A 56,421-nucleotide genomic window follows, 5' to 3' on the forward strand; every position below is an offset into this window, starting at 1 on the left:
TAAGTCTAAAGTCAGCTTCCCGATTACCATCACATTAGACGATATTACCCAGCCTGCTGTTTTTGACGCTGTGCTTAGGCTGCCGTCTTGTACCAATATATGTGTGATTACCGATTATCAGGTCAATTTGCCTATAGACCCTTCGAGTTTACAGCTTGATGAAGACGCTATGTTCGTCTTCAACCAAGGGATGAGTCGTACACCAATTGAATCTATGCAAGTGTCTGTTGAGGCGCTTTCTTGGAATGTTCAAAAGCAGCAATTGGTGACTCAATTTACTAACCAAAAACCTTGGTCGAAACCACAAATTTTGATTGATGGTGAAGAAGTGATTGATGAGTTCTTCGCTCAACCTAAAACATACATTGAAGGCAATACACTAACTGCTGTTTTTGATGTGAGTAACTGGCTTGGAGAAACCGACTTAACGGACCGCAACATCACAATCACGATTTCAGATGATACCTTCGCCACTGAATTAACGGGGAAAGTAGGCTCAGAAGTCATCATCTACAATTCTAGCAACACTGGCTTTTTGGCCATGTTTGGATTTGCTCTATTAGGTGGCTTAATTCTCAATATCATGCCATGCGTCCTGCCGGTTTTAGGCATGAAACTCAACAGCATGGTGGCCAATCAAGACGCTTCGAAAAAGCAAGTTCGCGGTTCTTTCATCGCTTCAGCCCTTGGGATCATCACTTCGTTTGCGATTCTTGCAGCAGGGATTTCCATTCTGAAAATGGGCGGCAATGCCATCGGCTGGGGAATTCAATTCCAAAATGCTTGGTTCATCATCTTAATGGTGGTGGTAACTTTAGTGTTTGCCACCAACTTACTCGGATTATTTGAGTTTCGTTTACCTTCAGGTATGAATACTTGGATGGCAACGAAAGGAAATGACTCTCACTCCGGTCACTTTATCCAAGGCATGTTTGCGACTTTACTTGCCACGCCGTGTAGCGCGCCTTTTTTAGGAACTGCCGTTGCCTATGCATTTGGTGCAAGTTACCAAGAACTATGGGCGATTTTCATAGCACTAGGTATCGGTATGAGTGCTCCATGGTTAATGTTTGCACTGTTCCCTAGTCTGGTTCGCTTCTTACCGAAGCCAGGAAAGTGGATGTTCACCGTGAAGCTGATCTTTGGATTGATGATGCTTGCCACCAGCTTATGGTTGAGCAGCTTACTCACGCCTTTCCTTGGTACGCTTGCAACGATTGTTGTGACATCTGGGATCTTAATAGCGGTATTGATTTGGGTCGGCTTCAAGTTTGGTAAAAAAGTTCTTATTCCTGTATTTGCAGCCTCGACACTTGCATTCGGTGGTGGACTCATTGCTGGAAGCCTAACGGCCGAAAACTGGGCAACGCCGATTGTCGATGATCTTAACTGGCAGCCATTAGAAGCGACTCAAATTTCCGGCCTTGTAGAAGAAGGGAAAACCGTATTTGTGAACGTCACTGCCGATTGGTGTATTACTTGTAAAGCCAACAAAATCGGCGTGATACTTCAAGATCCAGTGTATAGCCGCTTGCAAGAAGAAGGCGTTGTCCTGATGGAAGGCAATTGGACCACACCCAATTCAAAGGTAACTGAATACCTACAAAGTAATGGTCGTTACGGCGTACCATTCAACATTGTTTACGGCCCAGCATACCCACAAGGCATTCCTTTACCTGTCATTTTAGACAGTGAAACCGTTATGGAGGCGATGAGAGTCGCTGGAGATTCGAATGGATAAACAAAACCCACAAAACATTGAACAATCAACGGTCAAACCACCTTCAAGGTTCAAAAAGTGGGGTAAAGAACTTGCGGGAATGATCCTGATCATAGCTGTGATCTCATACGCGATGGATTTCTACTATAGCTCAAGCATGCCTAGTGGAACGGCTCCTCCCATCGCAGGGATGACCGTGCAAGGCGAGATGGTCGATGCCATAGAGATGAGCAAATCAGGCAAGCCTGTGATTATCTATTTTTGGGCAACTTGGTGTACCGCTTGCAAATTTGTGAGCCCGACAATTAATCATTTTGCCAAGAACCATCAGGTAGTCAGTGTCGCGCTGTCATCAGGTAATGATGACCGCGTAAGGCGATTTCTATCAGCAAAAGAATACGACTTTCCCGTATTAAATGACGTCACAAGCCGAATAAGCCGAGACTGGGAAATCAGTGTCACGCCGACCATCGTCATCATTAAAGACGGCGAAATTCAGCACATCTCAACCGGAGTCACAACTCCTTGGGGATTGTGGTTCAGAACTCTATTCGTTTAGTAGCAAGGCTAACTATGAATAAATTAATACTATGGGCTGCGATTAGCGCAGCTCTATCATCATCGCTGGTTCACGCAACTGACCTCGATGCGCAACAGCAGCAGAAAATTGAACAAGTCACCGAATTACTAGAAAAAAATCCAGAGGTTATCGACCCGCTCTATGTCAGCCTAAGTAACTACATCGCTAAGGCAGACGAGTTCGATAAAGTACAGAAGCAAAGCCACGACTGGCTATACAATAATCCAGATTTACCGTTTATTGGTAATCCAGAAGGGTCTGCAATCGTCCTTAACTTTACCGATTACGACTGCCCATATTGTAAAAAGCTCGACCCGGTGCTGACCGAACTGGTCAAGGACTTCCCTCAGCTAAAAGTGGTTTCCGTATTGCTTCCTCTTAAGCAGAAGGTCAACTTACCGAACATGGAAACGAATGCCACGACCTATGCCATGACAGTGTGGAATGAAGCACCCGATAAGTTTAAGCAAGTGAACCATTATTTGTTTGCAAAAAATACCCGGCACTCACAGCAATCTCTTACTGCGATAGCCAAAAAAACGGGTACTGTCGAGCAATTAAAAGCCAGCCAACAGGCAAGAAATGTCGTGGATAAAAACTATCAAACGTTTCATAACCTAGGGCTCAGAGGGACACCAGCAATGATGATTAACAACACTGTCATCCCCGGTTACTTACCCTATGAACGTCTAAAAACAAGGCTTTCAAAAGAAATTGAAGCGGCGAGTTAATCTTGCCTTACCCAGAAATCAGGAAAGAAATGACATGAAGAAATTACTCATCAGCACCTTAATCGCCGCGACCTTCGTATCAACATGGGCATCAGCAGAAACGCTTACTGAATCTCAAGAAAAACAGCTAATCGAGATCAATGAACTGCTGCGAAGCAATCCATCGGTCATTGAAAGCTTACACGAAAGCCTTGAACAATATGTGGCAAGCCAAGCTCAATTTAAGAACGTAAAAGAACAAAGCCACGACTGGCTTTATAACACCCCTGAACATTCCATAACGGGTAATCCTAATGGGAAATCCGTTATTATTAACTTCACGGATTACAACTGCCCTTTCTGCAAGAAAATGGAAGTCGTTCTTGCTCAACTTGCCGAAGAAAACAATGACCTGAAGGTCGTCAATATCTATGTTCCATTACAGCAACAGCTAGTAGCGGGCATTGATACTAATTCCGCTCTCTACGCATTGAATGTTTGGAGGGAGCAGCCAGAAGCGTTCATTCAAGTCCATGACCTGTTAGTGGCTAAAAATGGTCGACACACTAAGCAATCATTAGAGGCTGTCGCGAAAAAAACGGACACGATTGATCTGTTAAAAACCTCAGACGAGCAACAAATGATCATTGCACGTAACTATCAAACGTTTACCGCACTTGGCTTAGGTGGCACGCCGGGCATGCTAATTGGTGACCAAGTCATTCCAGGTTACGTGCCATACGAAAAACTAAAGGAAGTGATCGAAGCCGAATTTTCAAAATAACCGCTATAAAGGGAAGCAACTCGCTTCCCTTTATTCTTCATTTCATAAATCTGCAATAAAAACAAAACGTAAGCGTAATCAATCAGAAATCTTACCTTCATTTACAAAGCCTATCTTACCTGCATCAAACATATCGAGCACGAAGCTCATTAGTTTCATATAAGGTAAGTAAAATGAAAAAAGCAGCAATCACGACGGCAGTTTTGGCAGCATTGGCATCCACTCCTTCTCTAGCAGCAACGGTTTACGATAACGATGGTACTTCTCTAAAAGTGGGAGGCCGTGCAGAAGCGCGCTTTAATATTTCAGATAACAATGAGTCTGATACAGAAAGCAGCTTTAAAGACAAATCGCGTGCTCGTGTCAACCTTAAAGGTAAAACTCAAGTCGCTGAAGGGCTATACGGTTTCGGTAAATACGAAGCAGAATTTAACGATAAAAATGACATTACTAACCGTTACTTCTTTGCAGGTATCGGCACAGGCATGGGGGAGTTTTCTTACGGTAAACAAGACTCTGCACAAGTCATGCTTACTGACGTGACAGATACGATGGCAACATTCGGTGCCGACGCAGCAGACATCGTAGACGGTAACAAAGACAAGCGCGAAAATAACTTTCTATACTCAGGTCAATTCGATGCTTTAACCGTTAAAGTCAACTACATTGCAGCAGATAAAGTCGATGCAAATAGCTTTGGTGTGGCTGCGATGTACTCGCTAGATATGGGCTTAGATCTGGGTGCGGGTTACGTATCTCAAGACAACGGCGACTTCGATGATGACCAAATCAACCTAGTCGCTCAATTCTCTAAAGACGCGTTCACTGTTGGTGGTTTATACACTATGGCTAGTGCTTCCGATGAAGATATCACTGGTTACGAGCTATCAGCGAAATTTAAAGCAAATAAACAGCTGACTCTAGTGGGTGTTTACAACTTCCAAGAAAACGACGACACGAACACGGAAATTGCCAACAACTTCGCGATTGAAGCTGTGTATAAGTTTAATGGCCACATCCGTACTTACGCAGGTTACAAATTTGAGCAGTTAGACGATAAAGACGACCAACTACAAGCTGGTATTCGCTACGATTTCTAACTCCTAACAGCGTTCATAACTCCAAGGAAATAATCCTTTTGGCCGAGTCTTCACTCGGCCCTTTTTATTTGTCCCCGTATCGAAAAACAGAGTTCAGACTAGCTGATCAGGCGAGTAACTAAGGCTCCCGGCTCTCTAAGTGCATCCACGTTGTAACTCAATACTCTTCCGTCACAAGGCGCAAAATAGCGTTTATTTTCGTCACCAAAGGCGTCATATTGAATGGCTAGAAGCTCACCTTCACTAACACTTTGTAGCAACTCTACCTGCGGCAATATAAAACCACCAATTTCGGCCCTGACTGAAACCACTTTATTCCCTTCTACCCAGTTTATTTCAGGTAAACGTTGTTCACCTTGCAACATGCCATAAAAGGTCAAGATTCTAAATACACCATCCACGGCCCGTTGAATCATATCAATTTGGGTAAACTTCCCCATACCGACTTCAACAGTCACACTCGGGATCCCACTACGGTTCCAGACCGTCTCTAATATCCCAGGATCACCAGGATCGTTAAGCACGCAGTCCGGCTCAAATAGACGTGCAAGTTCAATACACTGCGGAATGCGAAAATCAGAGAAAACATAAAGGGGATAGACCGCCCCACGAGTTTGAGTGTGCAAATCAATGGCGAATGTCGCATTAGGTTTCAGTAGGCGTTGCCACAACGAGGCAACAAACCGCTCCGCTGCGGTGCCTTCAGGGTTACCAGGGAAAAAACGATTTAAGTTGGCAGGGCAAGAGCCAGGGTCGGAAGAAACAAAATCACGACTATGGTTGAGTAGCCCCGGTAAGTTTACCGTCGGAACAATCGTCACGGTTCCGTAAAGCGATTGTCCAACTAAGTCGCGTACAATTTGCTGAGCAGCTAACACACCGTTGAGTTCATCGCCATGGATCCCAGCGGTGATCATCAACTTAGGGCCACCTTGGCTACCTTTAAACACCGTTACCGGCATATTCTTTGGCTGCCCTAGCCCATCGCTCGCAACCTGAAACCAAAACTGGTGCTCGCCTAAAGGTAAGTCTTCCACATCTAAAGAATGGATTACTCGACGACCTTGCAGCACGTCTTCTAAATATTCGGTCGCCATCTTACTTCTCCATGATTCAAAGGCTTTAGCATGATAGAGGATCTGTTCATTCAAACAAGTAGTGATTCATTTATCAGCATGTCATGACACAATTCTGCTTTGTTCTATGAATTTGAACAAGTTAACCGAGCCAACCCCATTGGATTGATTAATGATAAAACGTATTATTTACCCACTTTTATTATTTAGAATGATTACTTTATGACACAGCCCCATCACCCAATTCAAGGCGCTAGCTGGATGCTAACCGCCGGGTTGGCATTCGCTATTGTGAACAGCCTAGCTCAAGTAGCCAGTATCAATTTCGGTTTACCTTCGACAACTGTCGCGTTCATTCAATATGCTATCGCCTTGGTGGTCATCTTGCCCTACCTAAGAACCTTAGGTATTCGCCAATCACTTCGAACAAACAACTTAAAGCAACATGTGCTGCGTGTATTCCTTTCAGTCATTGGTATTCAGCTTTGGTTATGGGCGCTCGCTTACCCAGTTCCTATCTGGCAAGGCATCGCTTTACTAATGACCTCGCCACTATTTGCGACGATTGGCTCTGGTATTTTTCTAAAAGAAAAAGTAGGAGTTGCACGCTGGGGAGCAACGCTTGCTGGATTTATAGGGGCGATGATCATTCTTGAACCTTGGGCTGACGATTTCAGCTGGGCAACTCTTCTTCCCGTCGGTGCCGCGTTCTTTTGGGCCTGCTATTCATTAATGGTAAAACGCTTGTCTTCATCTGATGGGCCTTCAACCATGGTTGTTTATTTGCTTCTACTGATCACTCCTTTCAATATACTGCTTGCAGTCCCTGACTGGCAGACGCCAAGCGGTTCAACCATTTGGCTTGTATTAATTGGCGCTGGGTGTATGACGGCACTGGCTCAGTGGGCCATCGTTAAAGCGTACTCGGTCGCCGATGCTTCTTTTGTGCAACCTTTCGACCATGCGAAGTTACCTTTGAATGTACTTGCTGGTTGGGTCGTATTTAGCTGGGTGCCGCCGGGTAGGCTTTGGTTAGGGGCAGCAATCATCATCGCTTCTGTTGCGTTTATCACTCAATGGGAAACAAAAAAATCCACAAAGGTGAAATAATTTTCCCCACGACCCGTTCTTGTATTTTAAGAGAACAGAATTGAGGCACAACAAATGACAAAACCGATCAAACTTACTTTATATCGTTGGGGTGGAAGCTGGGGGCCATTCAAGGTCAATATTCCTTGCGGTGAATGCACATTAACCAAAGATATCCTTCAAGACACTTTCGATAATGAACTAGCAGGCGTTCCAATTGAACTTGAAGTAAAAGATTGGTTATCTCATTGGTGGGAACCGTTAAAATTGGGAGCGTGGCACGCACCTATACTTGTTGTCGAAGGCAAAGTCGTAAGCCAAGGGGAAGCGCTAAACCGAGGTGTACTTGTTCAGTCTGTTATCAAAGAGTGGGCTGAGCGAGATACTTTGAAAGGCAACATTGTATATGGAAAGGCCACCTGCCCATTCTGTGTTAAAGCGAAAAATATGCTAGATGAAGCCGGCATTCAATACGACTACTATGATGTGGTTAAAGACAGCGCGGCTCTTTATCGAATGATTCCAGAAGTAAAAGCAATCATAGGTCAAAAGACACCTGTCACCGTACCTCAGATTTGGCTTGATGGTAAGTATATCGGAGGATCAGATAACCTTTCATCATGGATGAAAGAGCATGGCCTTGATTCGATACCAGATAATGTCGTGGACTTGTCTAATCAAAACGCTGGTTAGCGCCCAACACTCACTCAATTCTTAAATTTTGGTTCCATCCAAAAGTAACAAAGCCCTAAAGAGCAATCTTAGGGCTTTGTTTTATATTCTTAATATGTTGCGTTTTACTTCGCCAACTTCTTCATCATTCTTTTCATGAACGAGACTTTTTTTGGCTTAGCTTTGCCATATAGTGCTTCGTGCATCATGTTTTTCGCAACAATTTGACCAACGTATGCATTGCCTAATTCGTAACTCATGACCTACTCCACTTGATGTAATAAATTTTCTTTATGAGAGTATGATACGCCTAATTAGGATAAAAACAAGATATAGATCACACATATCTGTAATTAAATTACAGATGGTAATAATAAAAAGTCAGCCTTAAAGGCTGACTTTTATTATTCAGTTAAAGCTAACTGCGTTTTGGTTGCTTATATGTTTTTCCAGCAGCCTGATACGTTTCTTTTTGCTTAACTTCAAACATGGACTCAAAAAACCACGCTGCAAACTTAATCAGATCATCGCCTTCATTCATTACGTGCTCAATGAACTCTTGCTCTTCACCTTGCTCATTCTCTTGAAGCGTTACGTGATAAATACGCTTTTCGCCTTCAACTTCTGCTAATGCAAACTGACCCGTTAGTGATTCAGCTGACTCAGATACTTCAGTGTCTTCGTACTTCTTCAATAACTCTAGAGCTTGGGGAAGGTTTTCTTGCTCACAAATCGTTTTAACGAGCGTTTCAAATTCACTATGCTGCATGATATCTACCTATAAAATTAACGTCCGCATTGTAGGTAACCCTTCTTCCAATTACAACGCTTGAGATGTAATGCGAGATTCCACTTTTCGAGTTGTTAAATACAGTACCACTCCCATCACAGTGCCTACCACAACATAGAAAACACCTAAGCTCACTTGGCCAGAGACCCAATATTGCACTAAATATCCACCTAACAAGCCAGCACCGCACATCTGCACAGAGCCAGACAACGCAGAAACCGCGCCAGCTTGTTTCTTATGTGGCTCTAACAACATACTTATTGACAGTGGGAAAGACATCCCTTGCCCAACCGTCAGCCAAGTAAAAGCCCAAAGTAAGTTAAATATACTGAGTGGGGTAACCATCAACCATATTCCCGACAGCAGCATTAATAGGATAGCCATCGTCATTACCTGAGGCGTACTGAACCGGCGGTTCAAAACATTCAAGGCAAGGCTTCCGATCATTAGACCGGCCGAAGGGATGATCATCAAAGATCCATATTCTGCAGCAGTTAAACCTAGCTTTTCTTGCATTAAAAAAGGGAAAACAGACAGCGACACCAATGCCGCTAAGTAACTCACCCAGTTATAGCTTGCACTACTGATCACTTGTTTATTGGTAATCAAAGTACCGTAATTACGAATCACACTTCCAAGCTGAAACTTGGACTTTTTATACGGTAGGGTTTCAGGAAGAATGAAGAACCCCAGAGCAAAAATAGCAAGTAAGTAAGCTAAAACGAAACCAAAGACAGCTTGCCACCCCAGGTGAAACGCAATCCACCCGCCAAAGACTGGAGCAATAATCGGCATTACCGACGCGGTGACAGCAATATAAGACAACGCTTTGGTTAAGTGAAAACCGTCATAACTGTCTCTTAGAACACTTCGTCCCAATACAGAAGCGCTTCCAGCGCCTAAGCCTTGTAGAAGACGACCAATCTCCAAAGCATTAGCCGAATCAGAGAAAGCAATACATACAATGGTACCGACCAGGTATATACCTTGCCCTATCAAGAAGACAGGCCTGCGACCAATAGCATCAGACATTGGCCCATACACAAGTTGAGAGAGTCCAAAACCAACGAGAAACAATGTGACCAAAAGTTGGACGTCGTTTTGAGTGATACCTAACTCCCCACTAATAAGCGGGAGTGATGGTAAGTAAATGCTCACACCAACTTGCCCCGTTGCGATGATCATCATTGCGAGCAATAGAGGGGCTTTTTTAAAAGCGTCAGCCTGAAAGGTTGTGTTTTTTGTTTGATTTTTATTCATGTGATCATCTTACATTCAAACCTCACAACTGATAATCGTGTAAAATGGAATTAGATTGCGTCCTAATAGGAAATAATAATGGATTGGATACTCAACGTTAGAACCTACGTGAAAGTCGTCGATGAAGGGAGCTTTAACGGCGCTGCTCGTAAACTCAATACCACCAGCTCGGCGATCAGTAAACGAATTCACTGGCTAGAAGATCGCATTGGCACTCAGCTACTCAAACGCACTACCCGCTCAATTAGTCAAACAGAAGCTGGGGCACTTTTTTACGAACGGGCAAAAGATCAACTTGATAGCTGGCAATCGGTGATTGATGAAACTCGCTCGGTGAACCAAACGCCTGCGGGGCTACTTAAGATTGGCGCAACCATCGCTGTTGGCTCTAAATTTCTTGTTCAGTACCTTGATGATTTCCTTGAACAATATCCAGATATCAAGATCCAATTGATCACGACGACACCAGGCCAATTACCCGCGTTAAGCTTAGACCTAGTACTGAGTCGAGAATTAGAGCAACTTAATTCACTCAGTTTTAAAAAGACCCCCTTGTTTGAGCATAAAGCCGGCTTCTACGCGTCCCCTGAGTACTTGGAAAAACACCAAGCGCCAGAGCGGGAAGAAGACCTTCAATCGCACAATGTACTGATATGGGGAGAGAGGCTAATTCGGGATGTTACGTTGACGAACGGCAAGCGCTTAACACTGACTGGAAACTTCTCAACGACAAATCCAGAAGCGCTATTTCACGCAGCAAAACGAGGAATGGGCGTACTACTGACAGTGCAAGCGATGATTAAAGACGAGCTTAAATTAGGAACATTAGTTCCATTATTACCTGAAATCACAGCGGATGAAGCCATGGTATACGCGTATTACCCCAAACTGGACTATCAACATACTAGAACCAAACTGTTTTTAGACTACCTAAAAACTCGCCTAAAAGAGAAGGCTCAACAAGAACAAATGTAATATCAGCCGAAAGGGTGACACAAGGCTTCAACCTTTGAATCTATTAGTATCCTAGAATTAGGAACTTAAAAAATTTATCGTTATTTAGATTGAAAATCACGCCATCATCAACAATAGTAAATAAGGTGCATATTACATAATAAACAGTGCATTCTCTTAGGCTTAAAATGGATCGAACCCTATGAAAAAATGTTCGGCTAATAATACTATTGATTTAGATACCATCAGTCACATCATACGACTAGATGGTCGAGATATGCTTGAGTCAGCGGTACTTACGTTACATAAAACTTTCAATACTTTCTGTACAAGTATTGTTGAAAAAAAGCGCTTTCAAAAACACATATCCCCTATCGCCTTTGCCCAGAACAACAAACTGAATCAAAACCTATCTGCACTACCTAAAAACATGCTCTGTAATGCAGATCGTGGCGAGAGTTGCCAATATTGCGCTTATACTGGCGACCTCTTTAGCCCTATTCCCAAAGAAGCTTTTACCAATAAAGTCACAGCATCCAATTATGTCGCAATTCCAATTCGCGCCCAGGATGGCGAAGTCATGGGGGTATTGTTCTCGACCTTTTCAGATCAGCTTAGCGAAGCTGAGCAACAAAGAATGGCATATTTCCACCAAATGTTCGCTGATCTCACTATTCATGCCTTAAAGGAACTTTGGTTTAGCGAACGTTCAGATCAACTGGTCAATCAACTCAGTTACGAAGTGTCTCATGACAGTTTAACTGGCTTGCTCAACCGCAGCTCGTTATCAGATACATTAGAATCAATTACTCAACAGTCAGATAAACCATTTACTTTAGCGTTTCTCGATATCGATAATTTCAAAAGTATCAATGACATAAACGGAAACTACATCGGTGATAAAATCATCAAATTCACCGCAGACAGCATACTCACAACAATTCCAGAACCGGAGTTAGCGTTTCGTATTGCAGGCGATGAATTTGCTTTTATCACCTATTCTGACGATCCCATCGCCATCTGCCATCAGATCTTACGTAAAGTCGAGCTGGGTTATAACGAGATCAATCGACACATCAATTTTAAAGTCAGCATTGGTATTGCCAGAGCCCAAGAAAATGCTAAAAATGTTGATAACCTGATCTTAAATACCAGCTTAGCGCTCAAAGATTGTAAGAAAAACCGTGATATTCAGATTCAATGTTACGACACCCACTTGAGCGCACAGTATCACCGTAAAAATCAACTTATCGACGCCATCCGCACCGAGTTGAGCAGCCCGATCACGGGCAACAATGAAGTCTATGTGGTAGTTCAACCTATTGTGTCTAATGGACAATCACAATGGGATTACTTTGAGGTTCTCACTCGTTGGAATAGCCCTGAACACGGGTTCGTATCACCTGTCGAGTTTATCCATGCGGCGGAACAATCTGGCTTGATTGTCGAACTCGGAGAGCGAATTATTGAGCTTGCGTGTATCGCAAAACAGCAGCTTGAAGAGGGCTTGGGTTACAAAGTAAAATTTGGCCTGAATTGCTCCGCCCACGAACTGAATGACTCGGCCCGTTACCTGAGGCATTTGACCAAGACCATAAAGAAGCATGGCTTCAAAGCTCACGAATTTGTTATTGAGCTAACCGAAACCGTGCTCCTAACTCAAGCTCAAGAAGTCCGTGAAGTCCTTTGCTCGCTTAGGAATATGGGATTTACCGTGGCACTCGACGATTTTGGCACCGGTTATTCTAGCCTGAATTACATTCATAGTTACCCCATTGACTGCATCAAAATCGACGCCACTTTTATACGTAACTTGCTAAGCAATGATACGTCTGAGAGTGTCGTTTGGCTGATCATAAAACTGGCACAACAATTAAAAGTAAAACTAGTAGCCGAAGGGGTCGAGCATCAAGAGGAGTTGGAAAAACTGCATGCCATGGGGTGCTCCCAAATCCAAGGTTACTATTATTCGAGACCGGAGAAACCAGAAATCATCATTAATAGCATCGTGCGTAATATTCAAGAACGGCGGGCATAAAAATCGCAAGCCATGGCTTGCGATTTTTAAAATTGGAAAGGAAGAATCAGCTCTGCTCTAGTTCTTTGGCTTTCAACAACTTATCGGCTTCATCTCGTAAAGCGAGGAATGAGGCCTTTTCCTTTTTAGGGACAGAGTTTGCCATCGGGATGTTCGCTTTCATTGCATCCACTGGGCGTCCTCGTTCGATCAATTCGTAATGCAAGTGAGGGCCAGTAACCCGACCTGTCTTGCCAGATAAACCGATCTTCTGGCCACGAGTCACTTTTTGCCCTTTGCGAACCAATATCTTACTCAGATGCAAGTACCGAGTTTTATAAGTACTACCATGTTGGATCACGACATAATTTCCCGCATACGGGTGTTTGCGAGTCATAACAACTTGCCCATCTCCCGTAGACATGACAGCAGTACCAATAGGCGTAGCGAAGTCGGTACCATTATGAGGCGCAACTCTACCAGTTACTGGGTGTAAACGCTTGGGGTTAAAGTGAGAACTCAAACGCCAATTACGGCTCACAGGGTAACGCTGAAATGCTCGCTGCAGGCTGTCACCATTGGCATCATAATATTGTCCATCGGTATGCAAATAGGCCGTTAGCTCACGATTTCGGTTAAATATCTTAATCGCTTCAATTTCGCGTTTACCCGTTGGAACACCATCGACAAATTGTTTCTTTTGTAACACTTCAAACTTATCTCCAGCACGTAAATCGCGGCTAAAGTTAAGTTTATCTTTAAGCAACGACACTACATGGTCTATCTCTACACTGCTTAAGCCCAGCTTATTGGCTGATGTAGAAAAACTTCCTTGAATCGTTCCAACTAGCGCTAACTGCTTCCAGTCACCCGGAATCGAGATATCTTCGTAAGCATAACTGCCATCATCTAGACGCTTATAAACCACTTTATCCGCAGCGTTAAACATCAGCTCCATCTTTAATAAATCACCCGTCACTTCATCACGCCAAAAACGCAGTTGGTTTCCAGGTTTTAAGGTGTCTAACGCGAGGTAGTTTAAGTCGGTTTCCATCACGTTCATCATCGATTGATACGAGAACCCGAGCTGCGTAAAAATACTGCTGAGGTTGTCGCCCGAACGGATTTCATATTCAAATGTCGGCGGATTAATAGGCGTGATAGTTGACGCCAGAATCGAATCAATGACTGTTGATTCAGGTAAATTAAGTTCTATCGTTTTTTGTAAACTCGAGTCTGAAGAGCTAATAGAAATACCAACGATAGCCACAAGAGGAAGACTAAAAGCCATCACCTTTTTTAATGGTGAAAGCTCAGCTATAGGAGAAGGTAAAAATTTTGAATACACAATAAACAGGTCTTTCTACTACAAAAAAACAAAGGATATGCTTTTCTAACGCATAAATCATCATCGCAGTGTCATAATATGACGTTTATCAGTATGTAAGAGTGACTTTCAATCACTTAGCTGATGTACAAAAAAGCCAGAAGCGAAAACGCCTCTGGCTCAATTTATCACTTTGCCTGCTTAGATTTACTGTACCGTGGACACTAAGCAGTTATCTTCACCAAATTCATTTGCGACATAGCTGTCCGCTTGCGCATCATTAACCCACTGTTGGTCATTAACCAGATAGCGGAATTGGAATTGGCTATCCTTTGGAAGGCGAGTTTTGAATTTGTACGTCTTGCCTTTGGCTAACCTTTTCATAGGTGTTGCTTTCCAATCTAAAAAGTCAGCGACGATAGCAACTGAAGTCGCTTCTTTAGCTTCTAACTCAAAGGTGACTTCTACTTCATCTTTCGTTTTAAAAAAACGTTTGTTGATCATGTTTTGCAAGCTCCATTTGTATAAATATGGCAGACACAAACCTTTTAGGCATGTCTAAATTTCAATCATCTAACAAAGATAATATGTAATTTAGTTCACATAAACAACAAAACATTGCATTCTATATAAATTTATTGCTCAACGATTTGTTGCTTATTAAAACCAACATTAAGCAAGACCTCTTCTGAAGGGGGTTCAGACATGGCTTGATTCGGTCCATGCTGTAAGTAAACCACTTCAACTCGCGAGTTATTTTCGAGCACTATATTCTGGATCTGAACCCTATCTCCCAAGAGTTCGCTGTCCGCCAAAATCATTCGACTACGCGACGAATCAAACTTAAACAGCGCCAAATAGTGGAACACGCCTGACCCTTGATTCGACACCGACATTGGACCTAAGAAAAGGGGTTGTCCTTCAATATCAACTCGCTTAAGCATCTTAGTATCTACGGTCACTACGCCTCTTTCAGCCCCCGAATCATAGCGGCCAGACGCTAAGTTTTGGCTTTTATCCAGGGTATCTATAAACGCAAAGGCATTATTTTCTGGTACTTGTATAGTCCAAGGGTTCGTCGCTTTAATACCAAAAACGGATACCACAACAGCATCGCTTTCGACTTGCGCGGAAGGAAACTTAGCCAGTATTTCTTCGTCAGTCAGGCTAAACCGATATATACCAGCGATCGTCACGATCACCAGCAGTACAATCGGGATTAATAAGATGAGTGGGATAGGCAAAATTCTTTTTTTCATAGTCACTTACGCAATTCGATTCGAGTCCTTTTGTGCAGACCATAATGGGCTTTGATATAATAAGCAATAAGCGCCACAAAAATTACGAGAAGCGTATGGATACCAAAACAAGAATTTGTGAATGTCGCTGCGGTGCAGCTAGCCTGATTTGTAAAGGTGAACCTCAAAGAACTGCGGTGTGCCACTGCTTTGAATGCCAGAAGAGAACAGGCAGTGTTTTTGGCGTACAAGTCCGCTTTCTCGCCGAACAAGTCAGTTTACTGGGGGAAGTAAGCTCTTTCAGTCGGATCAGTGATTCCGGCAACGAAGTCTCTTATCAATTTTGCCCAAACTGTGGCACGACAATGCTATTGCAAGTTTCGGCATCCCCAGAGTCACTTGTTGTACCTTTAGGCTTATTCCAAGAACGAGATTTCCCAACACCGAGCTTTTCAATCTATGAAGAAAGAAAGCACGGCTGGGTAAAGTTTGATTGTCAGATGGAGCATTACGAATAGCGTGAATAGACATGGCTAAACTAACGGAATAAAACCCGCTTTCTCTTGCGTAAGATCAAACGAAACAAGCGTTATTCATTCGTTCTCTCATTTCACTAGCGTTATAATCGCGCTCCATTATTCACGGAGCGCTTTTTGATGATTTCTAAACTCCCTCGTTGGGTTGAGTATGGAGCATTCTTACTTACCGCTCTTGCAGGGTCCGTCAATGTGATTGGGCTCTTGAGCTTCCAACATCAGGCCATTTCACACGTATCTGGCACCATGACACTGTTAGGTAGTGAGCTATTATCTCCGTCGGCATCAACATTTCATCTGCTCCTCATCGTATTCAGCTTTCTGCTTGGGGCCGCATTCAGCGGGTTCTTTATTGAAAGTCAGGCGCTAAAGCTAGGTCGCCGCTATGGTATCGCTTTATGTATTGAGGGGAGTTTGCTCCTGTTTGCGCTCTACGCACTGATAAACGGTCACACTTGGGGCCAATACTTGGCGTCCGCGGCCTGCGGCCTACAGAATGCAATGATCACCACTTTCAGCGGCGCTGTCATTCGGACAACTCATATGACGGGTATCATCACCGATCTCGGCATCATGTTAGGTGCAAGGCTCAAAGGCGCACCCTTTGATAAAAGAAAGGCTAAACTGTTCACCTTTATACTACTAGGATTTATTTTTGGCGGTGCTCTGGGTGGCTCTGCTTACCTGCACTTTGGAATCACCTCTCTCCTATTCCCAGCAGGATTCGCTTTCTTCATCGCATTCAGCTATTGGCTATACTGGTTTTCAAGCAAAGCTCAGTTGGAACAAAAAGGTTAATTTATAAAAGCATTAGCAACAAAATGTAAACAGGTGTAACATACACAAAACATTCATCTATCAAGTGGAACTTTGACAGGATGAACATGGTGAATAAGTACCTCTATTTAATGAATAGTATTGCAATAACCATTCATTATAGGTAATCTTGCAACCACTGAGTAAATACGAATATTTAGTGAATAGATATGCCAAGGAATATGGCAACTTTTACTAGTAGTAATACGAGAATAATAATGCTTAACAATGCTAATGCTGCTGAAGCGCCAAACAAAGGTAGCTTCTGGGTTTTCCTAATTCCATCACTTATCGGTTTGTTTCTTTTCATGGCGCCTATCAGCTATGAAGGTGATCTTACTATCCCTGTTGCTATCCTAGCGAAGTCGATTCAAGCTCTCTTTGGCGATCACTTAGTTAGTATCATTGCAGCAATCATTGCATTTATGTCGGTGGCTTCCGTTTTATGCAAACTTTTCAAGCCCGCTTTTATCGAAAACAGTGCATTCTTAAAAGGTCTGTTTAACCCTTCTCCGCTTTGGCTAGCGGTGCGCCTTATTGGTGGCGCTGCTGTTATCATGACCGTGTTTCAAATCGGACCAAAAGCGATTTGGGAAGAAAACACTGGCGGTCTGGTTTTAGAAGGCTTACTTCCAACACTATTCTCTGTTTTTATTTTTGCAGGCTTGCTACTACCGCTTCTGCTTAATTTTGGTCTGCTTGAATTATTCGGTACATTGCTAAGCAAGATCATGCGTCCTATCTTCAACCTACCAGGGCGTAGTGCCATTGATTGTATGGCTTCGTGGTTAGGCGATGGCAGTGTGGGTATTTTGCTGACTAGCAAACAATATGAAAACAAATTCTACACTCAGCGTGAAGCGGCTGTTGTCGGTACAACCTTCTCTGCTGTTTCAATTACATTTAGCTTAGTGGTAATTGCTCAAGTAGAACTTGAACACCTGTTCTTACCTTTCTATGGCGCAATTTGTTTAGCCGGTATTGTGGCAGCAGTTGTAATTCCGCGTTTGCCACCTCTTAGCATGAAGAAAGACACGTTTATTGATGGAACAGCGCCAAGCAAAGATGCTGATGCTATTCCAGCCGGTCACTCTACGTTCTCTTGGGGTCTTGAACTAGCCGTTAAAAAAGCATCTCAAGTCAAATCTCCAAAAGCGGTATTTGGTGAAGGCGTTCGTAACGCTGTAGATATGGTGTTTGGCGTACTACCTGTTGTAATGGGTCTTGGTACCGTTGCACTGGTTGTTGCTGAATACACTTCGGTATTTTCGTTCCTAGGCCAGCCTTTCATTCCTTTCTTGGAACTTCTAGGTGTACCAGAAGCAGTAGCGGCATCAGAAACGATCGTGGTTGGTTTTGCAGATATGTTTATTCCTGCAATCTTAGCTGCATCAATTGACAACGAAATGACTCGATTCGTTATTGCAGCAATTTCAGTGACTCAGCTTATCTACATGTCTGAAGTCGGCGCTCTGCTACTAGGCAGTAAGATTCCAGTCAACATCGTAGAACTGTTTATCATTTTTATCCTTCGTACACTGATCACGCTACCCATTATTGCTGGTGTAGCACACTTGATCTTCTAAGTTCTTGTAAAGGTTAAAAATCAAACAAAGCCTCACATAAGTGGGGCTTTTTTATTATTAATGGAATTCGTAAACCCTACCTTTTAGCCACTTACAGCATTACTAGAAACATAATCACCAAATTTAATACAAAGCAGTTACATAAGCCCATTAAACCTATAACTTCCAGCCCAAACCATTCAAATTAACTATCCCAAAGACACCTTACATTAGAAATATCATTAATCATTTCATACAATAAACAATCGATATCACAATTTAGTTACACTTTAGTGTGTTTTGGGTTGAGATTAGAGGTAATGTATTCACTACGTACGGCGTGTTACGGAAATCTCATAAAGTTTACGCCATACTTACCGATACAAATAAAATCATAACAATAAGATATTCAAATTTATTCGCTGTGCATGAGAAAGGGGTTCTTTCATGAAGTTTAGTCACAAGGTAGTAGCAGCATCTTCTATCCTGCTTTTAATTACGATTTCGTTGCTGTCTATCCAGCAACTCTACACAGTACGAACTGCGGTAGAGAATCATGTCAATGCGAGTCTGACCGAAATGGTTAATGGTGTGAAAAACACCGTTGTATCAGAAATGTCAGCTAAAAAAGCGTTAGCGCAATCGACAACAGAAGTTATCGAAATCGCGCCTAACGATCACGACTACGTAAAAACTATTTTAGAAAAGCCAAAATTAAAAAATAGCTTCTTAGCCGTTGGTTTTGGCTATGAAAGCAATGGCTTCGTTATCGAAAACGATGATGGTTGGGAAGCGGGCCCTGACTACGACCCGCGTAAGCGCCCATGGTTCATCGACGCTAAATCGAAAAACGCTCTGGTTGTGACTGCGCCCTATGTCGACGTTTCCAGTAAGAACGTGATTATTTCAGTGGGCACACCAGTTAAAGACAATGGCCAATTTGTGGCTGGCATGTTCTACGACATGGAGTTGACTAACCTTGCGACATTAGTTAACCAAATCAACCTGTTCGATGCCGGTTACCTATTCCTAGTAACTGCCGACGGCACGACGATCGCTCACCCTGATTCGAAGAACAATGGTGAGAAACTAGCCAGTTACCTACCTAATGTTTCTATTTCAGAATCTAGCCAGAAAGTAGAGATGAATGGCAAAACCTTCATGGTTCGCTTCACTCATATCCCAAGCGAAGACTGGTATGTAGGCTCAATCATCGATGAAGCCATCGCATTTGAAGCCGTCAGCGACCTACGTAATAGCTCTATCATTTATACAGTAATTGCGTTAATTCTGAGTATCATCGCGCTAACAGTACTGATTCGTGCGCTAATGCGCCCGCTTGAAACACTGAACGATGCGATTCACGACGTGGCTTCAGGTCAAGGGGATTTAACGAAACGCTTAGATACCAATACCGACTACGAGTTCTCTCAATTAGCGAAAGGTTTCAACAAGTTTACTGAAACACTTCAAGGCCAGATCACTCAATCTAAGGCTATTGGTAAAGAGATCATGCGTGGCACCGAGATGACGGTAGTTGGCGCCCAAGAGTCAGCAAACGCGATGAGCACTCAGCTTCAAGAGCTAGAGCAACTGGCTACCGCAATGAACGAAATGGCTGTAACCGCAACGGAAGTGGCTAATAATGCTCAAGGCGCTGCCGCTGCGGCGAAAGACGCAGATGAAGCAACAATGGACGGCACTTCTGTCGTTGGGGATACAACCCAAGCGATCGACAACCTTTCGGCTCGAATCGATCAAGCCGTAGAAGAAGTTAAGGTGTTGGAATCTGCAACAGCTAACATCGAAACCATTCTTAAAGTAATCAACGATATCGCAGACCAAACCAACTTACTTGCACTTAACGCCGCTATTGAAGCAGCGCGTGCAGGGGAATCAGGCCGTGGCTTCGCCGTGGTAGCAGATGAAGTTCGAACCTTGGCACAACGTACTCAGCAATCCACCACTGAAATTCGCAGTATGATTGAACAATTGCAAGCTGGTGCGAGCTCGGTATCTACCGCGATGAATCAAAGTAAAGATACTGCGACAGAAGCCGTAGAGCGCGCTCAGCAAGCTAACACTTCATTAGAACGTATTCGTGACTCAATCCAACAAATTTCAGACATGAATATCCAAATTGCATCAGCGGCAGAAGAGCAAAGCTTGGTGGCGGAAGAGATCAATAACAACACAGTGAAGATCAAAGACCTATCAACTCAAGTGGCTAACTCAGCTGAAGAAGCAAACTCTGCCATGCAAATTCAAACCGATAATGTTCGAGAGCAGGACGCGATTTTGAACAAGTTCATCGTTTAACCATCTTCCTAGAGCACAGTAAAAGCGAGGGTCTATCCTCGCTTTTTTATTTCCTAAAACATTCTAACCGTAAGATTTTTTTGCCTATTAATTTCGCTTTCAACTGGATGAACTGGTTATTACTAACTATAAATTTATAAATAAATAAGAGAATAAACGTTAGGGACGACCATGAAATTCAGTCATAAGATTGTTGCAGCTTCTTCTGTACTTCTCCTTGTCACCGTTTCTTTGCTTACTGCTAAGCAATATTTCACCATGCAAAGTGAACTTAAAGAACAAGTCGAAGCCAGTGTTACCGAGATTGTAGATGGGGTAAGAAATACCGTAGCTTCTGTAATCAACGGCAAAAAAGATGTCGCAGCTTACGCGACCAGTATGCTAGAACTCGATCTCGCCCCAGATAAAATTCGCGATGTGATTTCAAGGCCAGTCGTGAAAGACGCCTTCATATTAGCTGGCGTAGGCTTCGAAAAAGATGGCTCACATATCGGTAACGATCCGACATGGAAACCTGGCGATTCATGGGATCCGAGAGTCCGCCCTTGGTATATCGATGCGAAGAACGCCAATAAACTCATCATTACGGCTCCCTATGCCGACTCAGCAACCAAAGAAATTTTGGTCTCCATTGCGACTCCTGTAAAAGACAACGGCCGATTCATCGGTGCTATCTTCTACGATGTAAGCCTTGGGAGCTTGGCTGAACTGGTGAACCAAGTGAAGCTGTTTGATGCAGGCTATGTCTTCATTGTTGCTGGTGACGGCACAACCATTGCCCACCCAGATAAGGAGAAAAACGGAAAACCATTACAAGATTACATGCCAAACATCAGCATTTTGGATCAGCCTCAGCAAGTTGTTTTGAATAACATTCCCTACACATTGGATTTTGCTGCAATTCCTGGCGAAGACTGGTACGTCGGTGTCATTCTTGATGAAGAAGTCGCTTACGCATCAATCAATGACCTAAAAAATAGCTCCATCATCTACACCATTATTTCATTGGTGATCAGTATAGCGATTCTACTTGTCTTGATTCGTACTCTAATGAGACCACTAGATATCCTCAATGAAGCGATTCAGGATGTGGCGAGTGGCGATGGTGACCTGACTCAAAGGCTAGATACCAACACCGACAAAGAATTTTCAGAATTGGCAGCGGGTTTCAATACGTTTACCGGCTCACTTCAACAACAGATCATTCAGTCTAAAGCGATTGGTGCCGAAATATTAAGAGGATCGGAATCCACTTCCATTGGCTTGCAAGAATCGTCAGAAGCAATGCGAGACCAACTGCATGAGCTAGAGCAACTGGCAACAGCAATGCACGAGATGGCGACCACTTCCTCTGATGTCGCGAACAATGCTCAAGGTGCAGCTTCTGCAGCAAAAGTGGCTGACGACGCTACTCAAGAGGGGACACAAGTGGTCACGGATACCACTACCGCAATTGATACGTTATCAAGCCGTATCGATGAAGCGGTCGAAGAAGTAAGAGCACTTGAAGGAGCAACCAGTAACATTGAGACCATCTTAAAAGTTATCAATGACATCGCCGATCAAACTAACTTGCTCGCCCTCAATGCGGCAATAGAGGCGGCTCGTGCAGGCGAATCTGGGCGAGGCTTTGCGGTAGTAGCCGACGAAGTAAGAACTTTGGCTCAACGTACCCAAGAATCAACCACAGAAATTAGAAATATGATTGAGCAGCTTCAAGCCGGCGCAAGCTCGGTAGCCAATGCCATGAATCAAAGTAAGACGACGGCGACCGATGCTGTCGATATGGCGCAACAGGCCAACACAGCTCTAGAACGTATTCGAGACTCTATCCAAGAAATCTCTGATATGAATATCCAAATCGCTTCTGCAGCTGAAGAACAAAGTCTCGTCGCAGAAGAAATCAATAACAACACAGTAAAAATCAAAGACCTTTCAGTTCAAGTGTCGGATGCTGCTGAAAACGCAAACTCCGCAATGCTGGTGCAAACAGAAAATGTGCGTGAACAAGATGCAATATTAAACAAATTCATTGTATAAACAGGGGTTGCAACACAATAAAAAGGGAGCACTGTGCTCCCTTTTTCTTATACCAACATCATGCTCGACATTGGTGGAATAGTAATCTCAAGACTATTGCCTTCTAAGAGGAACGCTCTTCCTCCCAACAAGTCTTGCACATTGCTATGCCATGGCAGAGAAGTTGACTGACTACGCTTGGACTTATTAATAATCACTAGCCCTTTTTTCCCTCGTGCGAACACCAGTAAATCGTCATTCGCCTCAACCACTTTCATCCTTTCGCCGTGAACATGGTTATGGAAAGCAATTTTCTTCTGCATGGCCTCCGTTTTCCATTGATTCATCCATCGTGGCGTTTTGTCTTTCCCAACAATACCACTGGTATCTAAATCGCTGTAAATTAACGGTACACCACCATCGCGCCCTAAAATATAGCTATACGCCAGTTGCTCATGCTCTTCATCCATCACATGCTCCAAGAACACATCATTATTTGGAATATCATGCGTAACGGCAAAAGTAATCGCTCGACGGTTAGACAAAGCTTGCCCAAAACAATACGGGTCAATGAGTGACGTAAAACTGCCTTTTTTGTCGAAAGCTTTGGCTATCGTAGTAAACAGTGGAAAATCATACGCCCCTAAACGGGTATGCTTTAAATATGGCTCTAGGAAGAGTTCATACTCTTCTTCCGTTGCTCCACCATCGGTAATGATCTCACCAAATATATGCATTTGTTCAGCAATATCATTGGTCCAAACCTTTTTAAGATGCTCGATGGACATGTGCTTTGCGGCATCAATACGAAAGCCTTTCACGCCGATTTTCTTTAGCGCTTTTAGATATTGTCGTTGTTGAGCCACGACACGCTCGTTATCACGTAACGTTGGTAAACCCGGATCGGTCGGCCCACCCGTGATACGACCATTTTGAACCTGCCATCTATCACGCCAATCTTCAATTCCAAACGCTTCTACAAAGTCATCTTCGGTAAATAACGGTTCACTGAGATCGCCAAACAGTGTCTGCTTTTCAAAGTAGTCTGATCGCGTTTGATAATCCTTTAAAATACTTTCATTCGGATAGGTTAAGTCACCTCGAATGCTTGATTCGTTCGCCATGTGATTGAACACCACATCAACATACGTTCGCAGGCCGTGTGCTTTTAGCACCCCAACCATTTCAGTGAAACTTTGCGTATTACCTAACTGGTTATCAATCACCCGATAATCTTGAGGTTGATAGCGTTGCCACCACTTCGTCCCTTCCGCATGACTCAATGACTTCATTGGAGGTGAAACAAGCACAGATTTATAGCCAAGTTGACTAATTGTTTCTGCTTGATCCTTTATGTCGACATACTGCCAATCAAAAGCGTGCAAAATAACATCGCTTGCCGCAGCGTTGAGCGCAACCGAGTATTCCATCGTAATCTCCTACCAAGCTACATAACACGAGCTTGTTCCATTGTAAGTATTAGGTATTGAGACAATTATAAAGAGTGTAAAGCGCAAGCAATCCCCCCTAAGCCGAATTATGTCGGTGGATATTTAAGGGCGTAGAAAAATTACCAAGCGGCATTCGGGATGATTATAGCGAAAATACCATCCCCTAATCCGCTGCGCTGAGCCTAATTATTGTTTGATCGCCAACCACCTACTAACACCAATACTAAAAAACCTCCAAGAAGGAGGCTTTTAGTAATGGTTGATAGCGAGGTTTAAGTTCTATAAAGCACTTTCACTACGTGCCAACCAAATTTTGTTTTGACTAAGTGTGGAACCAAAGTTTCACCAGAGAAACACACTTTATCGAATTGTGGCACCATCTGACCTTTCTTAAACTCGCCAAGGTCACCACCCTTCTTTCCTGAAGGACATGAAGAGTATTTCTTCGCAAGAGTCTGAAATTTAGCCCCTTTCTTAAGTTGCTTAATAATGTCTTCCGCTTGTTCTTTGTGTTTCACCAGAATGTGAAGTGCCGCTGCTGTTCTTGCCATGAGGGTTCTCTCAGTATTGCTATATCTCAGATTTTACCTCAAGAAGCCCACATATTCACTTAAATCACCTACCATTAAATGGCTCTAACCGAAACAAGACGTTAATAGTCACTTGATGGATAAGGTTATTCCCTTAAAATAGCATTTATAAGATCGCAAGCAGGACTTCCCATGGCTAGGACTAAAAGTAAAGCAAACCAATCGCAAGGCATGTTGATGTTTAAACTTTCCATCACGCAAAGTTTTGCCATTGGAACGCTGAAAGTAAGAGAGATTGTTCCGTATCAACCAACAACTCAAATACCCTATTCTCATCACCATGTGATTGGAACCGTAACCATTCGCAACCTTACCGTGCCAGTGATCGACATGTCTGCCGCTATCGGATTCAGAGCAATTGCACCAGAAGATTATCCAAAATGTACGTTGATCGTCACTGACTGTTTAAGAACGGTCGTCGCATTTCTAGTTCGCTCGATCGATAAGATCATTGAATGTGACTGGAAATCCATCGAGCCACCTCCAACTTCTGTCGGGACCAATGTCTTCGTTACAGGGATCACTCGCTATCAAGAGCGCATTGTACAAATGCTGGACGTAGAGCTGCTTCTGTCAAAAATTTACCCAGAATACGAATCGGCTCAAGTTCCAATGCTCACCGATATAGAACGTGAGCAGCTTAAAGCACTTAAGATCCTTCTCGTCGACGACTCATCAATCGCCAGAAAACAGCTTGCCGATGCTCTCGACAGCATCAACATCCCTTATCTCATTTGTAATAACGGCTTAGACGCCATTGAAATTATGCGTGAAGAAGCCGCACATAACCGCCCAATTGAGTTACTGGTAAGTGACATTGAAATGCCTGGACTAGATGGTTATGAGCTGGCGTTTGAAGTTCAGAATGATCCCGCATTGAATCAATCATATCGAATTTTGCACACTTCGCTTTCAAGTGAGATTTGTGTCGACCGAGCCCACCAAGTCGGAGCGCATGAAGCTCTTGAGAAGTTTAATGCGGGTGAGCTGATTGAAGCTATGCTGCGAGGGGCAAAAACACTAGAAGAAAGTGCAGTGACCAGCTAACCGCCTTACTTCGGCATTGTGTAGCTTTTACTGACAAACTCAATTTCTTCCACTTGATTCAATTGGTTCGTCAATGAAGCAAGTGCATAAAAAGTATTCGCGAGTAAATTCGCGTATTTAAACAAAATCGGGGCTGGTGACTTTTTGCCATGGCGCTCAATTTTCACCAAAGCCCTGACGACTTTTTTCGCTTGGCAACGGCATAAATGAAGCTGCGCAGAAACTTCATGCCCCCCGGGAAGAACAAAACCTTGAAACCCACCTTCAAGAGACTGCCTTAGACCATGGTAATCTTGCTTCAACTCGTCCAAATTTTCTTGTGTAATCGCCAGTTTCCCTCTGACTGAGCCATTCAGGTGATAAATAAACGGTTGTAAACGAGTAAGAATCTCACGAATGTGTTCATCTAAATCCATCGTCAGCAGTAGCCCAACCCGACAGCACAATTCATCGGACAATATCTCAAAATCACAAATCGGGCTGTCTTCATATATAAAGGGATAACAAAATTCGTCCCAATCTCGGCTTACAGGTTTCACTTTTGCTCCCTAATAATTCCAAAACACTCAATATATCAAACAGTAGTGATAGCATTCATCATAATTAAAAAAAGCCTCCACATTGGGAGGCTTTTTATTATTAGAATAGAATGCTATTCATTTGATACTTTTTTGTGGCCTTCTTGTAGGTGAACAAAATCAACTAAGTCATCTCCCGACACTTGGTATGCTTGACCAAAACCTTTCACGAATAGGCCGCTATCTGCCTTAAGGTTAAACAAAACAAAATCCTGAAGCTGGCTTAAACCGTCAATGATCTCCCCAAAGCGTTCTTGCATTTGACCAATCACTTGAGTCCATAGCTCAGTGTCACGCTCAACGACGCTTGCAACCGCATCAAAAGTTAAACGCTTACGCGCAAATAGTTGTTTTGAGCTGTCTTCATCTTCAATCATCATCAAAGAGACTTGAGGATTCGCCTCAAGATTACGAGCATGGCGAGCGATTTGAGAAATCAGTACAAAGTACCCTTCTTGGTTCTGTACAAACGGGGCGTAACTTACATTTGGACGGCCATTTTCGTCGACTGTCGCCAATTGAATAGTACGTCGCTCTTGACGAAACTCTTTAATTTCTGGACCTAGACGACCTTGAAGGCGTTCTTGCTTTACTTGTTGTTCCATTATTCTTCCCTATAAGAATTTTATTGTTATATTGATAAGTTAAGACTGGTATTGAGCTTGTAGCGCTTTAAATTTTTCCACTTGTTCAGGGATCAACTCGCGCTTTTCATTACGTCCTAAATAGATTTTGAAGATGTTCGAACCGCATTCACTAAAGAATCCAAAATAGTGACTTTCTCTCCCCATAAAAGGTTTACTGACTAGCGCAATTTTTTTTACATTATCAAGTTTAAGGTGCCCGTGTAGTTCACCTTCTTTGCCCATCAGGTTGTAATAACCACGCGCAACTTTCCCTTTTGGAAAAGGGGCTTTCACCTCAAAAATCGAGCCAAACGAATGCATGATAGTAGTCACTGGCCCCCAACCAACGATAGTCTCTAGGATTTGCTGAGCATGATCGCCGTCCAGAACTGATACCATTTCTCTTGGAAAAGCACATACAACGTCGGCTTCACTGACATCTAGCTGCTCCGCGATTGCGGCAGGCAGTAGCTTGGGTTCTTGTTCTAAAATGTCAGCAACCTGAGATTTCAGTAGGTCATTATTATTCGTCATTATTTGATTACTCATGGATTAGTGTCCGTTTACTTCATGCTTTAGTCTTGATTGATTCTGCGTAGATAACTCTGAATTCAGTACTTTGATTGCGGCTTGTGCCAAGCTAACCGCCCAGAAACTTCCTGCTAACGTAAGGGATAAATAATCTTCCGAAGCATCGACCAAGCCATTCACTTGCCATTGTTTAAAGAGCGGTTTAAGGAAGCTAAAAATATCTACCCCTTCATATAAAGGTAGGTCATAACGGCGGATCACTCCTGAATCAAAGCCAGCTTTTAGCGCAGCAAAAATAGGCTCCATTTGACTTTGACGAGTCATCATCATGACCGGAGTATCGCCCGATTTCATAGACTGCATATAGCTTTCTAGCGAACGATGCTGCATAAGCCCAATACCACCTATATTTCCCCCAGCCCCGCAACCAACGGGTAATACCTCGGCATAGGTTTTCGCTAAACTGTTGTACACACTGCGCTCTCGATTATCACGAGCCCAATGGTTAACACTTAGCTGCTTAATATGATGTTTGTTCATAAACGCCACACCAGCTTGGTACATGCTGGCTTTGTTAGGCGTTGTGGCCGGTGGAGGAATTCGTCCTTTCTCGACCAAATTCAACATAGGTGCATTCCCACCAACAACAAGTTGGTACAAATCTACGCCATGAGCACCGGTGGATAAGTAGTCTTCCAAGTCTTGTTCGAAAATATCTAGCGTTTGATATGGCAAGCCATAAAGCAAATCGAGAACGATAGGAGCTTGTTGGGTTTGACTTAATTCCGAAATCCGCTCCAATACGACTTCTCGATCATCTAAACGTTTTGCACTGCGCCTAACTTGAGTATTGAAGCTTTGAATGCCAAAAGAAAAGCGGTTAAAGCCACCGTCGATAGCTCGCTCAAACATCTCATCTGTAAAACGGTTAATGCGTCCTTCGAGCGTAATCTCGGCATCAGGTGCTAGCGGAAATAACTGATGAATAGCCAGCCCCAAACGGTGTATTTGTTCCGCAGATAAATCGGTAGGCGTCCCTCCTCCGATATAAACCGCATGAAAAGTTCCAGATTGTGCCCACGGTGTTGCTGCTTTTTGTTTCAACTCAACCATCAAAGCATCGAAATAATCGTCGACTAGCTTTCTACTTGCTGCATTCTGGAAGAAATTACAAAACGTACAACGCACACGACAGAAAGGTACGTGAATATATAGGCAACGCTTATCGCTTTTTTTACCTTCGGAGCTCAACAGATTTTCAAGAATTCGTTTCTGATCGCCTTGGGGAACAGGAGTTGCCATTCCACCAGCATGAGCGGAACGCTTTTGAGCGAAAGCAAAACGTAGCGGATCAGGCGTGGATGCACCCAAAATGGATTCATCAAATTTATAAATTTCTAGGGACATATAATTCTCTTTAACGCTTATACAACAAAGCCTGGAAGACTATTCGCTAAAATCTTCATCGATCATAATTACACGCTAATGATAATGCAATTGATAATTGATCTTATTTGCATTCTAAGCAATAATCCTGTCCCATCTCGTTGGTTAAAATAGGATTAAATTGTGAATGTACCTAGGTATGTGATAGCAGGGGGAGCCTCTATTGCCTTGCACGCTGCGCTATTATTTGTCGCTCAAGAAAGCAAAGTTTTCGCGATGCCTGCTGGTTCACAATCAAACTCTGTTTCCATAAATTTTGTATCGTCAGCGCCTGCTATCGAATCTACTTCCCAAAGTGAACCTGAACCCGTTCAGCCAGAACCTATTGTGGAGAAGAAACCTACACCAGAGCCACCAGCTCAACAGGAAGTCGCGCCCCCGGTCAAAGCCAAATCAGTCAAACACGCACCGCTACCGCCTAAAAGTGCCGTGAAGCCAAAGCAAAAAGCTCGGCCAAAACCTGAACGACCTAAGACCCAAAAACCGGAACCGAAGAAAAAAGAGTTAGAGCCGAAGCCTGAAGCCAAAAAGAAAGAGCCGACGGAGACGGTGAAAAAGCCATCACAAGTGGCACAGCGACAAGCTCCACCAAAGGAAGTCAATCAAGGGGTAAGCAGTACTCCGGTCTTAGTGAACAAGCCTAGCTTTGCGGCAAGGCCTTCACCGCCCCGTTACCCAAGAATAGCTCGTAAACGAGGTATTCAAGGTGTTGCTACCTATGAAATTTGGCTCGATGAAAGTGGGAATCAAACAAAGCAAGCATTAGTCAGCTCGTCAGGCGCTCTCATGCTAGACAAAGCAGCACTCGATGCGATTAAAAAATGGAAATTTTCAGCCCATACCGTTAACGGCAAAGCTATAGCTCACCGAATTCAAATACCAGTTCGTTTTAAATTGGATTAATCATGGAACAACTAAACAACTTGCAAGAACAATTAGGCTTAATGACTTGGCCACTTCTTATCTGCTCGGCATTAACCGTCATGATCATCACGGAACGCATTTTCCAAGTTTTATTGTGTCTCGGGGGGAGCCGAGGAGGCATTCGCAAACAGCTAGACACCATTTCACCGAGTCGTAGCCAAGATATCGATACTATGGCGGAATCGATGAAGGGTAAGCGCCCGCTTATCTTTAAAGGGGTTGCGATGGTATTAGCCCATCACTCATTTTCAAAAGCATTGCGAGAAGACGCTGCAGCTATCTGGCTTCAAGAAAAACGCCATCAACTTCATTCCGGTTTAAAGTTGCTTGCTCTAATTGGCGTGATCAGCCCTCTTATTGGCCTACTTGGAACCGTACTTGGCCTAATTGAAATGTTTAAAGGCGTCGCGGCTTCAACCGGTAACATTACGCCGAATGATCTTGCGGAAGGTCTGGGACTTGCAATGCGCACAACTGCGGTCGGCTTGATGATCGCACTTCCTGCAATCGCAGGGTCTCAACTTCTGGGGCTGTGGGCAGATCGTCTAATTGCTAAGTTAGAACATGCGCTTAACTTCTCTAACCTGTGGTTAGAAGGTATGGAAATAACTCAGAAACCAACCGTTAAAGCACCTTCTGAAATCGCTGCCAATGAGCAATCCGCATGATTAAAGTTTCTCAGCAAACCAGCCACTCATCTGCCGTCGATTTAACTCCGTTACTCGACATTATATTCATTGTAATGGTGTTTCTAATGCTGACCGCTTCGATTCGCTTAGATTCATTGGAAGTCGATCTGCCAAGCACTGAAACTCCAGCCGTTTCGGAAATCGATCACCAGTCAATCACCGTGAATATTTTAGACAGAGAGCCCTACTGGGCCATCAACAGTAAAGAATACATCGACTGGGATAACTTCAAGCTCGCTCTACTAGAACAAGTTAAGTCGGGTGACGACAGTCCTATCGTCATCGGAGCCGACAAGAAAGCGAGTGTCGAACACCTAGTAAAATTGCTTTCTTTCTTACAAGACAATTCGATCCCTGCTACTCAATTACTAACTCAAGAGCAATAAGCCGCCTCTTGAATAACAATAAGATTAACTATTATGACTCAGCCAAACTCGCTCTTCTCTCGAATGCATTCTCATGCCAGTACACTAGTGGCAACTTCACTACTACTAACAAGCATGGCTTCATCCGCCGTCCAAGCAGAACAAGTACCCCGCATAATTAGTGCAGGCGCTGCTGTTACTGAATTGGTCGTCGCACTTGGCGCCGAAAAACAGTTAGTCGCGGTGGACGTAACCAGCCAGTTACCTCAAAACTTGGATTTGCCCAAAATCGGCTATCACCGTCGCCTTTCCTCTGAAGGTTTACTCGCCCTACAGCCCACCACTTTAATTGGCTCTGACGAAATCGGCCCTGATTCAACCATTCAACAGTTGAAATCAACAGGTGTAGACGTAGAAATAGTGAACACTGACTCAAATATCGAAGGGCTTCTAAATCGTATCGATCAGATCGCTGCAATTACTCACACTCAAGAAAACGCAGTTCAAGTCAAACAAGAAGTAAACAATCAAGTCACGGCGCTCAATGCGAATCAAGTGCCAAAAGGTGACGCTAAGAAAATGCTCTTCTTACTGATTCATGAGGGTCGCCCTGCTAATGTCGCAGGTTTAGATACCACACCTGACGCGATCATTAAACTAGCTGGAGGGGTTAACCCAGCGTCAGACAAGCTCACTTCTTACAAGCCTCTCTCCATGGAATCTCTGGTTGAAATGCAACCCGACGTGATATTGGTCAGCGGCCGTAGTTACAAAAAACTAGGCGGCGCAGATGAAATATTAGCAGCATTGCCTATGCTAGCAGCAACCCCAGCTGGCATTAACAAGCAGATCATTACGCTTAATGGCAGTGCACTTGTCGGTGGCCTTGGTCTAAACAGCCTAGCGGAAGCTAAGCGCCTTAACGCTTTGGTTTACCCTTAAAGGAGCTAAGATGTTTCTAAGAAACGTTCCTTTGCGAGTGATGATGTCGATATTTGGTGCCATTTTGGCGCTAATGGCAGTTTCATCGATCACTGTAGGGCCAATGAATATCACCTTCTCAGATAGCGTGATCAGCCTTTTCCGCTCATCCAATGACTTAGCACCTCATATCAACTTGGTGATCCAAGAAATCCGATTACCACGTACGATATTATGCATGCTGATCGGCGCGATTTTGGCTATTTGCGGAACCGTGATGCAAGGGCTATTTCGTAACCCACTCGCTGAGCCCGGAATTATTGGGGTTTCGGCAGGTTCAGCGTTAGGCGCAGCTCTAGCCATCGTTCTTTTCGCTGACATAGCGCAGCAATACCCTAACTTTATGAACTTTGCAGCTCTGCCTATCTTTGCTTTTATTGGTGGTGCGCTCACTACGTTATTGGTCTACAAGTTAGGCACCAATAAATTCGGTACTTCAGTAACCATTATGCTGTTGGCGGGCGTCGCGATCAGTGCCTTGTCCGGAGCTGGGATCAGTTATTTAAGCTTTGCCGCGGATGACCAAATGCTTCGCGACCTTTCACTATGGTCAATGGGCTCATTAGCAGGGGCTAACTGGCCAAGTATCTTACTCGCAGGAATAACGCTCGTTATATTATCAGTGCTATTTTATCGAAGAACCATGGCGCTTAACGCCCTTCTGCTTGGAGAATCCGAAGCTCAACACTTAGGGATTCCCGTTCAAAAACTCAAGCGTCAATTGATTTTGCTAACGGCGGTCGGAGTCGGAATTACGGTTAGTCTGTCAGGAACCATAGGCTTTATTGGGTTAGTGGTTCCCCACCTAGGCAGAATGTTGGCAGGTCCTGACCATAGAACTTTGCTTCCCCTTTCTGCAGTTCTCGGTGCTTTACTGTTAACAGGAGCTGACATGTTTTCTCGAGTCGCGGTTGCCCCTGCAGAGCTTCCTATTGGGATTGTTACCGCTATCATCGGCGCCCCTTTCTTCCTTTATTTACTTTTCCAACAAAAAGGCAGGATCTTATAATGAATATGGTTTCGTTAAAGGCTCAAAACCTGTCTGTGAGAATCGGAACGAAAACGATCGTCAACGATGTTTCGCTAGAAATTCGCGCCGGTGACGTGACGACACTACTTGGTCCAAACGGCGCAGGAAAAAGCACCTTGTTAAAGGCGCTATGCCGAGAAACAGAAAGCGCTGGTGTCATAGAATACTTCGGACACGGCCCTGATAAATGGCCTGCAGCTCGTCTCGCCAAGCATATGGGAATGCTGCCACAACACAGCACATTAACGTTCCCTTTTCTCGCTCAAGAAGTCGTAGAGCTTGGTGGTATCCCACTCGGGGCTTCCAATAAAGAAATGAAGAGTATTACCGAGGAATACATGAAGTTAGCTGATGTTAGCCATCTTGCGCAGCGTTTATATCCATCGCTATCCGGAGGGGAAAAACAGCGTGTTCACCTCTCCCGTGTGTTAACTCAACTTCATGATTCTGGAGACCAATGCATTCTGATGCTAGATGAACCTACGTCAGCCCTCGATTTAGCGCATCAGCACAATACGTTGAAAATCGCACGCAAGCTTGCTGACGAAAGAAATGCGGCTGTGATTGTTGTTCTACATGATCTCAATCTCGCCGCTCAGTATTCTGATCGGCTCATCATGCTAAAAGATGGCGCCATTGTACGCGATGGTAGCCCCTGGGAGACGCTGAAACCCGCTCTCATTGAACAAGTGTATGGCTACCATAGTATTGTCGAAAAACACCCAACAATGAGCTTCCCACAGGTTCACCCCGCTCACTAACATTAAAGTGAACTGTGGCGTTCATTCAGGGGAAACGCTGGCAACACTCATCAAATAGCAAGCATAAAAAAAAAGCTCCGAACATCGGAGCTTTTTTTATTTATGGAACCTACTTAGGAAACCTAAAGGCTCATGCGAATCAATGATTTACCAATCAACCATTCTAATTCTTTACCGCTAGTGTCACCAAACTGAGTTTCTGTCAGTTTGTATAAACGGTCGATGCCGTTTGCAGCAAATTCATGAGCGTTTTCTGCTGTTACAATGTGGTGGAACAACAGACGAAGAATTGCTAGGAACTCAGAGTTGTCTAATGCTTTTACCCAGCTAGCAGAAAATGCGTCTAGACCATTTTCAAAATCCAAATGTTCCATGAACATTTTGAAGATTCGACCGTCTAGTGCCGCTGTAAAATCAGTTTTCTTCGGAAAGTGGTGGCTAATACCAGTACGAGATACACCTGTTTGTTGACTCAATGTCGTGTAAGACATTTTGTCGTAACCCAGTCTTAAAAGCTGGTCAACGACGGCATCCATGATCTTCTGAATCGTGATTTCAGTATCTTCTTTACTACGCTTTGGCATATTCAGGCTCTTCTCTTTGTAAATCCATCTAACTCATCAAATGAAGTCAGAATGAAAATCGTTATCAGTATTATCTTAATAAGACGCTAATTCGCAAGTTTTCCGTGCTAAAACCTTAACAGCATACCGTAATGCCTTTTTTACAGGTCTGTGTCTAACCGCACATTCACACTAAATGGAAACTTGTCGCATCCTACAACTCTAAGTCACTTAATGAAAATAACTACTTAGAATATGAAATACCGACCAAATATTCATTATGTAAATAACTATCAAGCAATAGATAGTCTTATAAAATCATTCCTGACGCAACTAACTGAATGACATTCTGACAAACATATGACACTTAATTTCAATAAAACAAGAGCCAGATCACACTCATTTTATTGGGTACTTTAAGGCATATACACTTAATCCCTTAACAAACAACATAGCATACCAGCCAAAAAGTAATCAAACGGATTTAATTTTTGTAGATGAAGATCAAATTGCCCGATAGAATAACCATAATTTAAGTAAGAGGATTAGTTATGAGTCAAGAAGTAGTAGAAAACACAGTTTGTGAAGCTTGTGGCTGTGCAGGTGAAATCGGCTTTGTAATTAAAGAAGGCGATGACGTGGCTGAAGTAACTATCTACGCAGATTCTAAGAGCCAGTTAGAAACTGAATTTGCTAAGTACCTTGAATTAGCTAAAGCGGTTTCAAGTTCAGTTGAATACAACGTATCAGAGCTGAATGAAGATTCTAAAGAGCTTAATGCTCAATTCAAATTTGAAGTTAGTGCTGAGAAGTTAATCTTTGAATTGAAGACTCGCTCGATTAGCCGATAATTGTAGCTGCACCATTATCAATATATAAAGCGAATCTATTTAGGTTCGCTTTTTAGATCCAATGCCTTCCATTTCAAAGCGCCATTTAATTCAAAATCTTTTTCTTCAATACACTCAATCAAAACGCCCGAAACATTTAAAACCGCGCCTAAGCTATAGGCTTTATCTTCATAGTAACAAACTCGAGAGCCTAGATTGGCATCAGTCACGACGGCAATGCCTCGTGACGGTGTACTAATCACTTTATTGGCATAAGCTGGAAAACCAATCACTAGGAGCATACAAAGTGCAGAGCACCAACTTAAAGTGCGCAGTGCTCCAGATTTCTTAAAATCACCTTCCATTCTACGCCTCCAACGGCTGCTAGATCGTTCATTTCTGGTTATAGTGTAAAAGAGACTCACCACATTAGATAGATTATGCGCAGGCTTATCACGACAATCATTATTTCAACTTCACTCAGTTTTGCCGTATGCGCAGAGCCTCTTGATGAATATAAAATACTGAACCACCTAGATAATTACGGCAACTTATATTTACGTAATAAACCTTACACATCACTTCCAGAAGATTTAGTGGTTAAGGGCAATCTTAATATATCTAAGACAGCCATTAAGCGATTACCCAAAGGGCTAGATGTACAAGGCAGCCTAGAGGCGACCAACAGTGACCTTAGCCGAATCCCTAGAGGCACAAAGATTAAGGGCTACGCAAACCTTTTAGGCTCACAGATCACTTCCTGGCCAAGCGGGGTCAAAGTGGGTGGCTATATCAATCTCACTGATACTCCGCTCAATAAACTGCCGAATCGATTTAGAGTTAAAGGTGACCTGAGCCTTATCAGAACGCCAATTACGACACTACCAGAAGGAATCATTGTTGAAGGGGACTTATATTTAGGAGGCTCAGGGATTAAAGAGTTCCCTGATACTATGACGGTGAATGGCAACATCTACCTCGGAGGAAATGTTATTGGGAAATGGCCATCTAACCTGACACTTGGCGGCGCAGTTGCGCGGTAAGTTAAGCAAGAATAAATAGAAAAGGAGCACATTGTGCTCCTTTTTCAATCAAACCATCTACAAACATTAGCCAATGTTTTTCACTGGGTTTGCATAGCTATCTATCAAATACTGATGTGCCCCTTCCGGTAAAGCAGCTAGCTTTTCGGAAAGAGTTTGCTTCACCGCTGACGTAACTTCATCGGCATCTTGCTCTGCTGCTAATAGATTGATTGGAAAGAGTTTGTAATTATCATGTATTTGGCGGTCAATTTCTGTCGCTAGCTCTTCTGGCGTTTCAATCGCTTGCGCTACAGGTGTACCGAAGCCAATGTGAACACGGCCTTTTTTACCAATAATGCCTTGAATGATACTTTCGATATCTTCAAATTCACCTTTTTCGTAAGTGCCTTTGGTTTCTTTCTCGTATAGCTCTAAAGCTTTTGCTGTATCACAAGGGTCATTTTCATAAGAAATCGAAACAGGAACAATTTTCAAAGACTTGGTGTATTCACCAAAAGACACTTTCTGCTTACGACCTTCAACGTGAAACATCTTAAGAATCGCTGGATCCGTAAAATCATTGCCGTCTTTTGCTCGACCTTCTTTTTGAGCAATCCAAATCGAGTTACCAGTATCCAGAGAGTGCTTAATGTAAGAAGACAGCTGACCTAACGCTTTCATCATCTCACGTGGGCCTTTCAATGAACGTTTAACGATAAACGACTTGTTTAAACGCATTAACTCCGTCGCACAAGGCTTCTTCAGCAGGTTATCACCAATGGCGATACGCATTGTGCGGTGGTTTTCTTGGTGAAGTGCGTAGTTTACCAGTGCAGGATCCATCGCGATGTCTCGGTGGTTCGAAACAAACAAGTAAGACTGTTCTTTATCTAATGCTTCTAATCCAGAGTAAGTGACACCATCTGTTGTATTCTTAAGCGTGTCACGTAAGTATTTTTTTACTTCGACTTGAATGGCTTCCACACTGGTGAGTTTGCTCCATTTCATCTTCAAATAAACACGAAGAAGCGGGCTCATTAGCGATTTGAACCAAGCTGCGTGGTTAGAGAAACGGTAATGCAATATTGCATCGATAAACTCTTCGTCATTGATTAAACGATCAAGTGCTGCTGGGATTTCATCATCGTTATACGGACGAATATCGATATATGGATCTGTATTAGAAGTCATTTTTCACTACATAAAATAAAAAGCTGGCTCATTCTACGCATTGTTTCGGAACATCGCAGCTACATAGCCCATAGTTTTTACAAGGTCAGACCAGAAAAGTGTAAAAACCTATGCATAGTATTGGCATTTTTTTCGAATAACGTTAACCTTAGCGCCCCAAAAATGAAGGTATTGTCTATGAATTTCGCTGTTGAGTTTACGTCCCCCACTTTTTCACACTTAGTGATCACGCCGCGTAAAAAAGTACTCAAACATAGCTTAATTCAAGTATCGCAAGGGCTAGCGTTAGTAAAGCTTGGTAAAAACGAATATGCGGTAGAACCTGGAGAGACGATTTGGATTCCTTTCGATTGCCTTGTCTCTATTAGCTACTTTCCGAACACCACAATCAATAAAGTCGATTTCTCGGTGCGTTTGACTGATAACTTCCCTTCTCAAGCCGGTTACGTGCAACAAACTGCCTTAACGAAAGCCCTGATCGATAAGTTGGCTACGAACTCAAATAACGAGCAAGCCACTCAAGAGTTACTCGCTGTCTTAAAACAAGAAGTGTTAGCGCTTAACCCGCTACTTTCAGAAACCCTGTTAAGTGAGCGTTTTAATCAGTGGAATTTAGACGACTCGCCACTTTCGCAAGAACATACGCTAGTGATGGTTATGCGAGAGGCCAAAAAGCGTTTGCAGTCGGGGCAGAAAAAAGAAAAAGTTATTGAAGAGCTATTTGCGAGTAAAGAAGAAGAGTTTGAACAGCTTTGCTTACTTGTTTTTGGAGAAACGCTATAAAGTAAACTTCTCACTGTAGAAGCTTTCAGGAATGAAATAAAAAAGCCGCATAAACCAAACCATTTCGGTGTTTTATGCGGCTTTTTTGTAATTGATATCTTAGCTTAGAATGGCAATTCTATTTGCATCATCACATCTGGCTGCTGGTTTTCATGCCAACGATAGTCGAGGCGCATTCGCGGCTCACCATCTTTCTTATCACCAAAACCGATGCTCAGTTGTAAACCATGATTCAATAACCACTCTTCGGTCGTCATTTTGCTTTGGTTCTCTTCTAAATCCTCAGGAAACCATGCGCCTAAGCCAATATAGTTGTTTTTGATGCTCTGAGTAATCAAAGGGGCATCTTTGGTTTGCAGTGCCCATTCACTCCAATACTCAGATGAGTCTGGCTTTTCTTCTTCGAGTAGACCGCCAATGGTAATTACATTGTGACCGAAAGATTCAAGGCCATTGGACAAGTCTAAACAATCTTTCTTGCTAAGCATGATCGACTCTTCGCTAAAAAGATCACAGCTCGCGCTCGCAGGCATTGAAAATGCTGCGATCAGAATCGATGCTGGTAATACTCTTTTTAGCATAGTCGTCAGACCTCTTATATTAGGAGTTACGAATTATCGTATACAGTTCACTGTCTTGCAAGATTTTTGTTACTGATGGAGTTGTTAATTGATCAATTTTGTTACCTTCGCCCAATGCTTTGCGGATATCGGTACTTCGTATCACCAATTTTTCGGGACATGCCATAACAGACCACTTTTGCATTATCTCCTCAGCTTTATAAAACGAAGAGAATTTAAAAAAGTTATCTGGGCCAATAACAAACGTTATATCGGCATCAGGGTGGAGTTCTTGAATTTTAGAAAGTACTGCATAGGTCGTCACACTGCTTCCTGGTTGATGAAGCCCTTTTTCGACTAACGAGATCTCTACGTTAGGCAATGCAAGATCTTGAATAAACGCGTTCAATAGTTGGCACCGAACGTCGAAATCCAACATTTCTTTACCCCAAGCGTGGGCAATGCTAGGAACCAATAAAACCAAATCAAAATGGCTAAGTGAATCCAATACGCTCTTGTGCCCTAAACTCGGTGGGTTAAATGCGCTTCCAAAAACAGCGATTTTTTTCATGTTCTCTGTATGCCTTAGCAAATAGGTTTTTTAATCTAATGATTTCGGTATGATACCACTAGAATTTCAATTTGCTTGTACGAAAAGGAAACAGAATGGAACAACTGATTCGTGATGAAATGCGTGTGCTTCCGTCAATCGACCCACACTTCGAAATCGAACGCCGTGTCGAATTCATCAAAACTAAACTTCAGCAATCGGGTTGTAAATCATTAGTGTTAGGGATCAGTGGCGGCGTAGATTCTACGACTTGTGGTCGATTAGCACAGCTGGCCGTTAATAGCCTAAATGAATCTTCCTCTTCAAACGAATACCAATTCATTGCTGTTCGCCTGCCTTACGGGGAACAAAAAGATGAAGACGAAGCTCAACTGGCGTTATCATTCATCCAGCCGACGCACTCTGTTTCCGTTAATATCAAAGCGGGCGTTGATGGGCTGCATGCTGCATCTCATGTGGCACTAGAAGGTACTGGTTTACTTCCTGAAGAGTCAGCTAAAATCGATTTCGTTAAAGGCAACGTTAAAGCTCGTGCTCGCATGGTTGCTCAATATGAGATTGCTGGTTACGTCGGTGGGTTAGTGATTGGTACCGACCATTCTGCAGAAAACATTACTGGTTTCTACACAAAATTTGGTGACGGCGCTTGTGATTTAGCACCGCTATTTGGTTTGAACAAACGCCAAGTTCGAGAGCTTGCTGATACATTAGGCGCTCCAGAGCTTCTTGTGAAAAAAGTACCGACAGCGGATCTTGAAGAGTTAGCACCACAAAAAGCCGACGAAGATGCGCTCAACCTATCTTACGATCAGATTGATGATTTCCTTGAAGGCAAAGACGTCCCACAAGAAGTGTCTGACCGTTTAGTCGGTATTTACAAAGCCACTCAACATAAGCGTCAACCAATTCCAACGATTTACGATTAATTTACCAACGTATTAATCGTTAAAAAGGCGAGCATAGTTAACCATGCTCGCCTTTTTTAGTTATGACACCGTATGTTTTTAGTCAACCACTTCAATATCGGTTTCTGGTATACAACAACACGCCAGTACCTGCCCCATATTACGCTCATCATCCTGCAGCGCAGGAACATCTGGTTGGTGAACTTTTCCAGACTCTAAAGTCACTTTACACGCCCCACAGAATCCCGCGCGACAGCTGTTGGCAATCGAAAGTCCAGCAGCCTCTGCTTGTTCAAGCAAAGTAGACTGATTATCACCTTCAAACATATAACCATTCAAACTTAACTGTAACGTCTTCAATTCTTTCGTTTGCTCTTGAGCAACGCCAAATGCTTCCTGATGATAGTTCTTTGGATTAAGACCTAACTGAATCATCATCGATTTTGCATTTTTCATAAAGCCATCAGGGCCACAAACAAACGCTTGGCGTTGATGCAAATTCTCGATTTGTGCTAGGTGCGCGACACTTAAGCGGCCAGACAAGCTTTCCCACCCTTTTGAAGGTTGGCTCAATGAAAGCATCACTTTCAATGTTGGGTGCTGCTGTTTTAGGGCTTCAAGCTCTTCTTGAAATGGAATGTCTTCTTCGCTACTGCACTGGTGGTAAAAGACCACGTCTTTGAGCTGGTTGTGATCAGACAAATAGCGCAACATCGACAACATTGGCGTCACGCCACTGCCAGCCGAAAGTAAAAGCAAAGGCTGCTCTGGGCTATCTTCCAAATAAAATGCGCCTTCCGGAGTTTGAGCTTTGAGCGTATCGCCAATCTGCAAGTGATCTTGAAGCCAATTAGAGACTCTTCCGCCATCCACTCGCTTAACTGAAATCGCCAACTTCCCTGGACGAGATGGACTGGAAGAAAGTGTATAACGGCGCGCGACTAATTCACCATCAATTTGGATTTCAATGGGTAAGTGCTGCCCAGGTTGATAGGTAGGCGTAGTGCCTTTGTTAGGCTCTAACCAAAATGTGATGAAGTCACGTGCGACTTCTTCACGCTCGACACAAGTGAGCATTAGCGCTTCTTGCCACGTATCTTCGTAAAATTCTTTTTCTTTGGTTTCCAACACTTCAATTTGATCGCCGACTTGGATCATACCTTCATTCTTCGCAACCAAGTTTTGGCCGAAGAATACACCGCCACGCTCGTTTGCTCGAAAAGTAGAGAAAGTGTTAAGCGGCTCTTTTGTTGGCCTAAACTCTGCTGACTCCACGTCCACGGTCGTAAGAATACAACGCTCACAGGGTTTCACCGCTTCAAACTCCACCTCACCGATACGAATTCTTTTCCAGCTATCCTCAATAAATGGCTCATCACCCGAGACGACCAAGTTAGGTCTAAACTGGTCCATCGAATGTTCTTCTGGGCTGCGACGATTCAATTCATCCAAAGAAGCCTGACTAATAACTAGTACAGGGTAACCATCGGCGAAACTCACGTTATGGCCTAGTTTTTCACGAACACGGTTCGACTGTTCACCGGTAAACAATAGCTCAACGCGCTGGCCTAACACCTTGCTAAACCAATCATCCGCTTCATCTGTGGTGGTGTATGCTGTGAAGTTATCTTTCCAAACTGTTGCAGGTGTTTCCTGCATTTTAAATTGAGCATACTGAATTTTCAGCGGCTCTAAATCAGGAAAAGTAAATACGATGCCGTCTTGAAGTAAACTTGATTTTACTTTCACCATAATCGGATATTTGCGCGCGGTAACCATGCTGCCATCTGCCAGCGCTAGCATAAAACGGCGGTCAAAACTTAAACCTTGCTTCTCAACCCAAGAGGTCGACAAAGAAATCCCTCCCACGGACTTAACCGGAAAGATGTTAATTTTTGATAACGACGACAAAGACATAGCAATCCCAATGTTTTATTTAATTATTTGTTGGCATGCTAACAAAAGGTTAACGAGAGTCAAACTCACCCTTCGCACCCTGTACAAAAAAGAACGTGGATTTATGAGACTAATGTGAAGTTTACCAACCAAGCACTTTACATAGGTGGGCTAAACTAAGATGTTATAAGCTTAATAATCGTTAAGAAAGTGCTTCGCATTAAAAGGAATTAACATGAATAGACTTGTACTGATCATTCTATGTGTATTACTGCCGCCACTAGGTGTGTTTTTCGCTCGTGGCGTTGGTAAAGATTTACTGATCAACATCGTATTAACGATTTTTTTCTGGGTTCCAGGGATGATTCATGGTTTGTGGGTAGCGACTCGTTAGGCTTAGCGCCACCAATAAAGCTCGTGTATTCATACTCGTTAACACCAAAGTGACAAAAATAGGGTGAAATAATAAGGCTTTTCCACTATCATCCTGTCGCCTAAGCGTAAGCGATTGCTTTCACAGATTTCGTTACGTTTAGGCTCCAATCACAATACTTTTCAATTGGTGGGAGCTTTCAATGACACAACTTACGATTACTCGTCCTGACGACTGGCACGTTCATCTGCGCGATGGCGAAGTTCTAAAAGATACTGTTCGCGATATCAGCCGTTACAATGGTCGAGCGTTAATCATGCCAAACACTATCCCACCGGTAACAGATACCGAAATGGCGATTTCTTACCGCGACCGCATCATGGCAGAAAAGCCAAGCGAGCAATTTGAGCCGCTAATGGCACTTTACCTCACCGACAACACAACACCTGACGAAATCCGCAAAGCAAAAGCATCTGGTGCTGTTGTCGCGGCTAAGCTTTACCCTGCTGGTGCAACGACCAATTCAGATTCAGGTGTAACCTCCGCTAAAAACATTTACCACGTACTTGAAGCAATGCAAGAAGTGGGCATGTTATTGCTGGTTCATGGTGAAGTAACGCATCACGATGTTGACATTTTCGACCGTGAAAAAGAATTCCTAGATACTGTGCTTGCACCTATCGTTAACGATTTCCCGAATCTAAAAATTGTGCTTGAGCACATTACAACTGCTGACGCGGCTACATTCGTGAAGAATGCCAATGAAAATGTTGCAGCGACCATTACCGCTCACCACTTATTGTTTAACCGTAACCACATGTTAGTTGGTGGCATCAAGCCTCACTTCTACTGCCTACCAATTCTAAAGCGTGGTACTCACCAGCAAGCTCTTATTGAAGCGGCAACAAGCGGTAGCAAAAAATTCTTCCTAGGGACTGACTCTGCACCCCACGCTAAAGGAATGAAAGAAGCGGCATGCGGTTGTGCTGGCTCTTACACTGCTCACGCTGCGTTAGAGTTGTATGCAGAAGTCTTCGAACTAGAAGGTAAATTAGAAAACCTTGAAGCATTCGCTAGCCACAACGGTCCTGACTTCTATGGCGTTCCTCGTAATGCCGACTCAGTGACACTAGTAAAAGAAGAGTGGAACGTAGCGGAAACCATGCCATTTGGTAACGATATTGTTGTTCCAATTCGTGCAGGTGAATCCATCGGCTGGACAGTCAAATAAACGAATAAGTCCATTTTTCATTCAAAATACCGAAAGCCCTAACATATTGTTAGGGCTTTTCTTTTCCCTTCCTTAACAAATTTTTGGTCTAAACTTTAAACCGAATCACAGCAAATATTATTATCCATTTCAGCATTTGGCTTATATATGGAATTTCATTTAGACATCAGAACCCTTGCAGTCGTGACCGTTGTGCTTTCTTTCACTTACTTCATCGGACTAATTTTGATCCAACGAATCCAGGAATACATTCCAGGGTTATTAACTCTTGCGTTCGCGATTCTCACCTTTGCCATTGGCTTCACTCTTCTCAGTTTTGGAAATGATGTCTCTTTTTGGATTTCGAAAGTTCTTGCGAATTCTTTCATCATTTTCGGGTTTTCACTGATCGTTCATAGCCTATGCCAATTTAGAATAGCCCCATTGGTGTTTTCGAAAGTGGCATTTTTGATCTTCCCAATTGCCTGCTTCTTGCTGATTTATTACAGCCATTTCTATGTTTCAACAACATCAAGAATCCTTGTTATCAGCACCTATGTCGGGCTGTGCTCTCTCATGAGTGCCATGATATTGATAAAAGGAAAAGCGAATGACCTTAAACTTGCTATTTGGTTACTCGCTGGGATTTTCATCATCAATTTCACATTCATGTTCGTGAGAACCACAATTACTTTGTCAGAACCCGATATCAACAATTTCTTGCATGCAGGGAATATCCACCAATTCGCTTTCATCATGATCATTATTTTGATCATTGTGCTTGGTTTCACTTTTACATGGATGATTAACGCTCGGCTCGTTGCTGCCATCTACAATAGCTCAATGAAAGACAGCTTGACTCAGATCTATAACCGCCGTGCAATGGAGGACATCATTCCTCGTGAGCTCGCACGTTCGCACCGACACAACACCGAGCTTTCAATCATCATCGCAGACATCGACCACTTCAAAGAAATCAACGACAACTTTGGTCACCATATCGGAGACAAGGTTTTGAAAGGCATGGGTTCTATCCTAAAACATAAGCTACGCCGGCAAGACCTTGCGTTTCGTTACGGTGGAGAAGAGTTTTTAATTCTACTTCCCGATACCAATGTGGATAACGCGGTAAAGGCGGCCAATAAACTACGAGAGACAATTGAGAAGCAACGATTTGCATCCGGCAAAAAAGGAAAATGGACGGCGAGTTTTGGCGTCTCTCAGCTGCATGACAAAGAAGAATGGGATTCCATTATCCAACGCGCCGATGAAGCCTTGTATCAAGCCAAACACAGTGGTCGAAATACCGTGGTGAGCTCTAAACCAGATTAGTGACTGCCTCTAATTCCATTCACTCCACTTTCATGTTCAGCCATTAAAATAATGAAACCTAATATTGATTGCGCAAGCGCCTGCAGCTGATTATGCTCAGTGCTCTAAACATGATTAAACAAGAACACAAGGCAAGGTAATGCAAAGTACATATTCCTACCCAATCGGTACCCGTGGTGAAAAGTGGCAAGAGCAAGAACGAATCGCTTGGCGTAATCAAACCACGGTAAAGCGTCTCTACCAAGAAGAAGTACTGCCTAAAATTTCAGCCTTGTCTGAACGCTTCGACGTCGAACAATACGGTGCATTAAGTTATGCCCCAGAGCGCTTTCCACTTTTTTCTATCAAAACGAAACACTGGGATGCCGCTAAACCAACGGTTCTCGTTACGGGTGGCGTTCATGGTTACGAAACCAGTGGCGTGCATGGCGCATTGAAGTTCTTAGATACTCAAGCCGGAAAATACGCAGAGCATTTCAACATCGTGGTGGCACCTTGTGTCAGCCCTTGGGGCTACGAAACGATCAACCGATGGAACCCAAACGCCGTTGATCCAAACCGTTCTTTCTATGAAGGCACACCAGCAGAAGAGTCGGCTAACCTAATGGCTCTAGTGGCCTCTTTGCCTCAAAGCGTCCTAGTTCATGTAGACCTTCACGAAACCACAGACACAGACGAGACCGAGTTTAGACCAGCACTAGCTGCCCGCGATGGAATTGAATACATTGAAGGCATGATCCCGGATGGTTTTTATACGGTGGGTGACACTGAGAAGCCAGTGGAAGATTTCCAAGCTGCAGTGATTGAATCTGTTAGTAAAGTCACGCACATTGCACCGGCCGACAGTGATGGAAAAATCATTGGTTCGAAAGTCACTCAACATGGCGTCATCAACTACCCAATGAAACAACTCGGGTTATGCGGTGGCGTAACAGATTGTGTTTACGGAACCACAACGGAAGTTTACCCAGACAGCCCTAAAGTGACTGATGAAGAGTGTAATGATGCCCAAGTCGCTGCGATAGTCGGCGCTCTTGATTACGTCATCAAACAATCTTAGATTTCAAAAACTCCCCTACTTCCGTGCATGCGGAAGTAGGTATGATTCATCTCTGTCGACAGCCTATCATTGTCGTTTTAGCTGACGGTAACTTAACCCGGCTAACAGAGTAAAAAACGCCGGATCGCTCCAACCAAAGCCAACAAAAATCCCGGTCAAACCCGCATAGATTGTAATTACAACCCCAATCAGATTGGTCACGACGAACGCTTTGAGCAATTGGCGAACCGTGTCTGCATGTTCAATACGTCGCAGAAACAAACTGACTGTCGCTAATCCCCCCAGAAAAATACTTGTGTGCTGAGACAAGAAGTAAGCGTACTGATCATTAATTTCCACCCCATACATTGGCCACATCAGGCTTGGTATAAAAAACAGAGCTAGCGCAAAAGCGGTATAGACACCACCATGCAAAGTAAAAAACAGTCGATTTGTCATAGCGCTCACCTTAAAAGCCGATTGGGCCTTGGTTGATCACACTCAAAGGCTTATTCACATCAAAAATAATGCCTCGTACTTCCGCAACGCCCATCTCTTTTAAACGGGCTGAATGCATGTCTAAATAGTTTTGAGCGCTACTTTCATCTTCAAAAAGATAGATACCGCCCCCTAGTTTGCTTTTTTCGTTCTCCGTCCAAATTTTCCAGATAATTCCAGGCTCTTGATTAATCGACTCAGCAAGGCCAACTAATGCACTCGACATGGCTTCTCCCATTGGGCCGTGATATTCAAAATCCACTTGCAATAACTTCGGTGTTTTTACATTCATTAGGTATTCCTCTTTGATAATGACAATTCAGTGTGTCGTCTGCGAAGAAGATTATTAGCCAGATTAAACTGACAGAAAAGTTCATAATATTGCGCCATAATGTGTAAAAAACTGACAGGATGATAGCGTGAGACTAAAAAGCACTCTGGAGCAATGGAACACCTTAAGGGAAATTGATAGGGCTGGGAGCATTCAAGCGGCGGCGAATGCACTCAACAAAAGCCACACCACACTTATTTATTCGATCAAAAAGCTAGAAGAGCAGCTCTCAGTAAAGCTAGTTGAAGTGAAAGGCAGAAGAGCGAGCCTAACCACACAAGGTAAGTCATTGCTTCGCCGAGCAAACAGCATGTTAGATCAAGCAAAAGAACTAGAGAGCCTCAGCCAGCAACTTTCTGCAGGCGTAGAGTCAGAGATCACCGTCGCTATCGATCACTTGTGCGACCCTGCTTTGTTGTATCAACCAATGGCCAAGTATTTGGAGCAGAACAACGCAACTTCGATTCAAGTGGTGGAAACGTCTTTATCAAAAACAACAGAAATGGTCACGCGAGGGCTCGCTGACATAGCGATAATCACCTTACCTGTTACCAATTATCCTGCTGAAGCTTTCTCAATCACTACCATGCTGCCTGTAGTCTCGAACAGCCACCCACTAGCAACCCAACAACCCTTATGCTTATCCGACTTTTCAACGCACTGCCAAGTCGTCGTGAGAGACTTAGGAGCCAGTGAAAACACACAAAATGTAGGTTGGCTCAAAGCTAACCAAAGAATTACCGTCGATAATTTTGATCACGCCTTTCGCGCAATAGAGCAAGGGGTTGGGTTCTGTCGATTACCTGAACACATCGTAAACACGAGAAACAGAGGACAACTGACCACCCTAAACGTTGAACAAAGCGACAGATACCAAGTCCCCCTCCATTTAACGCTTCCAAAAGGAGCAAATACAGGTCCTGCCGCCAAATGCTTTTATCAACAACTGCTCAACCGAGCTGACTAATTGCTGTGGTTATCCGTAATTCAAACAACGCTAAAGGAGAGAGGCGGGTTATCCAAAAATGAATAACCCAATATCAACGCTTTCTCCGTGACTTACCTAATCTCTCCCGTTAGTCGATTTATAGGCAATTGAAGCCTATAACTATAAGAGCGTTGGCAAGTACAAGGCCTATGATTAAAGGTTTGTGATCTTTGTGATGACTGCCGCGCGCCTACTGGCAAATATAATGGCTTATTTCGCCTTACCTCTTTCAATGAACGTTCCGTTTATAAGGTAAGATTATGTTTATTAACAACCTATCTATTCGATACAAAATCGCTCTTGGTACAGGAATACCTCTGGTACTCATGGTGTTTCTTTCCTTCATCGCAATCACCAGCTCCAACTCGCAAGTCAGTTCTAACGCAATGGTGGATCACACCCATAAAGTTATCCAACAAGCGATGAAAATAGAAGCAGCAGCCGTGGATATGGAAACAGGGATGAGAGGGTACTTGCTCGCAGGTAAAGACGAGTTCTTAGCGCCCTATGTCAATGGACAAGCGTCTTTTTCAACTCATACTTCCAAGCTGAAACAAACCGTAAGCGATAATCCAGCTCAAGTTCAGCGGCTCAACGAAATTGAAGCCAATATCAGCGAATGGATCACAAATGTTACTGAGCCCGCGATTCAACTTCGCCGTGAGATCGGTAATGCTAAAACCATGGACGATATTGCCGACCTCGTTGCGGAAGCTAGAGGTAAAGTCTACTTCGACACATTTCGTGATCAAATTGCACTTTTCATTGAGCGGGAGCGCTTACTTTTAGAACAAAGGCAAACGGAAAACAGTGTCAACTTTTCAAATAGCATCATATTGCTAGAAAAAATTCGCGCTAAAGGCAGCATCAGCCAAGGCGAACTGTCCACCATGTCTGGCTTTATGGATGAGCTTGAGCTAGCGAGTGATTGGGTCAATCATACTTATCAAGTAATCGGTACCGCGCAAAATATATTGGCCTCAGCTGTCGACATGGAAACTGGGATGCGAGGCTATTTACTTGCTGGTCGAAAAGAGTTTTTAGCTCCTTATGAGCAAGGTAAGCAACACTTCAGTGATCTTATTAATGACCAGAAAAATACCGTTTCCGATAACGCTGCCCAAGTCGAACTACTCAATGATATGAAAAGAACCATCGAAGAATGGCAATCCAATGTTGTTCAGCACAACATCGCGTTGCGGACCGATATCGGGGATGCGAAAACAATGAATGACATGGCAGCACTGATTGGTGAAGCCAGAGGTAAAGTGTATTTCGACAAATTCCGTGGGCAAATAAAAACATTCATCGAGATTGAAAACCAACTAATGAGTCAACGCCAACAAGCCGCTCAACACGCTGCACAAAACACCAACATCACTATTTTAGTTGGGCTAGCCATCGCAATTTTTCTAGGCGTAACAATATCTTGGATGGTCCTCAATTCCATCGTTAAACCAGTCAAACAAGTCGCCCACGGCTTATCCACGCTCGCGGATGGAAACCTAACTCACACCATATCAGTAGAAACCAGTGATGAACTAGGCAAAATGGCTAACAGCTACAACCAAGCAGTACTCAAGACGCAAACAGCACTAAAACAAGTTCTTATGACGACGGATGAAGTCGCAAGCGGTGCTAAGTCTATCACTGATGCCAATGAGCTCATGGCGCAAGATCTATTTCAACAATCTGAGCAAGTTGCTCAAATCTCCGATTCGATTGAACAGATTGCTATAAGCATTCAAGAGGTGGCACAAAAATCTTCAGACGCAACTTCAAGCGCCCAAAGTGCTGGCGAAAGTGCGAATGCAGGTGGTGCTGTGGTCAAGAACACGATTACAGGAATGACTTCAATTAACGATGCAGTGTCCGCCTCCTCCACCAGCGTTTCCGAGCTAGGTAAGCGAGGTGCAAAAATTGGTGAAATCATCGGGGTAATTAACGATATCGCTGAACAAACTAACCTCCTTGCCTTGAACGCCGCGATTGAGGCAGCCCGAGCCGGAGAAGCTGGCCGTGGCTTTGCTGTGGTAGCCGATGAAGTCAGAGCGTTAGCAGACAGAACCACTTCTGCCACACAAGAAATAACCTTATCGATTGAAGCTATCCAAAGCGATACGAAAATGGCAGTGGACAAAATGGATGCAGGAGTCTCTCATGTCCAAGAAGGGCTAGCACTTGCGCAAAAAGCGGGAACAAGTTTGGATGATATTGTACAAAGTGCGCACGATGTCGCGGTCATGATAGATAGCATCGCTGCCGCTTCAGAAGAGCAGTCTTTAGCCAGTAATGAAGTGAGCCAGCATGTCGATTCAGTTTCGGGTGTCTCTAAGAAAGCGAATGAGCAAGCCAAGCTAGCCGCCGCGTCAGCCAAAGAGTTGGATGAAAAAGCTGCAGAGCTAAAAGTGTTAGTGAACCAATTTACCGTCTAAGCAATCGTCTATATGGTCGAATGCCAATAGGCTTATGCCTTTGGCATTGGCCTGTCAGACCCATTTATAGATTCATGACTTCATTTTATGAATTGAAACTTCTCGCCGAAAAAATAAACTTTCTGCTTCATGTCGAAAATCTTCAATCCTTACCCAAACTCCTGCGTTAATTTAAAGGCCACCACACAAGGAGATGACGCCATGAACGCAAGACTAGACTATTTCAACGCCGCACCAGAGGGATTCCAGCTCTTACTGCAACAAGAGCAGTACCTCCGCGATCAATTCGAGCAATTACCTAACTTGTCTGTAACGCTTTGGGAGCTGCTCAAACTACGAGTTTCCCAAATTAACCAATGCGCTTTTTGTATTGATATGCACAGTAACGAAGCCTTAAAAAATGGTGATTCTATTGACCGACTTCTCGGCCTAAATGCTTGGAATGAAATGCCTATGTACAGCGAAAACGAAAAGATTGCCCTACACTGGGCGGAGAGCTTGAGCCTAAATCGAGTCGCCACCGAACAAGAGTATCAATCCGTCACCTCCGCTTTCGGAGAGCAAGGTGTGGTAGTGTTAACACTAGCGGTAAATGCGATAAATAGTTGGAATAGGATCGCCAAAACGTTCAAACCCGTCATTGGCAGTCTATCTAGTTAGTTAAAGAGCACGGACGTAATAACACTCAATGGATTTGAAGATTGTACAACCAAAGCACAAACTGGCTAACCATATTCAAGCAATATGGTCGGTCAGAGTGTCAGAAAGCAACTCTCACACCATCACTAAGCAGTTATACTGTGACGGTGGCTCAGGTATCACCTTTTTAATACAAGGGAAAGCGAAGTTAAACGGTGTCACCGTCGAACAGCCGATCTTATTCCAGCAATACACTAAACATACCCAAACCCTGACATTGACCGAAGGAGCAAGGTTGAGTGGCATACGTTTCCACCCAGGTATGCTCCCAGTCTCCCTGGAGCCACTTTTCTCCAATAACCAATCGAATGACGCCGTCTTCCAAGACCTATATGCGCAACTCCGACAAGGAAGCAGCCAAAGCGCCAACCTCAGCTCTTTATATAGGTGGTGTGTTCAACATACCGAACTCGACAGCCCAATGCTGGCTAAGCGTGCGGGGCTACTAGACCAAGTAAAACAAGGGAAAATTGGCGAACAGTTCCAGTCAAGCCAAAGGCAAATCGAGCGAAACTTTCGTCAATGGATAGGCATGAGCCCCAAATATTTTCAGCGCCTGCGACGAGTCCACTTCAGTATGCTTGCACTACGGAATAACCCTGATATTTCATTGAGCGAGCTTGCATTCGCTCAAGGCTTCTCAGATCAGGCACACATGACGCGAGAATTTAATACCTTCATTTTGGCTACGCCCGGGGAGATTAGCCAAAAATTAAAAAGGCGAGATAAGAGGTAATGCATCAAGAGAAGGTGCAGCCTATGAACGACAATAAGCCCACACCCACTGTATTGGAGAGGTTACTTTCTTTTATTTTGCTCAACGAGTTTTTCATGCCAAGCCGTATTGCCATCTCGTTTAGTGACATCATACTCGGAACAAAATTGCGAGATGGTCATGTTGTTATCGCCAGTTGCGAGTTTTAACGCCAATTGCACTTGTTGGAGCTTACTTTGAAGACGCAAAATTTGCCCAGCATTTGGGCTTTTTTCTTTGGCGTATTTTAGTGCGGCGTGTTTACGCTCTGCAGCCCCAGCTCTTCTATCGGCTTCCCCCAAAAGAAACTTCAATTGTGCAATGCTTTTGCCTTTCTTAAAAGCAGGTTCTAGCAGCTCAACACAATCCTCAAAGGATGGTTCCTCATTATACGGGTCTATTTTAAGGGCTTGTTGGCGCATCCACTCTAGCGCCAATTTTTCATCTGACATAATGAAATCTTTACGAGTAAATGTACGCCTATGATATCGCTCTATAGCAAACCTCTGCAATAACAGATTAATTGTAAGTGTGCTTTACACGTTCAACCAACGCCCCAATACAAAAAACCAGCATGATATACATCATACTGGTTTTTATAAGGTGCTCGTGTTTCAGCTCACTTATGCGTCAGGCGCTACATCTAAAAAGCTTACTTACCACCGATACTCAAGCGCGCAAAACGTATGTCCGGAGCAAAGAAAGTGTGTCTGTCATTGATAAGTTGAGTCTCCCCAACCGCTTCCACTTCTTGCAGTAACTGATAGAAATTACCAGCTACAGTAATTCCACGTACCGGCTGAATACGTTGACCATCACGACACAAGAAACCACTCGCGCCAAACGAGAAGTCACCACTAATCGGGTCTGCACCTGAGTGAACGCCCTGTAGTTCAACCAACTCTAGATATTCACCCGCTTTGACTACGGATGCGCTGCTACGACCTGTCGATATTACTTTGTGTCTTGCTGACACTTCTAAGCTGGACTTAGCGCTGCGGTATGCACTCGCAGTCGAAGTTGCACCTAGGTAGCTAGCTGATTGGCTGTTATGTAATAGGGTATTCAACTGGCCATTGCCAATAAGAACATTGTCTCTGGTGGCGAAGCCTTCGCTATCAAAGCCAGCGATCGCCATGCCATTTGGCATATAAGCCGCATCGGTTAAGGTGATCAGTTCGCTCGCAACGGATTGCCCCAGTTTTTTACCTAGCGGAGTAATACCTTTCATCGCGCTCACACCAGAAAATGCACTGCCAAAAGCACCAAACAAGCTGGTCAATGCATTGATATTGAAAATCGCTGAGTAAGTGCCAGTGGCAACCGGAGCACCATCCAATAAATCTCGAGCAAGGTTGTAACCTTCTTCAATGCAATAAGCCGAATTTAATTCATCAAAACGACGCCCAATCGCCAGTTCTCCTGCCATCGACTGTTTGCCATCTTTCTCAAACAGCGTGTATGCGTAGCAATGGAAAGAACGCTCAAAGTGCTTACATAAAGTCCCTTGGGTGTTGGCAATGATCTGAAGATTTTCTTCATCGCCATAACCATTGTAAGGTGAGCTGGATGCATGAGGTAATGAAACAACGCCTTGCTCTAAAGCTAGAGAAAGCGCGATTTTTTCATCAACCGAGGCCGTGTCTTCCTGAGCAATTTCAGCAACATCGGTTGTGATGTGGTTATCGACACAGCTGATTGTTTGGTGTTCATCTTGTTTCGAAAAACGCGCACTTTGTAAGGCGTTAGTCAGCATTAAATCTAAGCTTGGCTGCTCTAGTGACTCCGAGTAGCTTGTCGCCACACGCGCATCTTTGACCACACGAACGCCCAGAACTTGACTAGAGCTGACTTTGTACTCGTCTAACTGACCTTGGTTCGCTTTCAAAGAAAAGCTATTGCTACCATTAACAATTACGTCCGCTTCTGCACCTTGGCGTTTGGCTTCAGATAAAACGTAATCAACGGCATTAAGAAGTGTTTGTTCTTGGCTCATTAGTTGCCGCCTCCTACCAAAATGTTATCGACTTTCAACGTCGGCTGGCCCACGGTTGTGGGTACGGAACCACTCACCGAGCCACACATACCTGGTGCTAGCGCCATGTCTTTACCCACCATACTGATTTCTTTCAGTACTTTAGGGCCTGTGCTGATCAGTGTCGCTGTTTTTAACGGCTTAGTGATTTTGCCATTTTCAATCAAATAAGCCTCACGTACAGCAAAGTTAAATTCACCAGTTCCCGGTTGAACCGAGCCTCCACCCATCTTCTTCGCGTAGATACCACGTTCTATGCCTGCAAGCATGTCGTCAAGCGAGTGCTCGCCTTCCTCAATAAAGGTATTACGCATACGAGAGGTTGGTGCGAACTTATAGTTTTGGCGACGGCCTGAACCTGTTGGCTCATAGCCTGTTTTTAAACCGCCCATCTTATCGACCATAAAGCTGGTTAGCTTACCGTCTTTGATCAGTTGAGTGCGCTGAGTTGGCATGCCTTCATCATCAACATGAATTGAGCCCCACTCATTTGTCATTGTGCCGTCATCCACAGCATTCACGGCAGTATGCGCAATCATCTCGCCCATCTTGTCATGGAATACTGAGGCTTTCTTCGCAACGGATGTGGTTTCCAGCAAATGCCCGCAAGCTTCATGGAAAATAACACCACCAAAACCGTTACCAATCACGACAGGCATCTCACCCGATGGACACGCGTCTGCACCCAGTTTTACCAAGGCTTGCTGAGCGATGGCTTGACCAAGCTCTTTGGCATCTAACTGTTCACTGAACTCCCAACCAGACAAAGCACCAGGGCCTTCTGAGCCTGAAGATTGCTCACTGCCCTTTTGTGCAACCGTATTCCCTGAAACACGAATATAGTGGCGAATATCATCCACTTGTAGGCCTTCAGAATTGAAAATAGAAACCTGTTGTTCACGTTGCAATACGCTACCGATAAATTGGCTTATGTGCTCACTTTCTGCACGTGCCGCGGCATCCGCTTTTAATAAAAACGCAATCTTGGAATCTAGATTTGCATCTTTGCCCAAAGGTAAGCGACAACCATGTTGAACAGGGTAACGATTTAGATTCAATGCTCCTGCAGAAGCAATCTGGTCACGCTTATCTTTCGCTGCAAGCAATGATGTGACACGCTTCAATTCCGCTTCGTCAGTACTATTGGTATAACCGTAAAGCACTTTGTGGCCGAAGAATAAGCGAATACCGATACCGAAATCGATACCAGAGTTTACCTTGTCTACTTCTCCAGACGCGATCTGGACAGTATTGGTTTGATGATGTTCAACGAATAGCTCTGCGAAGTCAGCCCCTAAAAATAAGGCATGATCGATCACGGCTTTCGCTGTTACAGAATTAAGCATGAAATCTCCTTGCTCCTCGATAGTCCTAGTCATACATGCCAGCTAGATACTTACAATTAGGATAACCATTCTGTATTAGCATGGTTCAGCAGCATGTAGACAATGCGCTAGACTTTAACACCATTGCCTGTCGTGCCCCTCATCATTTGCCGATAAAACTATGAGCAAATGTGTTTTTGAGAGTCACTTACGTTTATCAAATTTATCGACTTGATATCTTTATTTCTTTTATCAATACTTTTATTACGTGCTACAAATTGCAATCAGCACGCAATAATAAGAACACACACCTGATTCTTTATTTGCGCCCAGGCTCATGCTTTTCATAATGCGGAAGTTCAGCGCCTAGATCATCCCAGTTCGCTTTTGAGGTAACAAAATTGTGGGAGATAGGCCTTTCAGAAATGTCACTGTCTAACGCCCCTAATCGAAGGCGATACCTTTGAGGCGACTGAGCATTGGAACTGTAGATTGGCGCACCACATGTTTTACAAAAGTACTTACGCTTCCCTTCGCTGCTTTCATAAAAAGTGAGTGTTCCGTCGGCATCCGTTACTGTTAAACCTTCAGCATCAACGAAACCATTTGTCGCATAAGCACTGCCACTCGCCTTACGACACAAAGAACAATGGCAATGAATAATGTCCGTAACGCCCCCATCAAGCGTGAACTGGATTGACCCACACAAACAACTTCCTTTATACATCTGCATTCCTCGCCTCAATATGTCTATTTAGCTAACAATCGACAATGGTACTCAGCGACACGACCAAGATCCGTGATGCGCTTGGGGAAATTCGCTCATAAGAAACCAAAGCATCAACTAAAGCGAGGGGATGAAGGTGGTAAGTGATTAACGCACCCATTCACGAACAACTCACGATAACGACAAGCCACCATCAACCACTAACGTATGACCAACAATGTAACTGGCCTTGTCAGAGAGCAGGAACTCTACTGCATCGACAATTTCTTCAGCCTCACCAAAGCGCTTAATTGGGACCACCTCTGATACTTCACCGCGAATATCTGGATTTTCAAGCTGCCTCTCTTCCCAGCGTGGAGTCCAAGTGACGCCAGGCGCGACGGCATTAACTCGAATACCTTCGCCAATACTTTCTAAAGCGACAGAGCGAGTTAGACCCTCAAGAGCATGTTTGGAGGCACAATACATCGATGCGTTCGGCGTTGGCCTCAACCCGTTCACCGAGCTGATATTCACAATTGATGCACCTTTATCCATCAATTGCAGCTCAGCACGCAAGCACAAAGCTTGGCTCAAGAAATCAACGTGAAGTGTGTCTTTAAGCAACGAAGTCTCTACTTGAGTAAAATGGCCACGAGAAGCAATAGCGGGTGAAGCATTATTGACCGCAATATCTAACTTTCCGTACTGTTCTTTGATATAAGCAAAAAGGCAATCCAGTTGCTGCTCGTCAGCAATATCAACCGTTTGATAGTCAACC

Annotated in this window: 59 protein-coding genes (2 of these 59 running past the window's edge); 33 read left to right on the forward strand and 26 right to left on the reverse strand. The window is 43.7% G+C overall.

Features of this window, described 5'->3' with window-relative positions; translation table 11 throughout:
- From ACHUFI_RS00570 to ACHUFI_RS00590, 5 genes are all read left to right on the forward strand, one after another.
- Positions 1–1,741 carry the 3' portion of a protein-disulfide reductase DsbD family protein gene (locus ACHUFI_RS00570; RefSeq protein ID WP_394246936.1) on the forward strand. 353 nt of this gene lie to the left of the window's left edge, so the window shows 1,741 of its 2,094 coding nt (coding positions 354–2,094); the start codon falls outside the window, past its left edge; it ends in the stop codon at positions 1,739–1,741.
- The gene (locus tag ACHUFI_RS00575) at positions 1,734–2,279 is read left to right on the forward strand and encodes a protein disulfide oxidoreductase (protein WP_394246137.1); all 546 of its coding nucleotides are present in this window, start codon (positions 1,734–1,736) and stop codon (positions 2,277–2,279) included. The genes ACHUFI_RS00570 and ACHUFI_RS00575 overlap by 8 nt, the downstream gene beginning before the upstream one ends.
- 14 nt (positions 2,280–2,293) lie before the next feature.
- Positions 2,294–3,031 (forward strand): DsbA family protein, encoded by a 738-nt coding sequence (locus ACHUFI_RS00580; protein WP_394246139.1) that lies wholly within the window; start codon positions 2,294–2,296, stop codon positions 3,029–3,031.
- Positions 3,032–3,065: 34 nt separating this feature from the next.
- Positions 3,066–3,794, forward strand: a complete 729-nt coding sequence (locus ACHUFI_RS00585; RefSeq protein WP_394246140.1) for a DsbA family protein — start codon at positions 3,066–3,068, stop codon at positions 3,792–3,794.
- Positions 3,795–3,967: 173 nt separating this feature from the next.
- Positions 3,968–4,894, forward strand: a complete 927-nt coding sequence (locus ACHUFI_RS00590) for a porin (protein WP_394246141.1) — start codon at positions 3,968–3,970, stop codon at positions 4,892–4,894.
- 98 nt (positions 4,895–4,992) lie between these two features.
- Here the strand turns inward: ACHUFI_RS00590 and ACHUFI_RS00595 are convergent, their stop codons facing one another.
- A complete protein-coding gene (locus tag ACHUFI_RS00595) occupies positions 4,993–5,991 on the reverse strand; it encodes a succinylglutamate desuccinylase/aspartoacylase family protein (protein ID WP_394246142.1) in 999 nt (332 codons plus the stop codon).
- A gap of 201 nt (positions 5,992–6,192) precedes the next feature.
- On the opposite strand from ACHUFI_RS00595, the gene ACHUFI_RS00600 reads away from it, so the two are divergent.
- Positions 6,193–7,080 (forward strand): DMT family transporter, encoded by an 888-nt coding sequence (locus ACHUFI_RS00600; RefSeq protein ID WP_394246143.1) that lies wholly within the window; start codon positions 6,193–6,195, stop codon positions 7,078–7,080.
- Positions 7,081–7,134: 54 nt separating this feature from the next.
- Complete coding sequence (locus ACHUFI_RS00605) at positions 7,135–7,752, forward strand: glutaredoxin domain-containing protein (protein ID WP_394246145.1); 618 nt, start codon at positions 7,135–7,137, stop codon at positions 7,750–7,752.
- A gap of 104 nt (positions 7,753–7,856) precedes the next feature.
- Here ACHUFI_RS00605 and ACHUFI_RS00610 read toward each other — a convergent pair whose 3' ends face one another.
- The 3 genes from ACHUFI_RS00610 to ACHUFI_RS00620 form a co-directional block, all read right to left on the reverse strand.
- The gene (locus ACHUFI_RS00610; RefSeq protein WP_394246147.1) at positions 7,857–7,991 is read right to left on the reverse strand and encodes a hypothetical protein; all 135 of its coding nucleotides are present in this window, start codon (positions 7,989–7,991) and stop codon (positions 7,857–7,859) included.
- Between the two features lie 158 nt (positions 7,992–8,149).
- Positions 8,150–8,500 (reverse strand): hypothetical protein, encoded by a 351-nt coding sequence (locus tag ACHUFI_RS00615; RefSeq protein ID WP_394246148.1) that lies wholly within the window; start codon positions 8,498–8,500, stop codon positions 8,150–8,152.
- 51 nt (positions 8,501–8,551) lie between these two features.
- Positions 8,552–9,781, reverse strand: coding sequence for a multidrug effflux MFS transporter (locus ACHUFI_RS00620; RefSeq protein WP_394246150.1), 1,230 nt, complete (start codon positions 9,779–9,781; stop codon positions 8,552–8,554).
- Positions 9,782–9,859: 78 nt separating this feature from the next.
- Here ACHUFI_RS00620 and ACHUFI_RS00625 point away from each other — a divergent pair, with 78 nt between their 5' ends.
- Positions 9,860–10,756 (forward strand): LysR family transcriptional regulator, encoded by an 897-nt coding sequence (locus ACHUFI_RS00625; RefSeq protein WP_394246151.1) that lies wholly within the window; start codon positions 9,860–9,862, stop codon positions 10,754–10,756.
- 181 nt (positions 10,757–10,937) lie between these two features.
- Complete coding sequence (locus ACHUFI_RS00630) at positions 10,938–12,773, forward strand: putative bifunctional diguanylate cyclase/phosphodiesterase (RefSeq protein ID WP_394246153.1); 1,836 nt, start codon at positions 10,938–10,940, stop codon at positions 12,771–12,773.
- Positions 12,774–12,819: 46 nt separating this feature from the next.
- Here ACHUFI_RS00630 and ACHUFI_RS00635 read toward each other — a convergent pair whose 3' ends face one another.
- The 3 genes from ACHUFI_RS00635 to ACHUFI_RS00645 all read right to left on the reverse strand — a co-directional run bounded on the left by ACHUFI_RS00635 (position 12,820) and on the right by ACHUFI_RS00645 (position 15,338).
- Complete coding sequence (locus tag ACHUFI_RS00635; protein WP_394246154.1) at positions 12,820–14,100, reverse strand: peptidoglycan DD-metalloendopeptidase family protein; 1,281 nt, start codon at positions 14,098–14,100, stop codon at positions 12,820–12,822.
- Positions 14,101–14,286: 186 nt separating this feature from the next.
- Entirely contained in the window at positions 14,287–14,583 is a 297-nt protein-coding gene (locus ACHUFI_RS00640) for an isoamylase early set domain-containing protein (RefSeq protein ID WP_394246155.1), read from the reverse strand.
- Between the two features lie 131 nt (positions 14,584–14,714).
- Entirely contained in the window at positions 14,715–15,338 is a 624-nt protein-coding gene (locus ACHUFI_RS00645; RefSeq protein ID WP_394246157.1) for a hypothetical protein, read from the reverse strand.
- A 32-nt stretch (positions 15,339–15,370) separates the two neighbouring features.
- Between ACHUFI_RS00645 and ACHUFI_RS00650 the strand changes: the two genes are divergently transcribed.
- The 5 genes from ACHUFI_RS00650 (at position 15,371) to ACHUFI_RS00670 (ending at position 22,593) form a co-directional block, all read left to right on the forward strand.
- Positions 15,371–15,835: a GFA family protein gene (locus ACHUFI_RS00650; protein WP_394246159.1), complete on the forward strand. Its 465-nt coding sequence runs from the start codon at positions 15,371–15,373 to the stop codon at positions 15,833–15,835.
- A gap of 138 nt (positions 15,836–15,973) precedes the next feature.
- Positions 15,974–16,651 carry a YoaK family protein gene (locus ACHUFI_RS00655; protein WP_394246161.1) on the forward strand — a complete coding sequence of 226 codons (678 nt, stop codon included), beginning with the start codon at positions 15,974–15,976 and terminating at the stop codon, positions 16,649–16,651.
- A 236-nt stretch (positions 16,652–16,887) separates the two neighbouring features.
- Positions 16,888–18,255: a YjiH family protein gene (locus ACHUFI_RS00660; protein WP_394246162.1), complete on the forward strand. Its 1,368-nt coding sequence runs from the start codon at positions 16,888–16,890 to the stop codon at positions 18,253–18,255.
- 426 nt (positions 18,256–18,681) lie between these two features.
- On the forward strand, positions 18,682–20,553 hold the full coding sequence (locus ACHUFI_RS00665; RefSeq protein ID WP_394246163.1) for a methyl-accepting chemotaxis protein: 1,872 nt from the start codon (positions 18,682–18,684) through the stop codon (positions 20,551–20,553).
- A 171-nt stretch (positions 20,554–20,724) separates the two neighbouring features.
- Positions 20,725–22,593 carry a methyl-accepting chemotaxis protein gene (locus ACHUFI_RS00670; protein ID WP_394246164.1) on the forward strand — a complete coding sequence of 623 codons (1,869 nt, stop codon included), beginning with the start codon at positions 20,725–20,727 and terminating at the stop codon, positions 22,591–22,593.
- Between the two features lie 47 nt (positions 22,594–22,640).
- Here the strand turns inward: ACHUFI_RS00670 and ACHUFI_RS00675 are convergent, their stop codons facing one another.
- Positions 22,641–24,002, reverse strand: coding sequence for an alpha-amylase family protein (locus ACHUFI_RS00675; RefSeq protein ID WP_394246166.1), 1,362 nt, complete (start codon positions 24,000–24,002; stop codon positions 22,641–22,643).
- 293 nt (positions 24,003–24,295) lie between these two features.
- Complete coding sequence (ppiC, locus tag ACHUFI_RS00680) at positions 24,296–24,574, reverse strand: peptidylprolyl isomerase PpiC (RefSeq protein ID WP_394246168.1); 279 nt, start codon at positions 24,572–24,574, stop codon at positions 24,296–24,298.
- Positions 24,575–24,745: 171 nt separating this feature from the next.
- Between ppiC and ACHUFI_RS00685 the strand changes: the two genes are divergently transcribed.
- Entirely contained in the window at positions 24,746–25,660 is a 915-nt protein-coding gene (locus tag ACHUFI_RS00685) for a chemotaxis protein (protein ID WP_394246170.1), read from the forward strand.
- A gap of 5 nt (positions 25,661–25,665) precedes the next feature.
- Here ACHUFI_RS00685 and ACHUFI_RS00690 read toward each other — a convergent pair whose 3' ends face one another.
- The 4 genes from ACHUFI_RS00690 to hutW all read right to left on the reverse strand — a co-directional run bounded on the left by ACHUFI_RS00690 (position 25,666) and on the right by hutW (position 28,802).
- On the reverse strand, positions 25,666–26,199 hold the full coding sequence (locus tag ACHUFI_RS00690; protein WP_394246171.1) for an ATP:cob(I)alamin adenosyltransferase: 534 nt from the start codon (positions 26,197–26,199) through the stop codon (positions 25,666–25,668).
- Positions 26,200–26,312: 113 nt separating this feature from the next.
- The gene (gene hutZ, locus ACHUFI_RS00695) at positions 26,313–26,843 is read right to left on the reverse strand and encodes a heme utilization protein HutZ (protein WP_394246173.1); all 531 of its coding nucleotides are present in this window, start codon (positions 26,841–26,843) and stop codon (positions 26,313–26,315) included.
- A gap of 39 nt (positions 26,844–26,882) precedes the next feature.
- Positions 26,883–27,398, reverse strand: a complete 516-nt coding sequence (hutX, locus tag ACHUFI_RS00700) for a heme utilization cystosolic carrier protein HutX (RefSeq protein ID WP_394246938.1) — start codon at positions 27,396–27,398, stop codon at positions 26,883–26,885.
- A gap of 18 nt (positions 27,399–27,416) precedes the next feature.
- Positions 27,417–28,802, reverse strand: a complete 1,386-nt coding sequence (hutW, locus tag ACHUFI_RS00705; protein ID WP_394246175.1) for a heme anaerobic degradation radical SAM methyltransferase ChuW/HutW — start codon at positions 28,800–28,802, stop codon at positions 27,417–27,419.
- Positions 28,803–28,964: 162 nt separating this feature from the next.
- Here hutW and ACHUFI_RS00710 point away from each other — a divergent pair, with 162 nt between their 5' ends.
- Genes ACHUFI_RS00710 through ACHUFI_RS00735 form a run of 6 tightly spaced genes read left to right on the forward strand, consistent with a single transcriptional unit; the run spans position 28,965 to position 33,591 of the window.
- Positions 28,965–29,744, forward strand: coding sequence for an energy transducer TonB (locus ACHUFI_RS00710; protein WP_394246176.1), 780 nt, complete (start codon positions 28,965–28,967; stop codon positions 29,742–29,744).
- 2 nt (positions 29,745–29,746) lie between these two features.
- A complete protein-coding gene (locus ACHUFI_RS00715; protein WP_394246178.1) occupies positions 29,747–30,433 on the forward strand; it encodes a MotA/TolQ/ExbB proton channel family protein in 687 nt (228 codons plus the stop codon).
- The gene (locus ACHUFI_RS00720) at positions 30,430–30,840 is read left to right on the forward strand and encodes an ExbD/TolR family protein (RefSeq protein WP_394246180.1); all 411 of its coding nucleotides are present in this window, start codon (positions 30,430–30,432) and stop codon (positions 30,838–30,840) included. Before ACHUFI_RS00715 ends, ACHUFI_RS00720 begins: the two co-directional genes overlap by 4 nt.
- Before the next feature lie 33 nt (positions 30,841–30,873).
- Positions 30,874–31,761 carry a heme/hemin ABC transporter substrate-binding protein gene (locus ACHUFI_RS00725; protein WP_394246181.1) on the forward strand — a complete coding sequence of 296 codons (888 nt, stop codon included), beginning with the start codon at positions 30,874–30,876 and terminating at the stop codon, positions 31,759–31,761.
- Between the two features lie 10 nt (positions 31,762–31,771).
- Complete coding sequence (locus tag ACHUFI_RS00730) at positions 31,772–32,809, forward strand: FecCD family ABC transporter permease (RefSeq protein WP_394246183.1); 1,038 nt, start codon at positions 31,772–31,774, stop codon at positions 32,807–32,809.
- Positions 32,809–33,591 carry a heme ABC transporter ATP-binding protein gene (locus tag ACHUFI_RS00735; RefSeq protein WP_394246185.1) on the forward strand — a complete coding sequence of 261 codons (783 nt, stop codon included), beginning with the start codon at positions 32,809–32,811 and terminating at the stop codon, positions 33,589–33,591. Before ACHUFI_RS00730 ends, ACHUFI_RS00735 begins: the two co-directional genes overlap by 1 nt.
- 122 nt (positions 33,592–33,713) lie before the next feature.
- Here the strand turns inward: ACHUFI_RS00735 and ACHUFI_RS00740 are convergent, their stop codons facing one another.
- Positions 33,714–34,175 carry a TetR/AcrR family transcriptional regulator gene (locus tag ACHUFI_RS00740; RefSeq protein WP_394246187.1) on the reverse strand — a complete coding sequence of 154 codons (462 nt, stop codon included), beginning with the start codon at positions 34,173–34,175 and terminating at the stop codon, positions 33,714–33,716.
- Positions 34,176–34,705: 530 nt separating this feature from the next.
- Between ACHUFI_RS00740 and ACHUFI_RS00745 the strand changes: the two genes are divergently transcribed.
- On the forward strand, positions 34,706–35,005 hold the full coding sequence (locus ACHUFI_RS00745) for a YfcZ/YiiS family protein (protein ID WP_394246188.1): 300 nt from the start codon (positions 34,706–34,708) through the stop codon (positions 35,003–35,005).
- A 35-nt stretch (positions 35,006–35,040) separates the two neighbouring features.
- On the opposite strand, the gene ACHUFI_RS00750 is transcribed toward ACHUFI_RS00745, so the two are convergent.
- Entirely contained in the window at positions 35,041–35,349 is a 309-nt protein-coding gene (locus tag ACHUFI_RS00750; RefSeq protein WP_394246189.1) for a DUF1496 domain-containing protein, read from the reverse strand.
- 75 nt (positions 35,350–35,424) lie between these two features.
- On the opposite strand from ACHUFI_RS00750, the gene ACHUFI_RS00755 reads away from it, so the two are divergent.
- Complete coding sequence (locus ACHUFI_RS00755; RefSeq protein ID WP_394246191.1) at positions 35,425–36,027, forward strand: hypothetical protein; 603 nt, start codon at positions 35,425–35,427, stop codon at positions 36,025–36,027.
- A 66-nt stretch (positions 36,028–36,093) separates the two neighbouring features.
- On the opposite strand, the gene ACHUFI_RS00760 is transcribed toward ACHUFI_RS00755, so the two are convergent.
- Positions 36,094–37,200 (reverse strand): 1-acyl-sn-glycerol-3-phosphate acyltransferase, encoded by a 1,107-nt coding sequence (locus ACHUFI_RS00760; RefSeq protein ID WP_394246193.1) that lies wholly within the window; start codon positions 37,198–37,200, stop codon positions 36,094–36,096.
- 177 nt (positions 37,201–37,377) lie between these two features.
- Here ACHUFI_RS00760 and ACHUFI_RS00765 point away from each other — a divergent pair, with 177 nt between their 5' ends.
- Entirely contained in the window at positions 37,378–37,983 is a 606-nt protein-coding gene (locus ACHUFI_RS00765) for an AraC family transcriptional regulator (protein ID WP_394246195.1), read from the forward strand.
- A 104-nt stretch (positions 37,984–38,087) separates the two neighbouring features.
- Here the strand turns inward: ACHUFI_RS00765 and ACHUFI_RS00770 are convergent, their stop codons facing one another.
- A complete protein-coding gene (locus ACHUFI_RS00770; RefSeq protein ID WP_394246196.1) occupies positions 38,088–38,564 on the reverse strand; it encodes a hypothetical protein in 477 nt (158 codons plus the stop codon).
- 19 nt (positions 38,565–38,583) lie between these two features.
- Positions 38,584–39,114 carry a nicotinate-nicotinamide nucleotide adenylyltransferase gene (locus tag ACHUFI_RS00775; protein ID WP_394246197.1) on the reverse strand — a complete coding sequence of 177 codons (531 nt, stop codon included), beginning with the start codon at positions 39,112–39,114 and terminating at the stop codon, positions 38,584–38,586.
- A gap of 95 nt (positions 39,115–39,209) precedes the next feature.
- Here ACHUFI_RS00775 and nadE point away from each other — a divergent pair, with 95 nt between their 5' ends.
- Positions 39,210–40,040, forward strand: a complete 831-nt coding sequence (gene nadE / locus ACHUFI_RS00780; protein WP_394246199.1) for an ammonia-dependent NAD(+) synthetase — start codon at positions 39,210–39,212, stop codon at positions 40,038–40,040.
- 78 nt (positions 40,041–40,118) lie between these two features.
- On the opposite strand, the gene ACHUFI_RS00785 is transcribed toward nadE, so the two are convergent.
- Positions 40,119–41,936 carry an MOSC N-terminal beta barrel domain-containing protein gene (locus ACHUFI_RS00785; protein WP_394246200.1) on the reverse strand — a complete coding sequence of 606 codons (1,818 nt, stop codon included), beginning with the start codon at positions 41,934–41,936 and terminating at the stop codon, positions 40,119–40,121.
- A gap of 214 nt (positions 41,937–42,150) precedes the next feature.
- On the opposite strand from ACHUFI_RS00785, the gene ACHUFI_RS00790 reads away from it, so the two are divergent.
- The 4 genes from ACHUFI_RS00790 (at position 42,151) to ACHUFI_RS00805 (ending at position 45,890) form a co-directional block, all read left to right on the forward strand.
- Entirely contained in the window at positions 42,151–42,309 is a 159-nt protein-coding gene (locus tag ACHUFI_RS00790; RefSeq protein ID WP_394246202.1) for a YqaE/Pmp3 family membrane protein, read from the forward strand.
- A gap of 181 nt (positions 42,310–42,490) precedes the next feature.
- Complete coding sequence (gene pyrC / locus ACHUFI_RS00795; RefSeq protein WP_394246204.1) at positions 42,491–43,519, forward strand: dihydroorotase; 1,029 nt, start codon at positions 42,491–42,493, stop codon at positions 43,517–43,519.
- Positions 43,520–43,666: 147 nt separating this feature from the next.
- Positions 43,667–44,830, forward strand: coding sequence for a GGDEF domain-containing protein (locus tag ACHUFI_RS00800; RefSeq protein ID WP_394246205.1), 1,164 nt, complete (start codon positions 43,667–43,669; stop codon positions 44,828–44,830).
- A 139-nt stretch (positions 44,831–44,969) separates the two neighbouring features.
- Positions 44,970–45,890, forward strand: a complete 921-nt coding sequence (locus ACHUFI_RS00805) for a M14 family metallopeptidase (protein WP_394246207.1) — start codon at positions 44,970–44,972, stop codon at positions 45,888–45,890.
- Positions 45,891–45,956: 66 nt separating this feature from the next.
- On the opposite strand, the gene ACHUFI_RS00810 is transcribed toward ACHUFI_RS00805, so the two are convergent.
- On the reverse strand, positions 45,957–46,328 hold the full coding sequence (locus tag ACHUFI_RS00810; protein WP_394246209.1) for a hypothetical protein: 372 nt from the start codon (positions 46,326–46,328) through the stop codon (positions 45,957–45,959).
- A gap of 10 nt (positions 46,329–46,338) precedes the next feature.
- Entirely contained in the window at positions 46,339–46,659 is a 321-nt protein-coding gene (locus ACHUFI_RS00815) for a monooxygenase (protein WP_394246211.1), read from the reverse strand.
- Between the two features lie 127 nt (positions 46,660–46,786).
- Here ACHUFI_RS00815 and ACHUFI_RS00820 point away from each other — a divergent pair, with 127 nt between their 5' ends.
- From ACHUFI_RS00820 to ACHUFI_RS00835, 4 genes are all read left to right on the forward strand, one after another.
- Positions 46,787–47,665 carry a LysR family transcriptional regulator gene (locus tag ACHUFI_RS00820; protein ID WP_394246212.1) on the forward strand — a complete coding sequence of 293 codons (879 nt, stop codon included), beginning with the start codon at positions 46,787–46,789 and terminating at the stop codon, positions 47,663–47,665.
- Between the two features lie 281 nt (positions 47,666–47,946).
- Positions 47,947–50,121 (forward strand): CHASE3 domain-containing protein, encoded by a 2,175-nt coding sequence (locus ACHUFI_RS00825; protein WP_394246213.1) that lies wholly within the window; start codon positions 47,947–47,949, stop codon positions 50,119–50,121.
- 201 nt (positions 50,122–50,322) lie between these two features.
- Positions 50,323–50,781, forward strand: a complete 459-nt coding sequence (locus tag ACHUFI_RS00830) for a carboxymuconolactone decarboxylase family protein (protein ID WP_394246214.1) — start codon at positions 50,323–50,325, stop codon at positions 50,779–50,781.
- 28 nt (positions 50,782–50,809) lie between these two features.
- The gene (locus ACHUFI_RS00835) at positions 50,810–51,556 is read left to right on the forward strand and encodes a helix-turn-helix domain-containing protein (RefSeq protein WP_394246215.1); all 747 of its coding nucleotides are present in this window, start codon (positions 50,810–50,812) and stop codon (positions 51,554–51,556) included.
- A 62-nt stretch (positions 51,557–51,618) separates the two neighbouring features.
- On the opposite strand, the gene ACHUFI_RS00840 is transcribed toward ACHUFI_RS00835, so the two are convergent.
- The 5 genes from ACHUFI_RS00840 to ACHUFI_RS00860 form a co-directional block, all read right to left on the reverse strand.
- Positions 51,619–52,026 carry a hypothetical protein gene (locus tag ACHUFI_RS00840; protein WP_394246216.1) on the reverse strand — a complete coding sequence of 136 codons (408 nt, stop codon included), beginning with the start codon at positions 52,024–52,026 and terminating at the stop codon, positions 51,619–51,621.
- A 200-nt stretch (positions 52,027–52,226) separates the two neighbouring features.
- Positions 52,227–53,570, reverse strand: a complete 1,344-nt coding sequence (locus tag ACHUFI_RS00845) for a TldD/PmbA family protein (protein WP_394246217.1) — start codon at positions 53,568–53,570, stop codon at positions 52,227–52,229.
- Positions 53,570–54,955 carry a TldD/PmbA family protein gene (locus ACHUFI_RS00850; RefSeq protein WP_394246219.1) on the reverse strand — a complete coding sequence of 462 codons (1,386 nt, stop codon included), beginning with the start codon at positions 54,953–54,955 and terminating at the stop codon, positions 53,570–53,572. Before ACHUFI_RS00850 ends, ACHUFI_RS00845 begins: the two co-directional genes overlap by 1 nt.
- Positions 54,956–55,253: 298 nt before the next feature.
- Positions 55,254–55,661 carry a GFA family protein gene (locus ACHUFI_RS00855; protein WP_394246221.1) on the reverse strand — a complete coding sequence of 136 codons (408 nt, stop codon included), beginning with the start codon at positions 55,659–55,661 and terminating at the stop codon, positions 55,254–55,256.
- 171 nt (positions 55,662–55,832) lie between these two features.
- A protein-coding gene (locus ACHUFI_RS00860) for an SDR family NAD(P)-dependent oxidoreductase (RefSeq protein ID WP_394246222.1) crosses the window boundary here: on the reverse strand, positions 55,833–56,421 show its 3' portion. The gene runs 149 nt beyond the window's last position; 589 of the gene's 738 nt are visible here — the last part of the coding sequence; the start codon falls outside the window, past its right edge; its stop codon occupies positions 55,833–55,835.

Source organism: Vibrio profundi (genome assembly GCF_043642225.1).
Classification (GTDB): Bacteria; Pseudomonadota; Gammaproteobacteria; order Enterobacterales; family Vibrionaceae; genus Vibrio; species Vibrio profundi_A.

Excerpts from the sequence above, each read along its gene's own strand:
- ACHUFI_RS00775 (WP_394246197.1), bottom strand. The coding sequence starts at position 39,114 with ATGAAAAAAATCGCTGTTTTTGGAAGCGCATTTAACCCACCGAGTTTA.
- ACHUFI_RS00845 (WP_394246217.1), bottom strand. The coding sequence starts at position 53,570 with ATGAGCCAAGAACAAACACTTCTTAATGCCGTTGATTACGTTTTATCT.
- ACHUFI_RS00800 (WP_394246205.1), top strand. The coding sequence starts at position 43,667 with ATGGAATTTCATTTAGACATCAGAACCCTTGCAGTCGTGACCGTTGTG.
- ppiC (WP_394246168.1), bottom strand. The coding sequence starts at position 24,574 with ATGGCAAGAACAGCAGCGGCACTTCACATTCTGGTGAAACACAAAGAA.
- ACHUFI_RS00720 (WP_394246180.1), top strand. The coding sequence starts at position 30,430 with ATGATTAAAGTTTCTCAGCAAACCAGCCACTCATCTGCCGTCGATTTA.
- ACHUFI_RS00610 (WP_394246147.1), bottom strand. The coding sequence starts at position 7,991 with ATGAGTTACGAATTAGGCAATGCATACGTTGGTCAAATTGTTGCGAAA.
- ACHUFI_RS00850 (WP_394246219.1), bottom strand. The coding sequence starts at position 54,955 with ATGCTTAATTCTGTAACAGCGAAAGCCGTGATCGATCATGCCTTATTT.
- ACHUFI_RS00835 (WP_394246215.1), top strand. The coding sequence starts at position 50,810 with ATGGATTTGAAGATTGTACAACCAAAGCACAAACTGGCTAACCATATT.
- ACHUFI_RS00785 (WP_394246200.1), bottom strand. The coding sequence starts at position 41,936 with ATGTCTTTGTCGTCGTTATCAAAAATTAACATCTTTCCGGTTAAGTCC.
- ACHUFI_RS00605 (WP_394246145.1), top strand. The coding sequence starts at position 7,135 with ATGACAAAACCGATCAAACTTACTTTATATCGTTGGGGTGGAAGCTGG.
- ACHUFI_RS00730 (WP_394246183.1), top strand. The coding sequence starts at position 31,772 with ATGTTTCTAAGAAACGTTCCTTTGCGAGTGATGATGTCGATATTTGGT.
- ACHUFI_RS00655 (WP_394246161.1), top strand. The coding sequence starts at position 15,974 with ATGATTTCTAAACTCCCTCGTTGGGTTGAGTATGGAGCATTCTTACTT.
- hutZ (WP_394246173.1), bottom strand. The coding sequence starts at position 26,843 with ATGGAACAACAAGTAAAGCAAGAACGCCTTCAAGGTCGTCTAGGTCCA.
- ACHUFI_RS00590 (WP_394246141.1), top strand. The coding sequence starts at position 3,968 with ATGAAAAAAGCAGCAATCACGACGGCAGTTTTGGCAGCATTGGCATCC.
- ACHUFI_RS00585 (WP_394246140.1), top strand. The coding sequence starts at position 3,066 with ATGAAGAAATTACTCATCAGCACCTTAATCGCCGCGACCTTCGTATCA.
- ACHUFI_RS00755 (WP_394246191.1), top strand. The coding sequence starts at position 35,425 with ATGCGCAGGCTTATCACGACAATCATTATTTCAACTTCACTCAGTTTT.
- hutX (WP_394246938.1), bottom strand. The coding sequence starts at position 27,398 with ATGACGAATAATAATGACCTACTGAAATCTCAGGTTGCTGACATTTTA.
- ACHUFI_RS00770 (WP_394246196.1), bottom strand. The coding sequence starts at position 38,564 with ATGCTAAAAAGAGTATTACCAGCATCGATTCTGATCGCAGCATTTTCA.
- pyrC (WP_394246204.1), top strand. The coding sequence starts at position 42,491 with ATGACACAACTTACGATTACTCGTCCTGACGACTGGCACGTTCATCTG.
- ACHUFI_RS00740 (WP_394246187.1), bottom strand. The coding sequence starts at position 34,175 with ATGCCAAAGCGTAGTAAAGAAGATACTGAAATCACGATTCAGAAGATC.
- ACHUFI_RS00715 (WP_394246178.1), top strand. The coding sequence starts at position 29,747 with ATGGAACAACTAAACAACTTGCAAGAACAATTAGGCTTAATGACTTGG.
- hutW (WP_394246175.1), bottom strand. The coding sequence starts at position 28,802 with ATGTCCCTAGAAATTTATAAATTTGATGAATCCATTTTGGGTGCATCC.
- ACHUFI_RS00665 (WP_394246163.1), top strand. The coding sequence starts at position 18,682 with ATGAAGTTTAGTCACAAGGTAGTAGCAGCATCTTCTATCCTGCTTTTA.
- ACHUFI_RS00675 (WP_394246166.1), bottom strand. The coding sequence starts at position 24,002 with ATGGAATACTCGGTTGCGCTCAACGCTGCGGCAAGCGATGTTATTTTG.
- ACHUFI_RS00595 (WP_394246142.1), bottom strand. The coding sequence starts at position 5,991 with ATGGCGACCGAATATTTAGAAGACGTGCTGCAAGGTCGTCGAGTAATC.
- ACHUFI_RS00615 (WP_394246148.1), bottom strand. The coding sequence starts at position 8,500 with ATGCAGCATAGTGAATTTGAAACGCTCGTTAAAACGATTTGTGAGCAA.
- ACHUFI_RS00825 (WP_394246213.1), top strand. The coding sequence starts at position 47,947 with ATGTTTATTAACAACCTATCTATTCGATACAAAATCGCTCTTGGTACA.
- ACHUFI_RS00765 (WP_394246195.1), top strand. The coding sequence starts at position 37,378 with ATGAATTTCGCTGTTGAGTTTACGTCCCCCACTTTTTCACACTTAGTG.
- ACHUFI_RS00640 (WP_394246155.1), bottom strand. The coding sequence starts at position 14,583 with ATGATCAACAAACGTTTTTTTAAAACGAAAGATGAAGTAGAAGTCACC.
- ACHUFI_RS00660 (WP_394246162.1), top strand. The coding sequence starts at position 16,888 with ATGCTTAACAATGCTAATGCTGCTGAAGCGCCAAACAAAGGTAGCTTC.
- ACHUFI_RS00630 (WP_394246153.1), top strand. The coding sequence starts at position 10,938 with ATGAAAAAATGTTCGGCTAATAATACTATTGATTTAGATACCATCAGT.
- ACHUFI_RS00575 (WP_394246137.1), top strand. The coding sequence starts at position 1,734 with ATGGATAAACAAAACCCACAAAACATTGAACAATCAACGGTCAAACCA.
- ACHUFI_RS00830 (WP_394246214.1), top strand. The coding sequence starts at position 50,323 with ATGAACGCAAGACTAGACTATTTCAACGCCGCACCAGAGGGATTCCAG.
- ACHUFI_RS00670 (WP_394246164.1), top strand. The coding sequence starts at position 20,725 with ATGAAATTCAGTCATAAGATTGTTGCAGCTTCTTCTGTACTTCTCCTT.
- nadE (WP_394246199.1), top strand. The coding sequence starts at position 39,210 with ATGGAACAACTGATTCGTGATGAAATGCGTGTGCTTCCGTCAATCGAC.
- ACHUFI_RS00735 (WP_394246185.1), top strand. The coding sequence starts at position 32,809 with ATGAATATGGTTTCGTTAAAGGCTCAAAACCTGTCTGTGAGAATCGGA.
- ACHUFI_RS00760 (WP_394246193.1), bottom strand. The coding sequence starts at position 37,200 with ATGACTTCTAATACAGATCCATATATCGATATTCGTCCGTATAACGAT.
- ACHUFI_RS00750 (WP_394246189.1), bottom strand. The coding sequence starts at position 35,349 with ATGGAAGGTGATTTTAAGAAATCTGGAGCACTGCGCACTTTAAGTTGG.
- ACHUFI_RS00815 (WP_394246211.1), bottom strand. The coding sequence starts at position 46,659 with ATGAATGTAAAAACACCGAAGTTATTGCAAGTGGATTTTGAATATCAC.
- ACHUFI_RS00805 (WP_394246207.1), top strand. The coding sequence starts at position 44,970 with ATGCAAAGTACATATTCCTACCCAATCGGTACCCGTGGTGAAAAGTGG.
- ACHUFI_RS00790 (WP_394246202.1), top strand. The coding sequence starts at position 42,151 with ATGAATAGACTTGTACTGATCATTCTATGTGTATTACTGCCGCCACTA.
- ACHUFI_RS00620 (WP_394246150.1), bottom strand. The coding sequence starts at position 9,781 with ATGAATAAAAATCAAACAAAAAACACAACCTTTCAGGCTGACGCTTTT.
- ACHUFI_RS00745 (WP_394246188.1), top strand. The coding sequence starts at position 34,706 with ATGAGTCAAGAAGTAGTAGAAAACACAGTTTGTGAAGCTTGTGGCTGT.
- ACHUFI_RS00645 (WP_394246157.1), bottom strand. The coding sequence starts at position 15,338 with ATGAAAAAAAGAATTTTGCCTATCCCACTCATCTTATTAATCCCGATT.
- ACHUFI_RS00580 (WP_394246139.1), top strand. The coding sequence starts at position 2,294 with ATGAATAAATTAATACTATGGGCTGCGATTAGCGCAGCTCTATCATCA.
- ACHUFI_RS00810 (WP_394246209.1), bottom strand. The coding sequence starts at position 46,328 with ATGACAAATCGACTGTTTTTTACTTTGCATGGTGGTGTCTATACCGCT.
- ACHUFI_RS00840 (WP_394246216.1), bottom strand. The coding sequence starts at position 52,026 with ATGTCAGATGAAAAATTGGCGCTAGAGTGGATGCGCCAACAAGCCCTT.
- ACHUFI_RS00685 (WP_394246170.1), top strand. The coding sequence starts at position 24,746 with ATGGCTAGGACTAAAAGTAAAGCAAACCAATCGCAAGGCATGTTGATG.
- ACHUFI_RS00625 (WP_394246151.1), top strand. The coding sequence starts at position 9,860 with ATGGATTGGATACTCAACGTTAGAACCTACGTGAAAGTCGTCGATGAA.
- ACHUFI_RS00855 (WP_394246221.1), bottom strand. The coding sequence starts at position 55,661 with ATGTATAAAGGAAGTTGTTTGTGTGGGTCAATCCAGTTCACGCTTGAT.
- ACHUFI_RS00600 (WP_394246143.1), top strand. The coding sequence starts at position 6,193 with ATGACACAGCCCCATCACCCAATTCAAGGCGCTAGCTGGATGCTAACC.
- ACHUFI_RS00725 (WP_394246181.1), top strand. The coding sequence starts at position 30,874 with ATGACTCAGCCAAACTCGCTCTTCTCTCGAATGCATTCTCATGCCAGT.